Origin of the sequence: Streptococcus rubneri, from assembly GCF_004785935.1 — a bacterium.
GTDB lineage: Bacteria > Bacillota > Bacilli > Lactobacillales > Streptococcaceae > Streptococcus > Streptococcus rubneri.
In genome coordinates this window covers 1,266,974-1,324,644 of sequence record NZ_SRRP01000001.1, presented here as the reverse complement: position 1 = coordinate 1,324,644, position 57,671 = coordinate 1,266,974, and the positions used below count along the sequence as shown (strand labels likewise).

Here is a 57,671-nt window from a genome sequence, read left to right as displayed (position 1 = left end):
AGCTGGCATCATGACCCAGGAAGATGTTGACCGTTTCAAAGAAGGAATCGTCTTGAAGGATTTCACCACACTGCCAGCTGAGTTGGAAATTTTGGAGGTTGATCAAGAAGCCAATAGTTGCTTGGTTCAGATCCGCATCGCTGAAGGAAAATTCCACCAGGTCAAACGCATGGTCGCAGCTTGTGGCAAAGAAGTCACCGATCTCGAGCGGATTTCCATGGGGCCATTGAACTTGAATCCTAGTCTCGAATTGGGGGAGTGGCGTAGATTGACAGTAGAAGAAATAGGGCTCTTAACTGACTTTCGAGTCAACCTATAATGAGAAGTCATGGTAGTCTTGGGTTTGAAGAACTCTGTTGGAAAAAGTAGAAGTGTTTGACAGAAAGATGAAATCTTGGTAGAATGAATAGGTCGAATAGACAACTAACTCTTTCTTGGTAGCAGGCTATGCCAAACCTGCCACTCGGATAGAGCATAAAGAAAAGGAGCTTATCATGGCAATCTCAAAAGAGAAAAAAAATGAAATCATTGCACAATACGCACGTCACGAAGGTGACACTGGTTCAGTAGAAGTACAAGTTGCTGTCCTTACTTGGGAAATCAACCACTTGAACGACCACATCAAACAACACAAAAAAGACCACGCTACTTACCGTGGTTTGATGAAGAAAATTGGTCGCCGTCGTAACTTGTTGGCTTACCTTCGTACCAACGACGTTAACCGTTACCGTGAGTTGATTAACTCTCTTGGACTTCGTCGTTAATCATGATGCTAAGGGCGCCAAAAATCCGTATGAAAATAGGGAAACGACACAGTGTTCGATGAACACAAGGAGTTTCATCTTTTTCACTAGGATTTTAGCCCGAGCTCAAAACAGCTCTCTGGATTCAGGGGGCTGTTATTTTTGCCAAGTGCTTAGGTCGTGTTCGATTGAGCATATCTTGAAAATAAGGCTACTCTAGTTGAGTAGCTTTTTTATTTTTTGTCACTTCGCCTCGATGTACCGTCAGTACAATCTTCGGTTCGGTGCCTTGTCTAGAAACGTTTTATCCAGCAAGAATAGAGCTTTCTGTATTCAGAGGCCTTTTTGTTAGCTTTTAGCTATCGAACAGAATTTCTTCAACTAAGCAAGTCGTTTTGATTGACAGTTGTAATCATTATAGTTACAATGTAGTCATAAATTAGAAAAGAGGTGACAGGAATGATTGATATTACATATCTAGATGGTGCAAAGCAAGAAAGAGTTATGCATTTTGATTCCTATGAAGAGTTTGAACGCTCCCAACAGACTTGCTTGATTGGTGTAGCGGATTACTATCCTGTACAAAAATTGACCTATAATGGGCACGAACTCGATTACCACGGAACTTACGGAGATGTCTTCTTCTATTTGATGAAGCAAGACCTGGATCAATACAAAAACTAAAGGAGAAAAACAATGGCAAAAGCAATTACAGACGCAACATTTGAAGCAGAAACGAAAGAAGGATTGGTCTTGGTAGACTTCTGGGCGACCTGGTGTGGTCCATGTCGCATGCAAGCTCCTATCCTAGAAAAATTATCCCAAGAATTTTCGGAAGATGAATTAAAAATCCTGAAAATGGATGTGGACGAAAATCCTGAAACAGCGCGTGCTTTCGGCATTATGTCCATCCCAACCTTGCTCTTCAAAAAAGATGGACAGGTTGTCAAACAAGTAGCAGGTGTACACACAGCAGAGCAAATCAAGGCCATTGTGGCTGAGTTGAGGTAAGAAAAAAAGATTGGAGCTATGTTCCAATCTTTTTTTGATGATAAAGAGAAACGTGTATCTTTCAATCGTACATTGTAGACAGGGTATACGTCATTAGATTATAGGTAGCAGGTCAAGTCCTGTCACATCAAAACTCCAAATTTTGAAACTTTTTAGAACCAATGATTAGGAGAATAAAGGCATAGACGATGGTAATGCCCAGTGCTCCCAAGAATGCTTGTGGAGTGGACAAAATGTCGTCATTAAGCAATCTGTTATATCCATTCGGGAAAAGCATTGCAACAACTCCACCAATCATGGAAGTCATCATGCTTGCAATTGTTAAAATAATAGCTACCACTATTGTTGAGCCTGTTTTTAAATAAAGGCATAACACAGAGGCGACAGTTACTGAAAAAATGTCTTTTAAAAAGATTCCAAAAATATCCTCTAGAGTTGATAAAGTAATAGATAAATCGTTATCAAAAAAGGTATTCGACGCAAAAGGAAACTGAACGACCCTGGTAAAATAGACTGTTGTAGAAACACAAGTAAATAGAATATAAAATAGTACCAAGATTGAGAGTAAACTAAGATATTTTGAAAAAAATATGTTCTTACGGCTTAAATCTCTATATAGGAACATAGTATGATCATCTATCTCTCGTCTAAAGACAGAAATTGTTAAGAAATAGATTGCAAGAGTAGGTAAGATAAATGAATCTGCTGAACTGATCATCATATCTAGAAAGGCTATCCCACTTACTCTATTATCTCCTATTACGGAAATTTGCATGAAATTAGATTTTCCAAAAAAGGAAGCTAGAAGAAAGATAACTGGAAATAAAACGAACAGCAGGTAAATCTTGGTTTCTTTACGCTTCCAGACAGATGTGAAAATGGCAGGTAAGATTTGTTTCATATGTTACTGTCCTTTCGTAAAGATCTCTTTTAGGTGGTTCTCTTTCACCTCTATCTTCTCAATCAAGGTATGATTTCCTAATATTTTAAAAATCTCATTAACCTGTTCAGAGGATATGTTTGTCGAAATGTCTAAAACGCTGCCTTCTAGAATGACGTCATCACTTAATAAAGACTGAATTCCTTCAAGATTCTTAGTCTCCTTCAAGTACACAAGCAAACTAGGACAAGCTGCACCGTCAAAAGCGTCTGCTAACTGCCCTGCCTCAATATAGACATAACGTTCACACAAGGCTTCTAGCTCTCCTAATTGGTGGCTAGAAATAAGCATTGAAATTTGTCTCTCATTAGACCATTTTTTCAAAATATCAATTAATTTCTGAACACCAATCGGATCTAGTCCAACGAATGGTTCATCTAGAATAAGGAAGTCTGGTTCGGCAACCAAAGCAATTGCCAAGGCTGTCCTTTGCTTCATACCAAAAGAAAATCCTTTTGGTTTTCTATTTCTAGCTTCCCATAGTTCTACCAATTTCAGAGTTGGTTCAATATTTGAAAAAAGCTCCTCTTTCCCATGTAAACGTAGATAAAATTTTAAGTTATCAATAACGGACATTTCTGGGTAGAATACTGGATCGATCATAATACCAAAGTCTGTTAATACATTGTCTTTACTATGAATATCGATCCCATTATAGGTAATAAGTCCAGAAGTTGGTTTTAGTGATTTTGCCATCAGCTTCATGAGTGTCGATTTACCCGCACCATTTTTACCAATCAAACCGACAATCTCACCCTTATTGATTTCCATACTGACATCTTTTAGCGAATAAAAATCATTCCCAACAAATTTTTTTGAAATACTTTCAATTTTTAGCATATCTAGTTTCCTTTCCAATTTTTATAAATAATAAATGAGTCAGCTTGCTCTTTTTAAAACTCTATTCTTTCAAAATTCTTTCTAGCTGAGAAATAGCTAGGTAAGAAGTAAATGCAAGACAAGCCAATGATGATTAACAGCGTTAAACCGAACTCACCTGCTTGTAAAGCATTTGCATAAGTGGTTGGAATCACATACTTTACTCCAATCAGTAAGGGAGCTGTGAAGGCAAATAAAGTGAAGAAGATTCCTACTAAAACAGCCACTAAGGTCTTAGATTTGATGGAAACCATCGCAACCATGACGGTTGTTATAAGATTAAGTAAAACCACAGAAAGAATTGACAAGATAGATTTCTCTACTAAAATCGAGCTTGAAGGTAAGAAGTTAGAATCAACTCCAAATCTAGGTAACATAATGCCATAATAAGTAATGAAAGTTGCAAAAAAAGTTCCAAATAAATAGAGGATATAAACTAAAAATAGTCCGAGTATTTTTGCGTTGAAAATTTTAGAACGCTTAATATCTTTGTATAAAAACATGATCTTGCTATCAATTTCATCTCTAAAAACGGAAGAAATCAATATGGAAAAAATGAGTACTGGGATTGTTAAACGATACTGTGTTAAAAGAGTGATATCAAAGAAAGATAAAAAACTATTTGTATAGTCGGTTTTCATATCTTCCATATTTCCTGCCAAAAATGGAACAAGGATAGGTAATAGACAAAAGGATAAGAAGATCTTCGTATCTCTCCTTTTCAAGATAGACTGAAAGACAGAGCTTGTTAATCTATTATACATGGGCTAGTTCTCCTAACTATAATCATAAACAGAATGTGGGTGAGTTCACTAAACAATTGTAACTTGGTTTTCGTTTTCTAAGTTCTTACACACAACAGTATATTTCAAATTTAATAAAAGAAATGATCAATCTAATAAATGGTCTGTTTTTTATAATGAATGGAATTATAAAAAACAGACCATTTATTCTAGTTTTAAAGTTATCCTTCGTGCATCTTTAATTCATGAGTAAATTCATGATCTATACTTTTTGTTTCTAAAGTGACTTTAGGATATTTGGAAAGGATTTGTTTGACATTAGAAAGACCGATACCTCGTCCCTCTCCTTTGGTTGAGACTCCATATTGGAAAATATTTTTAGTAGGGATCTTATAGTCAGCAGTGGTATTATAGATGACTAAAATTTTATTTTCATTCTCTTGAAAATAAGTAAAACTAATTCTTGGAGCTTCTGCATTAACTGCAGCTTCTATGGCATTATCTAAAAAGACAGATAGTATCGTAATAAAATCGATTAGATCTATTTGAGGAGTTCCGATAGGTTCAGCTATTTCTACAGAGACATCAATTCCTCGATTTTGTGCTTCAATCAATTTTGCAGATACAACCGATTTCATTGCTAGGTTTTTTAAATGAACAAGTTTAGCAATGTCGTATTGACTATTGTAAAAGGATTTATCAGACTCTTTCAGTACGGCATTATAGATCCTCTCTACCCCATCTATATCTCTTTTCTTTATCGATTCATTTAAGCTGACTAATATATTTGTATAATCATGACGAAAACTTCTAATTTCTTTATATAGCGATTCAATATGATGACTATATGAAGTAAGATTTTTTAATTGATTATCCTTACTTTCCTGAAGCTCTTTTTCTTTATTTTTCTTAGCTTGATCATTCATTTTGAAAATAATTCCAATTGTAAAAATAAGATATATAATCAAAATATTTCTTCTTAAATATACAAAATCGATAGAACTAACAATATAACCATGTTCTGTAAGATGTATAAGATTATCCAGTAAATATACTGACATTACGTAAAATATAAGAGAGTAGCAGAACAATGAGACCTGTTTCTTAAAATTCATTTGTCTATTCAATTCTTCACTTATTACTTTGAAATCTATCAGTAATAACTTAAAGAATCCAAAGCAAAATAAAAATCCAAGACAATAGTCAATCCAAGAAGACCAAAAAAAATTATACCATTGAGCTGCAGATAATCTAAATAAAAAACGATCGTATAAGTTAGCAAAATTTGAAAAAATTTCAAAAATGACAAATGGAAAAAAACTATAAAAGATATATTGAGACCAATTCCAATTAAATCTTTTCTTAACAATAATTAATGACAGGGGCAATAAGAAAATCTCCCCCCAAAAAACAATATCATAATTTATAATATAAATTCCTAGAAAAATAAACGGAAGTAAAAGATAATATAAATTTATTTTTTGATTAGTAACATAAGATAGAATCACTATTCTAAATATCCAAGAAACTAAAAATATTCCTTCAAACTCTAGAGTCATTTTTTATCTACCTTTTCAACTAGCCCTTTCAGTTTTAAACGTGATACAAAGCATGATTCATCGTTTTCAAAATAAACAATATGATTTACTTTATCAATACGCACGACATTCTCTGGATTTACGACGTAAGCTCGATGACTTTGGTAAAGTCGCTTGTCGGTTTTAGCAATATCTGAGACTTTACCATAAAATTCCATGTGTCCTTTTTTAGTTGTTAAAACGACCTTATGAACGGTCGAAGATGTCTCAAAATATAGAATATCTGAGAAAGGGACTTGAATCTGGGAATGCTCTGATTTAAAGCTGAAGGAATCCTCCCCTATTGTTTTATTGACGTTCTCAGCAGCATGTATCAAAACAGATGAGATCGCTTCCTGATAATCCTGATCATTTAATCCTTTATCAATAAAATCCAAAGCGGAGACGCGATAACGATAGGTAACGGGCATGAATGCTGAGTGAGTCGTTACGAATACGATTGAAGCGCTAGGATCTTTTTCACGAATCTCACGCGCAATTTCCATTCCTTTTTTTTCTTCCCCTTTAATTTCAATATCTAAAAAAAAGAATTGGTGATTTCCTGTCTCTTTGATGGCCTCTAACAATTGTGTTGGCTTCCCAAATACCTCTAAGTATTTATACTTTAGATGATGATCTGTCATACATTTCTTGATTGCTGTTTCAATACGTGTTTGTTGTAGAAAATCATCTTCTAATACAAAGATATTTAGCATATTTCTCCCTTCTGAACCTATTGATCCTTTCATCCTAGAAAAAAATCAGTCATATTTTCTCTTTAACTTGTCTTTGAAGACACTGTTTGTTTATCGAATATGGTTTCTCATTTTTCTGTAATGATAGTTTTTGCAGCTGGATGGTTTGTCCATAATCTTTATTTTATCATAAACACTCCTCAGGGAACATCTTTGGTTAAAGTAGATGTGTTTATAAAAAAATCGGGCACAGTAAACTAAGAATGAATCTCTAATTTTTAAATTGCCCTAATAGAGATATCCTACCATATAGTGAAAATTTTTGGAAATGCTGATTTAATGCTATTCTTGAGTTTTTTAAATTTTCTCTAGTAAAAGAAAAAGATTGAAGAAAGAGTCCATTTTGAACTCTTTCTTCAATCTGAAGTCAGCAAAAATTGGTGACTTTTTATGTAAATGATTAACAAAATTAGAAAACCACATTAGAGGAATTCTTACTGACCCAACTCTTCACTATAAGCAATGATTTGATCCACAGTGTCTGAAAGGAATTGAATCGTATCGCGAAGTGGTTTATCCGTTGAGATATCTGCTCCGATAATCATAGCAGACTCAAGTGGGGTCTTGCTACCACCTGATTTGAGAAGGTCCAGCCAATCTTTGGCTCCGTTTTCGGAGTTCTTCAAATGTAGGTAACCGGCTGTTGAGATAACTAGGCCAGCTGAGTAGGTGTAACTGTAAAGTCCCATGTAGTAGTGGCTTTGGCGCATCCATGTCAGAGCTGCATCGTCATCGATTTCAACGGCATCTCCCCAGAATTCGGTCAAGACTTCCTTCATGATGCTATTGAGCTTGCTAGCGCCGAAAGTTCCACCTTCTTCAATCAGGGTGTAGACCTTGCGTTGGAAGGCCGCTTCCAACAAGTGGGTGATGAAGTTATGGAAGTAGGTGTCTGTCAAACGGTGAGCCAAGGCAAAGCGTTTTTGACGAGGGTCGTCAAACTGGTGTTCCAAGTAGTCGCTGAGGAGGAGCTCGTTAAAGGTAGAAGGAGCTTCTACATAGTAGGTCGACATGTGGGCGTTGAAGTAGCTTTGGTTGTTATCTGAGAAGATGAATTGACCAGAGTGTCCAATCTCGTGGATTAGGGTATAAACATCGCTCATCCGTCCTGTCCAACTCATGAGGACATAAGGATGGACACGGTAAGGATCGGCTGCATATCCACCTGAGTCCTTGCCTTCATTGGCCGCAAAGTCGACCCAACGTTCGGTTTGGTAGCGGGCAATTTCGCGGGAGTATTCTTCGCCAAGAGGTGCCACAGATTTCATGACCAAGTCATAAGCGTCATCAATGGTGACATCTGGGTTGAGTGCACTGTCCAAGTCCAACTTCCAATCAGCAAAGGTCATTTTCTCAAGGCCGTTGACCTTGGCCACGTGTTTGAGGAATTTTTGAGCGACTGGAGCGAAGTCCTTCATGATCAGGTCAATCTGACGATCAAACATGGCACGATCCACTTCCTGCTCAGCTAAGAGATAGTCAAATACGGAATCGTAGCCTCGCATATCTGCGATTAGTTTTTCAGATTTGACTTGGGCTAGATAGGTAGCAGCAGCCGTGTTTTGGTGCTTGCGGAGACCTTCTGAGAAGGAACGAAAGGCTTTTTCACGGACTTCTGCATTCTCATGGTTTTGGTAGAAGTTTTCATAGGTGACAAAGCTATTCTTGTAAACTTTTCCATCTACTTCAAAATCAGCCATTTCAAAGTCACCTGCCCGCATCTTGGTATAGATGTCTTGTGGTCCGTAGAAGACTTCACCAAGGTTAGTCAGAGTTTTTTCCACATCAGCTCCCAAATAGTGAGCTTTTTTGATTTTAGCCTGACGAATGGCAAAAGTGAGGTGAGGCAATTGTCCGAGACGTTCAAGGACTTCTTCATCCGCTTCGACTAAGGCATCATCAAAGAAAGAGAGTTCGACGCTGGCCCAAGTTTCGAAATCCATCCCTGCTTGGGCAATTTCCGCAAAAGCTTCATCGCCAAAGTCCGTCGTTTGGGGCATAAAGCTGTAGTTACCAATGTGGCTGAGTTGGATCTGAATTTGTTCAAAGACTGTAAAGGCAGCTTCAAAGTCTTCAAAAGTGTGGAGCTTGCCCTTGTAGTTACGGACAAATTCATTGATTTCTTCGCGCGTTTTTTCAATGGCACGCAAGAAGTCTTCCTGGTCTTGATAGAGGGCTGTGAGGTCCCAGAGTTCATTCTCAGGAAATTCAGAGCGTTTTTTTAATTCCATAGTGTTCTCCTTTTGATCAAATAACTATACTCAGTATAGCAGAAAAGAGGACAGAATGATAGGCGAATGGGGGATCTTATCAAAGTCGGCTTTATCCAATGAGTAAACAAGGATTTTCTAGCATTTTTACTTTCTTTTGGTATAATAAAATGGAGAAAGTTTTAGGGAGTATATGATGAAAAAAATCTATAAAGTTAGCTTGACAGCGATGGCGTTGTTAACCCTGGTGGCATGTGGGCCTAAGCGACGTCCTAGGACGCAACCTTCTACAGTTCAGAGTGAAGTAGCAGATGGGAAAAGTTCCAAGAAGACATCGTCTGGGCATGAGTATTATCAAACAGTTCTTGAACGTTATCAGGCTTACTCTAGGGCTATCGAGTCAGGTGATAGTGCAGGTCTAGCGGCTAAACTAAAAGAAATTGAACCCGCCTCAGATGAATACTCTTATGTATTTAATCTTCAAACCTTAGGAACTAAGGCGACCCTTTCCTATGTATTTATGGATTTGGACAAGGATGGGAAGGATGAGCTTGTGCTGGGTGATGGTCAGTCTGTTTCTGCAATCTATTATTTGAAGAATCAAAAGCCAACACTCCTTCATACTGCCTTTGTAGCTTCTGCTGGAGGATTTCGTTCTAGTCTGCAGTTATTTGATGATGGATCGGTTATCTATGCGACCTTTTCATCTCTTAATCCGGAGATGGATTTGACCCATTATAAATTTCAAAAGGGAGGATTGGAAGTTTTAAAAGAGGCACAAATAAGGATAGGTGCCAATCAGAAGGCAGAGCAAGTGCTCGGAATCAGCGCTAAAGAATTGGATCCAAGCAGATTTAAGTGGAAAGAATTGGGAGAAGAAAAGAATTCTACGAGCAAAGTCAGTAGTAAAGAGGAAACATCAACGAGCTTCCAAGTACAGGTCAGTGTGTTGGATCTCCGGATTCGCAAGGAGCCAACTGTGAAGGGACAAGAAGTTGGGAAGATTTCGAAAGGGATTCATACCATCACAGAAACCAGATCAGCAGATGGGTATACCTGGGGGAAATTGGAATCGGGCCAAGGCTGGATTGCTCTTGAGTTTACAACGAAATTGGATGGGAAGAATGCTAGTGCTCTTGATGGATTAAGCGTGGAAGATCAAGAAGATATTCGATCAGTAGTCCAAAATGGTTATTCTTTATCATTTTCGAGATTGGTGAGACCAACTATGATTCTCGAACTTGCTAATGAACATAGTGGTATTTATGCGTATTCGCAAGCAATGTTTCTGGATTACTACAATACTTATACACCGGATACCTATCAGCTTGCAGACGTGATTAAAAAACTTGAGGCTAAAGAAACTTCAGAATCAATTCAATCAATGTCTGAAGAGCAGTTGATTCAACTTGCGAGTGAGAAGAAGCAAGCCTGGCTATACTCTTCAAAAGACAAGATGTTTTTTGAATTAGTCCCAGGAGGCCGTGGTGGAGCAGCACCTGAAATGGAGATTCCATCAGCTAATGAGTGGGTGGTTGAGGGCGATACAGTTGTAGTTACGACTCGTATTAAATCCACCTCTCAACCAATGGAACGCTATGTCCTAAAACGTAATCAGAAAAAATACTCTGGTGGTGAGCATAAAACACGATTCTATGTTGTTAGTAAAGAATTTGTGAATTAAGAAGCTTAGATACTGACTATAACTAGCTCTAGAATTTTAAAATAAATGGAAATCAAATATTCCTCGAAAAAGGCTTTTAAAGCCTTTTTCTTTTGGGCTTGAATATGGTAAAATAAAGGTTATACGTGCTTGGATACAAAGATGAGGATATAACATACAGAAAGGCTGTTGAAATCCATATTTCGTTAAGCGGTTTAATGCCTTAGTATCTTGATTAATTGAACCCGCCTACAACTCTGTGGAAAAAGACAAATCTACCTAGGAGCGTTCGCTCCGTCGTTTGATTTCCTATTTTCCTTTGAGTTGCTTAACGGCTTGGTATCTTGATAGTTGAACACGGGCTAAATCCCTAGTGAAAAAGATAGATTTCCTAGTGTGCGTGGCACACTGCGTCAATCTCCTATTTTCATACGGGATTCTTCACGCCCTTTGTATCCTGATTTTTGTAGGCAAGTCGTATAAATATTTCAATCCAAAGGGGATTACATATAAATGACAAAACAAGTGTTTCAAACGACTTTTGCGGGTCGTGAGTTGATCGTAGAGACTGGTCAGGTTGCTAAGCAAGCAAATGGATCTGTTGTCGTGCGTTACGGTGAGTCAACTGTCTTGACGGCAGCTGTCATGTCTAAGAAGATGGCAACTGGGGATTTCTTCCCACTTCAAGTTAACTACGAAGAAAAAATGTATGCAGCTGGGAAGTTTCCTGGTGGCTTTATGAAACGGGAAGGACGTCCTTCTACAGATGCGACCTTGACAGCGCGTTTGATTGACCGTCCAATCCGTCCTATGTTTGCGGAAGGTTTCCGTAATGAAGTGCAAGTCATCAACACAGTCCTTTCTTACGATGAAAATGCATCTGCACCAATGGCAGCCATGTTTGGTTCATCCTTGGCACTTTCTATCTCAGATATTCCATTTGACGGACCAATCGCTGGGGTACAAGTAGGTTATGTTGATGGTCAAATCATCATCAACCCTACTCAAGAGCAAGCAGATCAATCGCTTCTTGAATTGACAGTAGCTGGTACCAAGCACGCTATCAACATGGTAGAGTCTGGTGCCAAAGAATTGTCAGAAGAAATCATGTTGGAAGCCCTTCTGAAAGGACACGAAGCTGTCAAAGAATTGATTGCCTTCCAAGAAGAAATCGTTGCGGCAGTTGGGAAAGAAAAAGCAGAAGTAGAATTGCTTCATGTGGATGCTGACTTGCAAGCTGAAATCATCGCAGCCTACAACAGTGACCTTCAAAAAGCTGTTCAAGTTGAAGAAAAATTGGCGCGTGAAGCTGCAACTCAAGCAGTGAAAGATCAAGTAACAGCAGTTTACGAAGAAAAATATGCAGACCACGAAGAATTTGACCGTATCATGCGTGATGTAGCTGAAATCTTGGAACAAATGGAACACGCAGAAGTGCGCCGTTTGATTACAGAAGACAAGGTTCGTCCGGATGGTCGTAAGGTTGATGAAATCCGTCCTTTGGATGCGGTTGTTGACTTCCTTCCTCGCGTACACGGTTCAGGTCTCTTCACTCGTGGACAAACTCAGGCTCTTTCTATCTTGACTTTGGCGCCAATGGGGGAAACGCAAATCATCGATGGTTTGGACCCAGAGTACAAGAAACGCTTTATGCACCACTACAACTTCCCACAATACTCTGTAGGGGAAACAGGTCGTTACGGTGCGCCTGGTCGTCGTGAAATTGGTCACGGTGCTCTTGGTGAGCGTGCCCTTGCTCAAGTATTGCCAAGCTTGGAAGAATTCCCATATGCCATCCGTTTGGTAGCAGAAGTATTGGAATCAAATGGTTCTTCATCTCAAGCATCTATCTGTGCGGGAACACTTGCCCTTATGGCGGGTGGTGTGCCAATCAAGGCCCCAGTAGCTGGTATTGCCATGGGTCTGATCTCAGATGGAAACAACTACACCGTATTGACAGATATCCAAGGTTTGGAAGACCACTTTGGAGATATGGACTTCAAGGTTGCTGGAACTCGTGACGGGATTACAGCCCTTCAAATGGATATCAAGATCCAAGGGATTACTGCAGAAATCTTGACAGAAGCGCTTGCCCAAGCCAAGAAAGCTCGTTTTGAAATCCTTGATGTCATCGAAGCAACCATTCCAGAAGTGCGTCCAGAATTGGCGCCAACTGCTCCGAAAATTGATACCATCAAGATTGATGTCGACAAGATCAAGATTGTCATCGGTAAGGGTGGAGAAACCATCGATAAGATCATCGCAGAAACAGGCGTTAAGATTGATATCGACGAAGAAGGAAACGTATCGATCTATTCTAGCGACCAAGATGCGATTAACCGTGCTAAGGAAATCATTGCTGGTTTGGTGCGTGAAGCCAAAGTGGATGAAGTCTACCATGCCAAAGTGGTTCGGATCGAGAAATTTGGAGCCTTTGTCAACCTCTTTGACAAGACGGATGCCCTCGTTCACATTTCTGAAATGGCTTGGACTCGTACCAACCGTGTCGAAGACTTGGTAGCGATTGGCGATGAAGTGGATGTCAAGATTATCAAGATTGACGAAAAAGGTCGTGTAGATGCTTCGATGAAAGCTCTTCTTCCTCGTCCTCCAAAACCGGAACATGCAGAAGAAAAAGGGGATAAGGGTCATCGTCATGGCGATCGTCCTCGTCACCACAAACCTAGAAAAGACTTTGCCAAAGATGCAGGTCAAGAAACAAAAGAATAAGCAATCAAAAGAAAGGAGCACGGTATGGGATGGTGGCGTGAAACCATTGATATTGTAAAAGAAAATGACCCAGCAGCCCGAACATCTCTGGAGGTTCTCTTGACCTATCCTGGGGTTAAAGCACTGGCTGCTCACCGTGTTTCTCACTTTTTGTGGAACCATGGCTTTAAACTCCTAGCTCGCATGCATAGCCAGTTCTGGCGTTTTTGGACCCAGATTGAAATCCACCCAGGTGCGACCATTGCTTCGGGAGTTTTTATCGACCACGGGGCAGGTCTCGTTATTGGTGAGACAGCCGTTGTCGAAAAGGGCGTTATGCTCTACCATGGGGTGACGCTCGGTGGAACTGGAAAGGATACAGGGAAGCGCCATCCAACCGTCAAGGAAGGAGCGCTGGTGTCTGCCCATGCTCAGGTCATTGGACCTATTGAGATTGGGGCCAAATCCAAGGTTGGAGCAGGTGCCGTCGTCGTTTCTGATGTGCCGAGTGATGTCACTGTTGTGGGGATTCCGGCTAAAATTGTTCGTGTTCACGGCAAGAAGGATGAACCGATTATTCACCAAGAAGAGGAAAAACGGGAATACTATGTTCAAAAGCTTGAACACTGTAAAGAAGAAAGTCACGAGTCTTCTAATCTCTAGAACTTTGCATGAATGAAATAAGAATTTGAGCCTAAACGGTAGTCTGAGAAAAAGGCTTCACCGCTTTTAGCTCATTTTCTACTTTTCTTGCTTCTTCTCTTATTTTTAGATAGAAAGGATGGAGGGCTTTTAAGGGACCTTGTCGCTTAGATTATTTTACTGCTGAAAGTAGGCGCGGATTTGTATCCCTTGTCAGACTTAGTAGAATAGAAGATGCCCTTACAATCTTGTTTATGATTAAAATCTATGATACTATGTCTCGTGATCTGCGAGAATTTGTTCCCATCGAGGAAGGAAAGGTCCGCATGTATGTTTGTGGGCCAACCGTTTACAACTATATCCACGTAGGGAACGCCCGTTCAACGGTAGCCTTTGACACGATTCGTCGCTACTTTGAGTATCGTGGTTACCAAGTTAACTACATTTCCAACTTTACAGATGTGGATGATAAGATTATCAACCGTGCCAAAGAGGAAAACATTACTCCTCAGGAAGTGGCAGACAAATACATTGCGGCCTTTCGTGAGGATGTGACGGCTCTTGGAGTGAAACCTGCAACCCGCCACCCTCGTGTGGTCGAGTTTATGGATGACATCATCCGTTTTGTCGCTGATTTGATCGAAAAAGGCTATGCTTATGAGAGTCAAGGCGATGTCTATTTCCGTGTGGAAAAATCCCACAACTATGCCAAATTGGCTAATAAAACTCTAGAAGACTTGGAGCTAGGAGCTTCAGGTCGGACAGATGAAGAGACGGCTCGCAAGGAAAATCCGGTCGACTTTGCCCTTTGGAAGTCTGCGAAGCCGGGTGAAGTTTCTTGGGACAGTCCTTGGGGACCTGGTCGTCCGGGTTGGCACATTGAATGTTCGGTTATGTCAACGGGGATTTTAGGGGATACTATTGATATCCACGGTGGTGGAGCTGATCTTGAGTTTCCACACCATACCAATGAAATTGCACAGTCAGAGGCTAAAACTGGTCAAACCTTTGCCAACTACTGGATGCACAATGGCTTTGTCAATATCGACAATGTCAAGATGTCCAAGTCTTTGGGCAACTTTATCACTGTGCATGATGCTTTGAAGACTATCGATGGTCAAGTGCTTCGTTTCTTCTTTGCGACCCAACACTACCGCAAGCCCATCAACTTCACAGAAAAAGCTGTCCGCGATGCGGAGACCAACCTCAAGTATTTGAAAAATACCTATGAGCAGCCCTTCACTGGAGAAGTAGATCCAGCAGACTTGCAAAGCTTTGTGGACAAGTTTATCGCGGCAATGGATGAAGATATCAATGCAGCGAACGGGGTCACCGTTGTCTTTGAAATGGCCAAATGGATCAACTCAGGTCATTACAACCAAGACGTCAAGGAGGCTTTGGCAAAGATGTTAGAAGTCTTTGGTGTAGTCTTTATCGAAGAAGTTTTAGCTGCGGATATTGAAGCCTTGATTGCAGAACGACAAGAAGCACGGGCTAATAAAGATTTTGCGCGAGCAGATGAGATTCGAGATGAGCTAGCAGCTCAAGGGATTAAACTGTTAGACACTAAAGAAGGTGTAAGGTGGACACGTGATTGATATCAATCTAATCAACGGCATAGCTCTTGCCTTTGAAGGGGATGCGGTTTATTCCATGTATATCCGTAAGCATTTGATTTTGCAAGGGATGACCAAGCCTAATAAACTCCACCAGGCTGCAACGAGGTATGTCTCTGCCAAGGCTCAGGCTAATCTGATTGCGATGATGCTTGAGGAAGATGTTTTGACAGTGAAAGAAGTCGAAATCTATAAACGCGGTCGTAATACCAATAGCCATACCAAGGCCAAAAATGCCGACGTCGTGACCTATCGTATGTCGACAGGCTTTGAAGCGGTTATGGGTTACCTGCATTTGACCAATGAAATTTCTCGTTTAGAAGAACTGGTAGCTTGGTGTATCCAAAAAGTGGAAGAAGGGATAAAGTAGTGAAAGATATCAGAGAGTGGTTCCCTCATGCTGAGGTGACGGATCAACCGACTCCACCAGCGGGTTTTGTAGCCATCCCTCTTCAGGCCCAGCAATGGTTGCTACTGAAGGAAGAAGAGCTGACCGAGAGAGAAAAACAATTGATTGCCTGGTTGGCTAGTGAGGAAGATCTTGCCCCCAATCCTTGGTACCAATACCTGATCGATGGGAAGGGAGAAGCTCCTCAAGTCATCAAAAAAATACAACTCATCTATTGCCACGTCTCGCATTCGACAGCGGAAGGAACGGCTTCTTGGTTAGAGATGATGCAGATCCTTTTGCTCAACTTCCGAGCAGTCTTGCAACTGAGTGGGCAAGATTATGTGTTCGTTCTAGATCAAGACCAGTCGCTAGCTGTGGCTGCTATTTTAAAAGATACTGTTTCTGCCATGGAGTATGATTTCAACCTCAATCTTTCCATCATGGTGGGACAGGTTTGGGGAGAGTCTAAAGATGGGAAACTGTCTTCAATGATTCGGACAGAGCGGGCAGTTTTTAGGTCCTGGATTCGACAAGGTCATCAGGGAGTCTACCGCTTTTCTCAACTCTACCTATGGGGAATCGAGCAGGAAGATTTGGATCTACATCCTATCAAAGAAGGCTTGCGTCAGTTGATTGCGAGTCAAGATCAGTTGCAGGACATCATTGTTGCCCTCTGGGACAATGGAGCAGTTGTGACCAAGGCGGCCCAGCAACTCTATCTCCATCGCAATTCCCTTCAATACAAGATGGATAAATGGGAGGAGCTAACGGGTCTCCAGTTAAAAAATCTGACAGATCTAGCCCTTTGTTACCATTTGGTATTACAAGATGTGATGTAAGGGAATCAATCCAGAGTTTTGTGCAAGTTGCACAAAACTCTTTTTCTTTTTTGTGAGACCTGCCATAGATTTGTAAAGCGTTTTCATTTACAATAGAATTATAAAAATCAAAGGAGTACCATCATGGTAGAATTAAATCTTAAAAATATTTACAAAAAATACCCAAACAGCGAACACTATTCAGTTGAAGACTTCAACTTGGACATCAAAGACAAAGAGTTTATCGTTTTCGTAGGTCCTTCAGGATGTGGTAAATCAACAACTCTTCGTATGATCGCTGGTCTTGAAGATATCACAGAAGGTGAATGTTCCATCGATGGTACTGTTGTAAACAACGTGGCACCTAAAGACCGTGACATCGCCATGGTATTCCAAAACTACGCTCTTTACCCACACATGACTGTTTACGATAACATGGCATTTGGTTTGAAATTGCGTAAATACAGCAAGGAAGATATCGACAAACGTGTACAAGAAGCAGCTGAAATCCTTGGCTTGAAAGAATTCTTGGATCGTAAACCAGCTGACCTTTCTGGTGGTCAACGTCAACGTGTGGCTATGGGACGTGCCATTGTCCGTGATGCAAAAGTATTCTTGATGGACGAACCTTTGTCAAACTTGGATGCTAAATTGCGTGTATCGATGCGTGCTGAAATCGCGAAAATCCACCGTCGTATCGGTGCTACAACCATCTACGTAACTCACGACCAAACAGAAGCGATGACATTGGCAGACCGTATCGTTATCATGTCAGCTACTAAAAACCCAGCTGGTACTGGTACAATTGGACGTGTGGAACAAATTGGTTCTCCGCAAGAAGTGTACAAAAACCCAGTTAACAAATTCGTAGCTGGATTTATCGGAAGCCCTGCGATGAACTTCATCAATGTAAAATTGGAAGGTGGACACATCATTGCCAATGGATTGAATTTGAAAGTTCCAGAAGGTGCTTTGAAAGTCTTGAAAGAAAAAGGCTATGATGGTAAAGAATTGATTTTTGGTATCCGTCCAGAAGACGTGAATACAGAAGCTGCTTTCCTTGAAACTTTCCCAGAATCAGTCGTGAAAGCTACGATCTCAGTATCTGAGTTGCTCGGTTCTGAATCTCACTTGTACTGCCAAGTTGGTGACAACGAATTTATCGCAAAAGTGGATGCGCGTGACTACCTTGGAACTGGTGAAACAATTGAACTTGGATTTGACTTGAACAAAGCTCACTTCTTCGATAAAGAAACTGAAAAAACAGTATACTAATACCTACTGACACTATAGAGACTGAGACGATTTGTCTCGGTCTCTTTCATTTTAAGGAGACAAGACATGGAAAAAGATTGGTGGAAGGGGAAGGTCGCTTACCAGATTTACCCAAAAAGCTTTAAGGACAGCAATGGCGATGGTGTTGGTGATTTAAAAGGAATCACGGAGAAACTCGATTACCTTCAACAGTTGGCGATTGATATTCTCTGGTTATCGCCTGTTTACAAGAGCCCTTTTATTGATCAGGGATATGATATTTCCGATTATTATGCCATTGACCCCCTTTTTGGGAGCATGGAAGATATGGAAGAGTTGATTGCGGAAGGTAAGAAGCGAGGAATTTCTATCATTATGGACTTGGTGGTTAACCATTGCTCCAGTCATCACGAGTGGTTCCAAAAGGCTTTAGCGGATCCAGATGGCCCTTATGCGGATTACTTTTATTTTATTGAAAGTGACAAAGAACCCAACAACTGGGAAAGTTACTTTGGGGGCAGTGTTTGGGAGCCGGTTCATGGCACCAACAAATACTATCTTCATTCTTTCCACAAGGATCAGCCAGATCTCAATTGGCAAAATCCTGTCTTGCGCGAAGAAATTTACAGGATGATCAATTGGTGGTTGGACAAGGGAATCGCGGGCTTCCGGATTGATGCCATCATCAATATTAAAAAGGATTTAGAATGGCGTTCGCTTCCATCAGACCGTAAGAATGGCCTGGTCCCAGTGCCTGAATCGCTGGTAAATGCCCAACCGATTGAACCTTTCTTACGAGAGTTAAAGGAGCGTACTTTTGCCAAGTACAATGCCTTCACTGTAGGGGAAGTTTTCAATGAAACCGATGAAGAGTTGCACTTCTTTATTGGAAAAGATGGTGTCTTCTCTTCCATCTTTGACTTCAAACAAACCTGCTTAGGGCAGGAAGGAAAGGGCTGGTTTGACCATACTCTTCCAACAGCGGAAGAACTCAAGGAAAGTATTTTCCAAGCGCATGAGCGTGCAGATAGGATTGGGGTTCTCTCAACCATTATCGAAAATCACGACGAACCTCGTGGGGTGTCCCACTATATCGCAGAAGGTCCAGTAAACGATACCAGTAAAAAAGCCCTGGGAACCATTCAGGTTTTGCGTAAGGGAATTCCTTTTATCTACCAAGGCCAAGAAATTGGGATGGAAAACCAAGTCTTTGAATCGGTGGAGGACTTTGATGATATCGCGACCATCAATGGCTACCATGTCGCTAAAGAAGCTGGTTTGAGCGAGGAAGAAGCCTTAGCAGCGATTGCCAAATACAGCCGGGACAATGCGCGGACGCCGATGCAATGGTCGGCAGAGGCAGGTCTGGGCTTTAGTGATGGGCCAGCCTGGTTGATCAGTCCTAAACCAAATATTGCCATCAATGTGGAAGACCAGGAAAAGGATCCAAATTCCATCTTGAATTATTATCGCCAGCTGACGGCCTTGTATCGCCATCCCCTCTATGGAAATACCATCCGGTTTGGAGATATGATCCCATCTTATCGGGACCGTGAGAATATCATCGCATTCGAACGCCGTGGGGACAAGCGTCTCTTGGTAATCAGCAATTTCCAAAGTCGCCAGGCCACTTTGGAGTTGCCAGCTCTGATTAAAACGGTTATTTTAAATAATACTGCTGGGATGTTCCAAGAAGGAGACCAGGTATTAGAATTGGCCCCTTACCAAACTGTTGTGTTGGAATTGGTGGAATAGAAAGAACCTTCGCCTCTGCGAAGGTTCTTTTCATGTCATCCAAGTCTAAACCTGGAACTTATTCAACTTCTTTCTTTTTCAAGAGGAGGAAGCCTCCGCTAACGGCTAGCAAGAAGCTTGAAAGAACAAAGTGTCCGGTTGAGTGATCTCCAGTTTGTGGTAATTGCGCCTTGGCTGGATTTTCTTGGAATCTTTGTCCCACTTGGTAGCTCAAGGTTTGCGCGCTTTCCTCAGCTTCAGCTGCGGTTTCTTTTTGTGTAAGGAGAACTTTAGTAGTGTCCTTCTTAGCCAAGATTGGCTGTGGAGTGGTTGTTTGGTTATGAATTGGAACCACCACCTGATCTGGTTCTTTGGCTGGTACGTAATCCATCAAGCTTGCTAACTTGCTGCCAAAGATCGCGTTGGTTACCCAGCGGAAGAAGTGGACAGGGTGTTGGCGATTGGTTGGATTTCCGGCATAGACAAAGAGTGGTTGGCCAAGAAGTTCTCCAGAGATGGCCATGACCTTATTGGCTAGGACTTCATTTTTTGGCCACCAGCCAGCAATGTAGTAGTCGCTTGAAGCGATGCTCATCAAGGTCTTGAAGTTGCTTGGAACTTTTTCAATCCAGTTTCCTGAGTTGGAGTAGAAGAGGGTGTTCTTCTTGTAACCACTGGTCAGTGGATCTTGGTCATCGATGATGGCCTTCATCAAGCCCTCGTAGTCACTGCCACCTTTTAGTTTTTCAGCATCGAAGCCTGCAAGGACTCCCAATTTTTCCAGTTTTTGCATGGCTTCCCCGCCGATGACGAGAGTTGGTTTCTTACCAAAGATGGAAGCGTCAAAGCGGTTGCTTTCAAGAACCACTACATCGGCTTCCTCTGGTGTATCGACGATTTGGAAGCCAAGTTTCGCAAGCACTAAGCTAGAATGCGCTGGTGAGTCGACTCCTGCCCAGTAGTAGTGATAATTAGGCGAGTAGATTTTCAATGGTTTCAAGGTTGGACCGTTTGGTACCTTGTAGAGGGCTTCGCCGTAGATAGCATAGTTTGGAAGGAGCGATGCGAAGGTATCACGGTCAACGATGTAGCCATCATCTGTTAGGTAAACAGATTTGCCTTGGGAAATCGCCTTGTTTACTGCTTGAACAGCGCTGGCTGATGTATTAGCGATGACGTAGTAAGGTGCCTTTGGATCGATTTCTGAGGTTCGAGTGGCACGGGTAGTTGTGACTTCCCCTAGTTTGCCTGTAAAGAGCCCGTCCTTGAAGACTGGTTCTGCTTTGAACCCTCTCATATCAGGGAAGTTGACGAGAAGTTCCGCATACATAGCAGCCCATGCTGATTCATTGGAACCTTTGTAGAGGATATGGTTGGCGTAGCCACGTTTGGCTTGGGCCATATCAATGACTAAGTCCCCTTTTTTGTAGTTGCCTGTATCTTCTTTGAGTTCTTTAACGAGGACACCGTTTCGTTTGAAGTAGTCGATCATATTGAAGGCTTCTTGGGCGTCATTGTCCTTGTCGAGTCCCATTGGGATAACATAATAGTCAGGGAAGAATTTCGGACGACCATTCTTCACACGACCGACAACTTCACCAGTTGGTCCTACTAATTCATTTTCTGCTTTTGGATCTTCAATCTTGTTGAGACCACGTAGGTAGAAGTTGAGCCGCATCTCAAGGAGTTTGTCTGGATCTTGGTTGAGGAAGTCAATGCCGCCGAGGACAGCATTACGACCAGCATAATAAGATTCCTGGTTGGATTCTGGTATTTCAATGGTGTGGCCCAAGATGCCGTGATAGACAGCATAGACACCTGTATAACCAGAGAAGGAATCATCCCAGCCATCTCCCCAATCCAGTTTTGGAATGATGTAGCTGTCGTATTTGGAATTGGCAACCCCTGCGCGGCCCATATGGCGGGCATTTTCTAGCATGAGGTTGGACATGAGGTCGTATTCAAAGTTTGGATCATGTGGAGGTGTTGCAGGCTCAATCAAGAATTCTTTGACAAATCCATGGATATCATAGAGAGCAATTGGATTCCACTTGTTGATCATTTGGATGACGGTACGCACTTCGGGGTTTGTTTGGTAGCTGGCATCGCGGTTGGGATCCAGTCCATTGGCCAAAGCACGCAGGTTGAGAGCGTCCCCATCAGGGTTTTCCGTGAAGTCAAACAAGAAAATAAATTTATTTAAGAGGGTTGGAATATCCAAGGTCACGTTCTTGACGTTTCCGGCTTCATCCGTAGTCTTAAAGCTGACTTGATTTTCAGTTGCGAAGGTACGGAAGAGTCCCGTGATAATATCAATTCCAGGTTGTTCATCGGCGTGGGTATTGTGAACAAGGACAGGTAGTTTATAATCCAAGGTCTTGTCCTTCAGAGCTGCCAACATCTCGCTTGGTTTTGTGAGGGCTTTTGGATTGGTAGATGAGAGGTAGTGATCGATGCTGGCTTGGTCCTTACTCACGATTCCCATCTTCATATCACGTCCTTGGGCGCTCTTACCAAGAGTTTCGAGCTGAACCAGACGGTCTGTTTTCGCCTCTGCTTTAGATTTCTCAATAGAGGCTAACATTTCTTCATGGGTATGGAAGTCTTTGTAAGGACGGAAGTTAAAGATTTTACGGATAGTGAGTCCCAAATCAGCACTAGTACCGACCAAGACGTGTTCACCGATATAGTTGCGATAGGTCCGACGGATATTGTTTGGAGTCCGAAGGCTTAAATCTTCACCAAAGAGTTCCTTGACGTCAAAGGTCAGATCCAAATCGTTTCCGTTTTTATTTTCTTCAACAGTGATGAAAGGATCTTTGGAAAGAGTTCCTGTTTCCATGTCCCAAGTTTTCCACTCTTCCAGCGGTTTGTCGTCCAAGGTCCAGCTGATTTTTCCAGCAGCCTGTGCTTGATCCTTGACGGTATCGGTCAATTTCTCTTTTTCAGACATGTAAATAGTGCTGTTGGTCAAGCTGACAGCTGGTTCTGTGCTAGCTGCACGATCTGACACCGGGTTTTCTGGTTTGGCAGCAGGGCTAGCAGTGTCTGAAGCAGTAGAAGAGCTTGTTTCTGGGCTAGCAGGACTAGCTGAACTAGGACTTGCTTCCACAGGGCTTGGTGTAACTTCTGTTGCTGAGCTAGGACTTGCCACTTCTGATCCAGCAACTGGACTAGCACTAGCCTCCTCTGGTTTGAGGACATTTTCGACAGGTGCAGCAGGACTAGCGGGCTCGACAGTGTCCGCAGCAACTTGGCCTTGTGCGAGGAAGGCTAAGAGGACTGCGGTAGAGATACTGAGAGCGTTTGTGTACAAACGCTTCTTATAAGAAGAATGCATAAAGAGACCTCCTTTGTTCTTTGCATACATATACACTTATCATATCATTTTATGACAGCGCTTTCAATAGGGTTTTTAGAATAATTTTCTGAGGAAAGGAGTAGAGGAGGACCAAGAAAAAGATAAAAAAGAAGCCGAAACATTTGGCCTCTTTCTGTATATGAGCAGAACTCATGCTTGCAGTTCATCCTGGTAATTTTGATAGAATTCCACCTTGATGGAGATGAAGGTTTCAAGGTCTCTGAGGAGTTGCAAAAGAGTCGCTCGGGTTTCAAATTCTTGACGAGATCGAGGGAGAGGTCGTTCACGAAAGACTGCTAGATAGCGATTGATCTCATCAAGAAGGAACTGCGCTGGATTTTCCTGACTGAGCTGGCTGGCTGTTTTAGCAAAAAGTTGAGCTAAAATGAGGCTCTCACTCGCGGCTAATTGACAGTTGTTTACGTTGTTAGCCATGTCTCGCAGGATATTATTTTGACGCTTTCTCATCTCGAAATAATGAACATGGTAGTTAGTCTGGTGGAAGAGGTGGTTGGAGTGGTCTAGATACACCAAATCGAGAGCTTCCCTTAAGATGGTATCTAGCTCACGAATCAAGCTAGCATCGTTGCTGCCGTCTCCTTTTCCCAGAAATTCTGCAAAACGATAAAGAATCTTTTTAAGTTGTTCCTCTACAATTTCATGATAGCGATCAATTTCTGCTTGTCGAGAAGGCATATAGAGATTGGCTAAGAGAGCAAAGCTGGTTCCAATCAGGAAAATGGTAACCTCATTTCCCAATAAAGCTATAGAAGTGGATTTTTCTAGCAGGAGATGGGTAACCAGGACAGAGCTTGGTGTGATGCCGATTTCCCAGCCTTGTAGAAAAGCGAGGGGAACATAAGTGGCTAGATAAAAACCAAGGGCCCAGAGATTGTAGCCGAGAATCTGAAAGGCTAAGCTGCCAAGGAACAGGGCGAGAAGCATGGACATAAAGCGGTTGTAAGCCAATCTAGCTGTACTTCGACGGGTATCGGTAATGCTGAGGATGGCAATGATCCCCGCAGAGGTGGCGTAGGTTAGACCTAAAAACTCTGCAAGCAAGATGGCCAAACAGGTGGCGAGGACCATCTTGATGGTTCGGTGAATAAGTGGCATAATGCGGATTCTTTCCTTTTTCTAAACTAGTTTTATTATACCACAAGCAAACTGGGCTACTCCAAATGTTTCACCAGATATGGCAATTGTGTTATACTAGTTTCATGGAAAAAAACGATATTGTTTACGGTGTTCATGCCGTCACAGAAGCACTGATCGCAAATACAGGAAATAAATTGTATATTCAGGACGATTTGCGTGGAAAAAATGTAGAAAAAATCAAGGACCTGGCAGCAGATAAAAAGGTGTCCATTTCTTGGACTCCTAAGAAGACCTTGCAAGAGATGACAGAAGGGGCTGTCCACCAAGGTTTTGTCTTGCGGGTTTCGGAATTTGCCTATACGGACTTGAATGAGATCTTGACCCAGGTTGCTAATCAAGACAATCCCCTGCTCTTGATTTTGGATGGTTTGACCGATCCGCATAACTTAGGATCCATTCTCCGAACAGCCGATGCTACTCAGGTAGCGGGAGTCATCATCCCTAAGCACCGTGCTGTTGGGGTGACCCCAGTTGTCGCCAAGACCTCAACTGGAGCAGTGGAGCATGTTCCCATTGCTCGGGTGACCAATCTTAGCCAAACCTTGGATAAGCTCAAAGAAGCAGGTTTTTGGATTTTTGGAACCGATATGAACGGGACGCCTTCTCACAAATGGAATACCAGTGGGAAGCTAGCCCTCATCATTGGAAACGAAGGCAAAGGCATTTCGACCAATATTAAAAAGCAAGTGGATGAAATGATTACGATTCCGATGCAGGGGCATGTCCAAAGCCTGAATGCCAGTGTCGCTGCAGCGATCCTTATGTATGAGGTCTTTCGCAACAAACTATAATAGAGGAAAATCGTAGGAAGGAGGCAGTCGATGAAAGAAAAGATTTTGTTAGTGGACGGCTACAACATGATTGCCTTCTGGCAGGAGACCCGCCAACTCTTTAAGAAGAGTGAGCTGGATGCTGCACGAACGATCCTCTTAGAGAAGCTGAGCCACTATGCCAGCTTTGAAGGCATTCGCGTGATTTGTGTCTTTGATGCCCAATACATGCCAGGGATTCGCCAGACCTATGAAGAATTTCAGGTCCAAGTGGTCTTCACAGCGGAGGAGGAGACCGCCGATGACTACATTGAACGTTTGGCAGCAGAGCTCAATACACCCCTTCACCAAGTATCAGTCGCGACGAGTGACTTGAATGAGCAATGGACGGTCTTTGCTCAAGGAGCACTTCGTGTTTCGGCGCGGGAGCTGGAGAAGAGAGTTGCCGTTGTCAAGGCCGACTTGAACCAGGCGCGAGGAGCCGTCAACGATCAGAAACCACCGATACGACCTTTTGACCAAGAGGGCCTACGTCAACTACAAAAAGAGATGGGAGCAAGTAAATGACCTTTAAAATTTTAACAGATTCAACTGCAGATTTAGATGAAAGATGGGCACAGGAGCATGATGTAGAGATCGTCGGCTTGTCAATCCAAATCAATGGGACTCATTATGAGACAGTGGGTCCAGACAAACTCACTAGCCCTCAATTATTAGCGGAAATGCAAAAAGGTGCTAAACCAACGACCAGTCAGGTCAATGTTGGGCAATTCCAAGAGATTTTCAAAGGTTATGCTCAACGCAAGGAAGATCTCCTTTATATCGCTTTTTCTTCAGTCTTATCAGGGACTTACCAGAGCGCGATCATGGCGAGAGACTTGGTCCTTGAAGACTACCCAGAAGCTGTGATCGAAATCATCGATCCAAAAGCTGCAGGGATTGGAGAAGGCTACTTGTCTATGCTAGCAGTTGAGGCGCGTGATGCCGGTAAGAGTTTGGATCAGGTTAAGGAAGAACTGATGGAAGTGGCTCCTAAGTTGCGGACCTATTTCTTGGTGGATGATCTCTACCATCTTATGCGCGGGGGACGCCTTTCTAAGAGTTCAGCCATCGTCGGAAGCTTGGTCAACATCAAACCCCTTCTTTGGATTGATGAAGAAGGCAAGTTAGCTCCAATCGCTAAGGTACGTGGACGTAAAAAAGCTATGCGGGAAATGCTTTCTCTGATCCAGGAAGATATCGGTCACAGCACAGCCTTGGTTTCCTATACAGATGATTTGGCAGGAGCAGAAGAGCTCAAGGCTCAATTGTTGGAGAATCCGGCCATCTCCCAAGTCTTGATTATGCCACTAGGGCCAGTCATTGCTGCCCACGTCGGTCCTAATTCTCTCATCGGCTTTGTTATCGGAAAAGAAAATCGCAAATAATTTTTCAAATCGGTTGACTTTTATTTGAAAAATTTGATACAATAGTAGGCGGTATTGTTTACCCCATTTGTAAGGCCCCGGAACCTTTCAAATAACTCGCGGACCGGAACATCCGCCCTGTAAACAAAAACGATATTCATAATAGGAGAAATCATGAACAAAACTACATTCATGGCTAAACCAGGCCAAGTAGAACGCAAATGGTACGTTGTTGACGCAACTGATGTACCTCTTGGACGCCTTTCAGCAGTTGTTGCAAGCGTGCTTCGCGGAAAAAACAAACCAACATTCACACCTCACACTGATACAGGTGACTTCGTAATCGTTATCAATGCTGAAAAAGTTAAATTGACTGGTAAAAAAGCAACTGATAAGATCTACTACACTCACTCAAACCACCCAGGTGGATTGAAATCAATCTCTGCTGGTGAACTTCGTTCTAAAAATGCAGTACGTTTGATCGAGAAATCAGTTAAAGGTATGCTTCCACACAATACTCTTGGCCGCGCTCAAGGTATGAAATTGAAAGTATTCGTTGGAGCTGAGCACACTCACGCTGCACAACAACCAGAAGTTCTTGATATTTCAGGACTTATCTAAGGAAAGGAACAATAAAGTATGTCACAAGCACAATATGCAGGTACTGGACGTCGTAAAAACGCTGTTGCACGCGTTCGCCTTGTTCCAGGAACTGGTAAAATCACTGTTAACAAAAAAGATGTTGAAGAGTACATCCCACACGCTGACCTTCGTCTTGTAATCAACCAACCATTCGCAGTTACTTCAACTGCAGGTTCATACGACGTTTTCGTTAACGTTGTAGGTGGTGGATACGCAGGTCAAGCAGGAGCTATCCGTCACGGTATCGCTCGTGCCCTTCTTCAAGTAGACCCAGACTTCCGCGATTCATTGAAACGCGCAGGACTTCTTACACGTGACTCACGTAAAGTTGAACGTAAGAAACCAGGTCTTAAGAAAGCTCGTAAAGCATCACAATTCTCAAAACGTTAATCAATACGATTATATCAACGTTTACAGACATTCAAGAATTATTTCTTGGATGTCTTTTTTGTTTCAAAAAATCAAAGTTCACCCCAAAATTCACCCCATATTCACCCCATCAATTTTTTAAACTACGAAAAGCAATATCACCTACAGTCTGATTGACTTTATCTTTGATATTAACGTAAGTTTTTGTAATCTCTTTATCACTATGAGTAAGAGCTTCTGAGAAGGCTTCAAGAGAAACACCTGCTTGTTTAGCAAGAGTAGCACCAGTATGTCTTAGTTTGTGTGGTGATGCTGGTGCTAATTCGGGATGTCTTCGTCTGACTGATTTCATCTTGATAAAACTTAAAATTTTTCTAATTATAACGAAGCATAGTCAAAAAGCTATGACCTCTATATTCACAAAAAAATCCAGACCAATACTAGTCCAGATTTCTTGTCTATTAAACATTCTTTTCAAAGAATGGAAGAACGGCTGTAACGGCTTTGTCAACGCAATTATTTAACTGTGAGAATCCGACGCACATAAATTTTAAATGGCGTCTCAGTCACATTTAAATTTATGAGACGCTTAGACGTTAGGCTTTCAATTTGTCAAATTTTGCTTTGACATTTGCCTTGAATTCTTCAAGTTTAGCCTTGCGTTCGGCTTTACGTTCAGCCTTCATTTGTGCACGTGCCTGGTTGTAGAGGTCTTCTTGGACTTGCAGAGCTGCTTCGATTTCGGCTACGACGGTTGCTACATCCCAACGCACGATTTGGGTGTCGTACTTGGTGAAGTAAGCATCGATGACTGCTTCGTTGTTTTCTTGCACCAAGGCGACAACGGCTGTTTCGCCGTCGATCAATTTTTGAGACACAACGTCAATCAAGCCAGCTTCTGCCGTATCAACGGTATCACCAGCAGCCAAACCATAGAGGCTGCCAATACCATAACCAAACAAGACGCCGATAGGACCACCCAAAAGCCCGATAACTGCACCGAGCAAGCCACCTTCTAGGGTTGCATCCGTCGTTGAATCTTCAAAGTCATAGCGTTCTTTTTCAACGATGTGACCGTTTTCATTTTTGACCAAGGCGATTTGAGCAACCTTGGTCGTCTGAGTTTGGCGGAAAGCCTTCAAATCCGCAAAGGACTGATAAGCTTCGCTTTCAGTGTTAAAGACTGAAACTACTAGGTTTTCCATAGTTAGTACCTCTTTTCTAAATATATACGTTCATTATAATACAGTTTCAATCACTTTTCAATCATTTTAGTGCGACATTTTAATTGATATGTCGCGTTTATCAGCGTCAAAGAACAGTTTCAGGCAGCGGTATATCTTTGCCATATCCCAGCCCAGACACTCTGGCGACTCTGAGTGATTATCAAGAAAGGCGTCCAGCAACATCTTAAAGCCTCCCGTGCAAAAAGTAAATAAATAGTGTTTTTCCTGTATGCCTGTCACACGGCTAAAAGACCGCTTGACCAAATCTTCCAGAAAATTATAGCAGATATTATGTACCAGCTCTGTGTAGCGAGTCTGATGAGCGTGCCGAATCACATCGACACTTTTATAGAATCTGCCAACTGTTTCCTTATGGTCGAATCCTTGAAAGAAGTCGCTTTATTCGTCGGTCAAGACAATTAATTTGGCTGGTGCAACTGATTCGCCAAGCTATGAACAAGCAATTATTACCTTTTGAAAGCAAAAATGGCAATTATGAAGGTGAAGCTACTCAGGTCTTAGTTCTTCTATCCAATTACTATGCAGACAAAAAACTATTTGATGAAAATACAGATGAATATGGAAATATCTTGATTTTAAAGGATTCATCCATCATTTCTAAATTATCGGCTATCCCAGATTTATTAAAAAGGGGATCTAGTAGGTAACAATAATATCGAATATATCAAAGTACGCAATATTAGGATTTCTTCAGAGGTTGAGTTAGAGTCAGATGTTGATGGGGATAAGTCGGATAATCTGCCAATAGATATAAAAATACTAGAAAACAGGCTTGAAAAAGGCTCGTAAAGCTAGCCAGTTCTCTAAACGTTAATTCGTTGCTGGACAGCAGAATACAAACGAAAACACTTTGCATCTTGCAAGGTGTTTTTTTCTATGAGAACTGGCGGTGCGCAATTAGGATAGCTCTAGCGACTTTAGTCGCATAGAGATATGCTATGCACAGTTGCCTCAAGAAAACAATGCTTCTTGGTCCACCCTGTTAGACAAGCTTCAAAACCAAGGAATCCAACAGATTTCTCTTGTAGTTACAGATGGCTTTAAGGGGCTTGAGCAGATTATCAGTCAGGCTCACCCATTAGCTAAACAACAATGTTGCTTAATTCATATTAGTCGAAATCTAGCTAGTAAAGTGAAACGAGCAGATAGAGCGGTTATTCTGGGGCAATTTATAATGATTTATCGTGCTGAAAATTTAGAAATGGCAGGACAAGCTTTAGAGGACTTTCTCGCCGAATGGAAACCAAAGTATAGGAAAGTCATGGAAAGTCTGGAGAAGACGGATAATCTTTTAACTTTTTATCAGTTTCCCTACCAGATTTGGCACAGCATGTATTCGACAAACCTCATTGAGTCTCTTAACAAAGAAATCAAACATCAAACGAAAAAGAAGGTTCTTTTTCCTAATGAGGAGGCTCTGGAACGTTACTTAGTTACGTTGTTTGAAGATTATAATTTCAAGCAAAGTCAACGAATCCATAAAGGGTTTGGTCAATGTTCTGATACACTTGAAAGCTTATTTAATTAACACTCCGTAACTCTACTTAAGTGTTTACACATAATTATTGACAGTATCAAAAAATAAAGTATATTGTTTTCATCATAATATAATTAAATATCAGTATAGAGAATTTTATCTATATATCAGATATCAGCAATTGCTTTTGCTGTCATTTTTCGCTACAATAGTTACAAGGAGGAAATAAACATGTTAAAAGAAGTATTAAACGTCGCAAAAGTTGCGAAAAAATCATCTCTCTTCTTAGGAGGGGTAGCATTTGGGACACTTGGCTTGAAAGTCTTAGCAAGTAAAGAAGCTAAGAAAGGCTATTCTAAGGCCTTGGCTAAAGCTTACAAATTGAAAGATGGACTGGATGCATCTGTTTCTGTTGTAAAACAACACGGTGATGATGTTTTACAAGACGCTAAATATTTATACGAACAGGAAAAGAAAGAAGAACAATTAGATAGCCTGACAGGTGAATAATATGTCTTTTAAAGTGCTACACAGAGGATATCAACATATCCGATTATCGTCCTCGTTTTCACTGACCTTGGATATTCAAGATTATCTTCGTTCCTTGGCTAAAGATGAAAAAGGGATCGACTCTATTCAGTTTTATATGGATCAGCAGCATTTTACTCTACGTATGAAAGAAGGCTTCTCTGTATTAGAAAATGCAGAGGCCTTTTTAAAAAAAATTGACAAGGGGAAAGTTTCGGACTTGATGACTCTTCCCATTCGTAGAGAAGAGAGTGCTTATTCAATTGTATCGGGTGCAGCGATTAAGCGTTTGCTGTTTCGAAGTTTTGTACCCTACCCTATTCGTTATATTTGGACTTGTTATCAGGCTTTGGGTTATGTCAAAGAAGCCTATCAAACTTTAGCGCGCAAGGAACTAACCATGGAGGTCTTGGACTGTTCGGCCATTTTGTTGTCCTTGTTTATGAACCAATCCAAGACAGCTAGCAACATCATGTTTATGCTTGATTTGGGTAATCATCTGGATCAGTGGTCTTTAAAAAAAACAGCAACAGATTTGGAACAAAGCCTTCTTGCTAAAGAAAGTGATGTTTTCTTAGTGCGGGGAGACATGGTCATCAGCATCAAGAGTTCTGATGTTCAAGTAGGTGATGTATTAGTTGTCTCCCAAGGGAATGAAATCTTGTTTGACGGCCAAGTGGTTTCAGGATTAGGCATGGTCAATGAGAGTTCCTTGACTGGAGAGAGCTTCCCTGTTGAAAAGAAAGAGGGAGATTCTGTATGTGCGAATACTGTTTTGGAAACAGGAGAGTTAAGAATTCGTGTGACTGATAATCAGATAAACAGTCGTATTTTGCAACTCATCAATCTGATGAAAAAATCTGAAGAGAGTAAGAAGACAAAACAACGTCATTTTATTAGGATGGCAGACAAGGTTGTAAAATATAACTTCTTAGGTGCTGGTTTGACTTATCTGTTAACAGGTTCGTTTTCAAAAGCTATTTCCTTTTTATTGGTGGATTTTTCATGTGCTCTAAAAATATCCACACCTGTAGCCTACCTTACGGCCATAAAGGAAGGTCTAAATCGAGAAATGGTTATTAAAGATGGTGATGTATTAGAAAAATATCTGGAAGTGGATACTTTCTTGTTTGATAAAACGGGTACCATCACGACGAGTTATCCTTTGGTTGAAAAGGTTCTTCCTTTCGGAGATTATACTGAGAAAGATATTTTAAGAATAAGTGCATGTTTGGAGGAACATATCTATCATCCTATTGCCAATGCAATTGTTAAACAAGCTGAAATTGAAGGCATTGAACACGAAGAAATGCATGGCAAGCTTCAGTATGTTGCAAGCAAAGGGATTAAATCGCAAATTGATGGTCAATCGGTTGTCATTGGAAATTATGTACTAATGCAAGACGAACAGGTAAGAATTAGTTCTGAGCAGCTGGCCTTGATTGAGCAATATAAGACTCATTACAATTTATTGTTTTTGGCTTATAAGAAAGAATTAATTGGGATGTTTTGTATCCACACTCCCTTGAGAAGCGAGGCGAAAGCTGCATTGAAAAAGCTAAAACGCCAAGGGAAAAAACTGATTCTGGCAACTGGTGATACGTTGGCTAGAACAGAAGAGTTGGTTAAAGATCTGCCATTTGACAACGTCTATACTGATTTAAAACCAGATGGTAAGTTTCAGTTGGTTCAGGAATTACAGAAAGCTGGCCGAACTATTTTGATGGTTGGAGACGGGTTAAACGACTCTGCTGCCTTGACGCTTGCAGATATTGGGGTTGTGATGAATGAAAGTGCTGATATTTCTAAGCAGATGAGTGATATTTTATTATTAGATAATCGTTTAGATTTCTTCGAGGAATTGAATTCTTTATCTGAATCGTTGCAGAAATTAATTCAAAGAAATATTCAAGAAACAGTTGTAATAAATGGAAGTTTAATTGGATTTGGGTTGTTAAATTGGTTAAGCCCATCTAATCTTTCGATATTGCACAATCTGACTACTTTAAGAATCGTCCTTCGTAGTCTTTCTATTAAAAGTAGGTAAGAGACCGAGAAGCTGAGGTTATAAAAACTAAAAGGAGTTGTCTCATTTGAGAATAACGGCTCTTTGTCAACTGTAGTGGGTTGATGGAAAATTATACCCTGGAGAGGACCAAATTGGTTCTCTCCTTTTTGATGTTCAATGCAATGAGGATTCTAGTTTTGAAGTTTTAAAGTTCCGGAAGCCAAAAGCATTTCGTTTGATGATCTTTATGAGGTTATTAGTAGCTTCTAGTTTTGCGTTTGAGTAGGTCGGTTCTAGTGCATTTATGATCTTGCCCTTATTTTTCAAAAAGGTCTTAAAAACAGTTTGAAAAATAGGATTTACACAAGAAATTGTTTCTTCAATAAGCTCAAAGAGATGGTCAGCTTGCTTGTATCGACTCTGTATTTTTGGATTTCTCCCTTATCTTATGCAAGTAGCGAGTTGATTGCACGAACCTCTCCAACCATTTGGGATGTTCTCATTGCTATTGCTGGTGGGATAGCAGGTGTCATTGGTTCAAGAAAAAAAGAAGCAAACAATATCGTGCCAGGAGTAGCCATTGCAACAGCTTTGATGCTACCTATCTGTACTGCAGGCTATGGTTTAGCTAATGGAAATGTACGATTTTTATTTGGGGCTCTCTATCTTTTCTTGATTAACTGTGTCTTTATCATGCTAACCAACATTGTTGGAACAAGAATTTTGATGAGAAAATCTCCTTTAAGTTCATTTAAAGAGCTAAACATTAAAATGAAAATTGGCTTGATATCCTTGATTGTATTATTGGTTCTTCCAGCCAGTTATTCAGCAGTCACTCTGACGATAGATCAAGCGCGAAAAGAAGGGATCAAACAGTTTGTAGGAAAAGAGTTCGCCAATCATACAGTCATTAATCAAGTCTACAGGTCAAGGAATAATGAATTGGTCTTGACGGTTGTTGGAGATCCAATTTCAGAAGAAGAATTAGAAACCATTCGCCAAAAACAAGCCTCTTACGGTATTCAATCTGTTCAATTGAAAGTCAATCAAGTCCATAATTCGACAAAATTAGATAGTGAGACGACCAAGGAATTTTACGAAAACATTGACAAGTATATCGATCAAAAACTCTCTGAAAAAGATTCACAAAACGATCTCGTAAAAGAAAATGAAGCAGATAAGGATTGAGGACGATGAACTGAATAGGTTTTTATGCCGTGTTTTTCTTGTTTGTTCTTCTTTCTTACCTATAACGAAATAAAATTGATGAAAACGAGATTTTTCTTTAGATGAAAGAAAGTACATAGAAGTTAGGGGTATTATAAATGAGTAAAGTATTTTACTGAAAATTCAATTTATAAAAAAACAACCAGAAAGAAAATATTAATTTTGCGGTCTTTCTTTCTGGTTGTTTTCTGATAACGGAGGTTTGCTCAAATGCTATAAGAAATAAATTAGGAGGTCTATCATCTAAAAAAATGTATGTAACAAAAAATAATTTAACTAATGGTGTGAACTTTTTAGTATTTATCAGCTCAATTCGTGTATTTTTAGGATAAAGTTCACACTATTTAAATGAAATATATTCAAATTAGATGAAATTGTTCTTTCTGAAAACGTGGGTAAACATTGATTTTAAGCCCATCTTGAAACTTATTCAAATAGAAATGTTTCCAACCAGGCTTGAAAAAAGCCCGTAAAGCGTCACAATTTAGTAAACGTTAAAACTTATTTATACTTATTGAAAGCATTTCGTCTAATACGAGATGCATTTTTTCTGGTTTAATTTTACAAATTGGGAAAATTAAAAAGTACAAATTAATGATGTGATTATTGATAAAAATAGTTAATAATTGGTTAAACAAAATATATAACTCGTTTATAAATTTATAGAAATGAACCATTATAAATCTCCTCTTAAATATTGAAAAAATCATTGGCAGTGGACATACTTTAAGACTATATATTTCTGAAACTAGTTTCACAATACAAATATTGACATGCAATTATTAATTGGTGGATTTTAAGTTGACATCTACAAAGCTTAATGTTAGAATACATTCAAAAATATATTTGAATGAGGTATTTTATGATTCAAAATGTTGTTACTTCAATAATCCTGTATTCTGGGACAGCCGTAGACTTACTTATTATCCTAATGTTATTTTTTGCCAAAAGAAAAAGCAGAAAGGACATCATTAACATCTATTTAGGACAATTTCTAGGCTCTGTTAGTCTAATATTCCTAAGTTTGCTTTTTGCATTTGTCTTAAATTATATTCCTAGTAAAGAGATTTTAGGTTTACTCGGTTTGATTCCAATTTTCCTAGGCCTCAAAGTTTTGCTTTTAGGAGATTCTGATGGAGAAGCTATTGCAAAAGATGGTTTGCGAAAAGACAATAGAAACCTGATTTTTCTAGTCGCTATGATTACTTTTGCAAGTTGTGGCGCTGACAATATTGGTGTCTTTGTCCCATATTTTATCACCTTAAATTTAGCGAATTTGATAGTGACTTTACTTACTTTTCTAGTCATGATTTATCTCTTGGTTTTTTCTGCCCAAAAATTAGCACAAGTCCCTTCTGTTGGAGAAACTTTGGAAAAATATAGCAGATGGTTTATTGCCGTTGTCTATTTAGGATTGGGGATGTATATCCTGATTGAAAACAACAGCTTTGACATGCTATGGGCTGTGTTAGGCTAGGAGAAAAAATTATGAAAAAAGATAGTATCTGTCAAGTGGATGTTATAAATCAACAAAATGTTACAACCGCAACGAACTACCTTGAAAAGGAAAAAGTCCAAAAATCACTTCGCATTTTATCAAAATTTACCGATAATAAACAGATAAATATCATCTTTTATCTCCTTGCCGTCGAAGAACTCTGTGTCTGCGATATAGCCTGTTTATTAAATCTCAGTATGGCATCTGCCTCCCACCATCTTCGTAAACTAGCCAATCAAAACATCTTGGACACTAGAAGAGAGGGGAAAATTATATATTATTTTATAAAAGATGAGGAAATCAGAGATTTTTTTAATCAACTAGGATAACAACTATTTTTACTACTTTTCCATGATTATAGGGAGATTATAATCGTTGTTGTTTCAACGGTAGCAAACTGGTTTTTACATAAAGTAATTGATAAACCCAATATAGATCAGAAAGAATTACTTGAAGCTACCGCACAATATAGAAAGTTATTGATACCTGACCTAATAATTAAAGGAGTGGGATTGATTCTATCCTTAATTGTCTATCCTCCGATTATGATGTATAGTGTTTTAATTGCGGCATTTTATATCATAACTTTAAAAACACTATCTGAAAAAAGAGTGAATAACTAAAAAATGGTGATCAAAGTTAGGTGTATTATTTTAATGCTTACAGACCTAAACTATTCCCCTATTTATAATCTATTGATTCATATTTTATGAAATTAATCAGTAGATATCGTTCTGAAAAGCCTTGATAATACGCTGTTTTTAGTCCAACTGAAACCCATACTTTCCAAACCAGGCTTGAAAAAAGCTCGTAAAGCATCACAATTTAGTAAACGTTAAAACTTATTTAAACTTATTGAAAGCATTTCGTATCAAAAATACGGGATGCTTTTTCTGTTCACCCCAAATTTTTGTAACTAGGTGATACTTGAAATTAATACAAATTTGGTTGTTTTTGATAAATCTAAGCAACACTACATGATGAAGTGAAAGGGGATGAATCTTTGATAGTATTCACTTATTGTGAAATATGATATATTTATTAATTAGATGGATGAATACTTCTAGAGTTAAATATAGTATAATAGGGACATACTTTTTGGTTTATTTTTGTTTGTAGTCGGATTATGAAAGAATATCCAATATTATGCGATAAGATAGAATGTTACAAAAAAGAAAGGGGATGCAATCCGATGAAGAAAGACAGATTAATTGTATTGACAGATGCTGTTCTAGCAATTATTATGACCATCTTGGTTTTAGAGTTAGAAAAACCAACAACACCAAGTCTTGAAGCTTTTTGGGATTTACGGCAAAATTTCTTTGCTTGTTTTCTTTCCTTTTTCTGGTTGGGATCGTTATGGATGGCACTAAACACATTATGGGAAAAGGTTGAGAAAATTTCCTCAGAAATTATTTGGTGGAATTTGTTTCTACTCTTGGAGCGGCAGGAGTTCTCTTTGGAGAATTTCATGCCATCCAAGATACCAGTCTGAATGATGTGGTGGACCGGATCTATATAAATGTCAAGGATTTACCGTTTCAGTCCTTGGGAGCTTTAGCTAATATCCTGTCTGATATTAAGAAGGGACTGATTCAAGACAGTCATATCTGGTCTTTCTTCCAGTCATTTTTCAAACAATATCAGTTGATAATCAGCTTAAATCAGATCTATCAGTTTGTCTATCTTTCTCTGATGGAGATCATGTCCTATCTTCACTTTGATTATTGGAAAAAAACGGCTCGGTCAGGAGCTAGTATGAATAAGGAGAACAAATGAAACGTTTAAAAATGTTATGGCATATTATGCAGGTTACGGGTTTTACTCGGTTTGCTCTGAGTTTTGTGACCTTTGTTTTTGGGTCAGGAGGCGTGCTTTTCCTAGTTGAACCTGCTATCACAAATTACGGAGACGGTCTTTGGTATGCTTTTGTGACTTCGACGACTGTCGGCTACGGGGATCTCCTAGCTGTGACCTTGATTGGAAGGATTACCAGTGTCTTCTTGACGATTTATGGGCTCATATTTTTTGGCTGTTTATCAGCTGTTATTTTTAATTATTATACCAATTTAAATAAGGAAAGAGGAGAGGACAAATGACTGCCAATTATTCAACACGGGAATACCGTGAGAAATTATACGATGACCTTCATGTTCGATTGAGAGATACAGCGATTTTGATGTGTGCAATTTTTATTGCCTCTATCGGACTAAATATGAATTCAACAGCTGTCATTATAGGAGCCATGTTGATTTCACCTCTCATGACACCGATTGTTGGACTGGGATTCGGTTTAGCTATTTTTGATACGCGTTTAATCAAGCAATCTCTAGAGGTTTTATTGACTCAAGTGTTGGTCAGTTTGCTTGTCTCGACTCTGTATTTCTGGATTTCTCCCTTGTCTTATGCAAGTAGCGAGTTGATTGCACGAACCTCTCCAACCATTTGGGATGTCCTCATTGCTATTGCTGGTGGGATTGCTGGTGTGATCGGTTCAAGGAAAAAAGAAGCAAACAATATCGTGCCAGGAGTAGCCATTGCTACAGCTCTGATGCCGCCTATCTGTACTGCTGGCTATGGTTTAGCTAATGGGAATGTACGATTTTTATTGGGGGCTCTCTATCTTTTCTTGATCAACTGTGTCTTTATCATGCTAGCCAACATTGTTGGAACAAGAATTTTGATGAGAAAATCTCCTTTAACTTCATTTAAAGAGCTGAGCATTAAAATGAGAATTGGCTTGATATCTTTGATTGTATTGTTGATTCTTCCAGCTAGCTATTCGGCAGTTACTCTGACAATAGAACAAGCGCGCAAAGAAGGGATCAAACAGTTTGTAGGAAAAGAGTTCGCCAATTATACGGTTATTAATCAAGTCTACAAGTCAAGTAACAATGAATTGGTCTTGACGGTTGTTGGAGATCCGATTTCAGAAGAAGAATTAGAAACACTCCACCAAAAACAAGCCTCTTACGGTATTCAATCTGTTCAATTGAAAGTGAATCAAGTTCAGAACTCGCCAACATTAGATAGTGAAGCGACCAAGGAATTTTACGAAAACATTGACAAGTATATCGATCAAAAACTCTCTGAAAAAGATTCACAAAACGATCTCGTAAAAGAAAATGAAGCAGACAAGGATTGAGGACGATGAACTGAATAGGTTTTTATGCCGTGTTTTTCTTGTTTGTTCTTCTTTCTTACCTATAACAAAATAAAATTGATGAATCCAGAAAAATTGACATCCTGTAAAGCAAGTATGCAGAAGATGATGAAACACTTCATGGTTCACACCATGGGGTGTTCTTTTTCTACACCCAAACTAAATCAAAGACAAACAAAAAACCACCCCATCTTCCCTGGTCGAATTGGACTGCAGAAAGTAGGGTGGTTTTAGAACGTTAACGATTAGTTATCGTCTTTGTGAAGGATGTTTTTCACGCCTTTGATAGCTCCTTCAACAGCTTCTTTTGCATCTTCAGCAACTTCTTTTGCTTTTGATGCAACTTTTTCAGCAACGCCTTCAGCTTCTGTTTTTTTATCACCGGTTACTTTACCGAGACCTTCTTTTACAGAACCTTTAACTTGGTTTAATTTATCTTCTAATGACATAGTGTCACCTCCGTTAAGTAAATAGTTTTATTAATCTGAATTCAAGACAGTTCATTTAAAAAATTAAAACTATTTAGCTCAGATTAATATAAGTATATGCCTTCTGAAATGGGAAGTCAAATATTCGCTACGGTATTTTGAAAGTGGGAAGGAGTCATGATGAGATAGCAACTAATGATGGATGAATAGGTCCTTGCCTTGTTTTTAATTGAAGAAGCATAGATCTTCCGCTATTTCAAAATAAAATCGTCCTGGTGATTAAGGAATAATATAGTGTAGCATCGTCAGGCTAGAAAATCTAAATGGCTGTTTTCTCCTAGCAAAGTGGAGTAAAAAACAAAAGAAGATGCCACTTTCTGTTCAAAAAGGGACAATTTAGGAGTTTGTTGATTTAAAGATTTTTCGTGTGCTATACTAAAATTGTCAAAGTTGCAACTAGACAATATTTTTTAATCTAATAAATATAAGGAGGTATTCATAATGAATACAAAGATTTTGGAAGAATTTGATAGTTTAGATAGCGATTTTCTCTCAAAAGTAGCAGGTGGTGGGGTTTTTAATACTATATATATGGGACCGCCTCCAGTTTCAGGTGGTCCGAATGGTTGGGAATACTTCCGTAAGTTGATTGCGCCACTTGAAATGCGAAGTTTCTTCGCAATTTAATGAGTATCGGCTAAAATTTTTTTGTTGGTGGAGGATGTTATGAAATATGCCAAACATGGAGTCGCTTTACTGTTCCTGTTATATCTATTTGTTTTTGGGATTGAAGGCCTTGGTATCTACCTAACTGGAGTTTTCAATGGTGATGTAAGTTTTCTTTATTTCATCTATTTGATTCTCTACTCTTTGCTTCTCATCGGCATTCTATTTTGGTTTAAAAAGCAGAAGATAGTCATTCGTTCCAATATACAGAAATGGAAGTGGCACTATCTGGGGTATTTTGCTCTGGTGCTCTTGTGGTTCTTTGTTGAAAGATGGGTGCTACAAACTTTTCAGGATTTGCTGGTTCCTGTCGTTCATCAAACCAAATTGCCATCCTCCATTTATCTAAATGGCCCTGGTATTTCGGGCACTCTGTTTTTTGTCCTAGCTACTGTTACATCTCCTATGATCGAAGAATTTATTTTTAGAGGCTATCTGATGAATGTCTTCTTTAAAGAAAGTAAGTTTCATTTAGACGTTTTGCTTTCGGGCTTTCTCTTTGCGGCCTTTCATCTGATCCATCAATATCGGGACCCTGTAACCTTTTCTCTTTATTTCTGTTCAGGGCTCTTCTTCGCAGCTGTCTATAAGAAAACTAAAGATATCCGGTTGCCCATCTTCTTGCATGCCTTTAGCAATTTTCTCACTTTTTGGAAACCAATCTGGATATTCATCTTCAATTATATCTACTGGCATTTTCTTGTTAAATAACCTTGTCTCTGTGGCCGGGCGTGAAATGGGAGTTAGAGGTTGGAGTTGTTTAATGAAACTAGGATCACTTTTTAAAAGTGATCTTATTTTCGTTTAAGGGGTGGTATAATGAAAGTATACTCAAGGTGAGACAATTGATTTATTTACAGAAAAGAAGTTTTAAAATGAAAACGATGATAAAAACCTATCCTGTTATCAGTACGATAGCTCTAATCTGTTTGTTGCTCGGTTTATTGACTTCCTTTTATGGGAATGCTATGTACGACCTATTGGCCTTTCATTCAAAACCGGTTCATTATTGGCAGTATATGAGTGGGACCTTGATGCATGGAAGTAAAGGAGCCCCCCTCTGGTTTTTATGGGTACATCTGCTTTTAAATGGGCTTATGATTCTACCTTTTGGTGGACTGCTAGAAAGGAAGAGGGGATCCAAGCATGTCTTGCTTGTTTTTGTGACTGCGACAGTCATCTCTTCCATCGTTTTTCATCTTTTAACACTAGGGCAGGACATTCAGGCAACGGGAATCTCTGCTGTCGGCTATGCCTTTGTAACAGGAGGAATCCTGCTCCTGCCAAACGTGTGGAAGGAATTATCACGCACCGTAAAATGGCTTTATCTATTCTTGATTTTTCTATCTAGCCTCATGCTCTTACCATTGATTACCGGATGGATCTCGACCTTCTTGCATCTTTCAGGAATTGCTAGTTACCTTTTGGTTTATATAGGAAGTAAAAGCTTAAGAAGGAGAACTAACTATTAATCCGACTATTAAGCGAGATTTTCATTTTGCTTCCTTGACTCTTCCATTATGGCGCCGTATAATATTCTATATCAATGAAGAAATCACCTTTTGTCATTGTACAAAGGGTGATTTTATAACGATAAAATGGAGACTCAATGGGCTATATTTCTACAATTAAAACAGCTGTTCAGCTCTTTCCTTTCCTGGCATTTTTGCTGACCTTGCCTTATATGATTTTGAATTATCGAAAATATGGCTCGGTCAATAAGTTGCGGGTGCTGATTTTCTATTCTTTTATGCTTTACTTAATGACGGTCTATCTGTTGGTGGTCTTGCCCCTACCAGACCCGAGTAAGATCCATACCAGCTACTCGGAAATGATCAATCTTTATCCCTTTGCCTTTGTGGTGGATTTTTTCAAGGAGAGTCCCTTTGATCTGGCGCAGACAAGCACTTGGCTTCAGGCCCTTAAGCATCCGACTTTTTACGTGCCTGCCTTTAATGTTCTGATGTTGATTCCTTTTGGGATGTATCTGCGCTATTATTTTAAGTGTGGTTTTAAGAAGACGATTTTCCTGACGGCCCTCTTTAGTCTTTTTTTGGAGCTGACCCAGTTATCAGGTCTCTACTTTCTATATCCGGGCCCCTACCGCCTAGCAGATGTCGATGATATCATTCAAAATACCACCGGTGGTGGAGTGGGCTACCTGCTCGGTTGGTTTTTAGTTTGGTTACTGCCAACACGAGATGAAATCGACGAGCATTCTTTCCGAGTGGGGACGAGAGTATCTGGCTTTCGGATTGGACTTGCTTTCTTGATCGACTTTGTGATGGTATCTATTCTCTACGCATTGATTGGGCGTTTAGGGACGATTCCTTATGTGGCAGTTCTAGCGGTTTACTTTAGCTTGCTTCCTTTGTGGCGGGGGAAAACCTTGGGAATGGCTTTGTTGAAATGCCGCTTGCATTTTGATAAGCAAAGATGGCTTCGCACCATTTGGAGGGGGATTCTAGTGGCGGGCTATTTCTACTTGATACCCCAAGGATTGTTCTATTTGATTTCACTCTTGAATCAGGATTTGACGGACAATTCCCTCTTAACCTTATCCATGATCTTGTTGCTCTTCTTTGTGCTTTTATTGTACCTGATTATCACCTTTGCCATCATCTTGCTCAGTCGTCGCTTTCCGTTTGACCGCCTGGCTGGAGCAACATATGAAAGTACGGTGCGCGTGAAGAAAGATATCTTTAAGGATGAAACCGAATCATCAAAATAGAGAGAGTGGGACAGAAATCGGTAATTCGTTAGAATTCGATTTCGTCGTCCCACCTCCGCACAGTTGAGTAGGGCTGTAAAAGCTGATGAAATCAGCGTAGTAGAGCCCACTCAACCACTGCGTCTTGCTCGACAATCCAAAAACAATTAAGAGGCTAGGACTTTTGTCCCAGCCTTTATTTTTTAGATTCGCGGAAAATATCTGAACGTTCCCAGTTGGGAAGGGTGATTTTAAGGGGAATGTGCTACAATGGAAGCAAATAGATAGAATGGAGCAGTGAAATGAAAGCAATTATTACAGTCGTCGGAAAAGACCAAAAAGGAATCGTAGCAGGTGTTGCGACTAAGGTAGCAGAGTTGGGACTCAATATCGATGATATCTCTCAAACGGTATTGGATGAGTACTTCACCATGATGGCAGTCGTATCATCGGATGAGAAAAAAGATTTTACCCAGCTTCGTTCAGAATTAGAAGAATTCGGTCAGTCTCTTCATGTCAAAATCAATATCCAGAGCGCAGCCATTTTTGATGCCATGCACAATTTGTAAGATAGGGGTTGAGAATTTATGGACATTAGACAGGTAACAGAAACCATTGCTATGATTGAGGAGCAGAACTTTGATGTTCGGACCATCACTATGGGCATCTCCCTTCTAGATTGTATTGATCCAGATATTGATAAGGCGGCAGAAAAAATCTACCAGAAGATTGTGACAAAGGCCAAGGACTTAGTAGCTGTTGGGGATGAGATTGCGGCAGAACTCGGCATCCCGATTGTGAACAAGCGGGTTTCGGTCACTCCGATTTCTATTATCGGGGCAGCAACCAATGCGACAGATTATGTGCCCTTTGCCAAGGCGTTGGATCGTGCGGCTAAAGAGATCGGAATTAACTTTATCGGTGGCTTCTCAGCCCTGGTTCAAAAAGGTTACCAAAAGGGGGATGAAATCCTCATCAATTCTATTCCTCGTGCCCTAGCAGAGACGGACTTTGTCTGCTCTTCAGTCAATATCGGATCGACCAAGACGGGGATCAATATGACCGCTGTCCGAGATATGGGCCGTATCATTAAAGAAGCCTCCCAAGCGGATCCAATGGGACCAGGGAAACTTGTTGTCTTTGCCAATGCAGTAGAGGACAATCCTTTTATGGCGGGTGCCTTCCACGGTGTTGGTGAAGCGGATGTTGTCATCAACGTTGGAGTTTCAGGTCCTGGTGTTGTCCAACGGGCGATTGAAAAAGTTTCTGGTGCAAGCTTTGATGTCTTGGCTGAAACAGTTAAGAAGACAGCCTTCAAGATTACTCGTGTCGGGCAACTGGTTGGTCAAATGGCTAGTGAACGTCTCGGTGTTGAGTTTGGAATTGTGGACTTGTCTCTTGCGCCAACACCAGCTGTTGGGGATTCGGTTGCCCGTGTCCTTGAGGCTATGGGGCTTGAAGTAGTAGGAACCCATGGAACTACTGCAGCGCTCGCTCTGCTCAATGACCAAGTGAAAAAAGGCGGCATCATGGCTTGTAACCAAGTCGGTGGTTTGTCAGGTGCCTTCATTCCGGTCTCAGAAGATGAGGGGATGATTGCGGCAGTCCAGTCAGGTCATATCAACCTGGAAAAATTGGAAGCCATGACAGCCATTTGTTCAGTCGGTCTGGATATGATTGCCATCCCAGCTGATACTCCAGCTACGACGATTGCGGCTATGATTGCCGATGAAGCAGCTATCGGAGTAATCAACCAAAAGACAACAGCGGTTCGGATTATTCCTTATGGAGAAGAAGGCGATATGTTAGAGCTTGGAGGACTTCTTGGCTCTGCTCCAGTGATGAAGGTCAACAAGGCTTCGTCAGCTGACTTTATTGCCCGTGGTGGTCAAATTCCGGCCCCAGTTCATAGTTTTAAAAATTAAAAAATGGCCCTGGCGCATGATGTTTGCTCAGGGCTTTTAATGTTGACCAAGGTAGTGAAAGTGAATCTAGTGGTCATCGCTGACAGTTTCCTTATAAAAAATGATATAATAGAAGAACGTAAAAGGAGATTACATGGCGAAAACAAGATTATTTATTATTCGGCATGGAAAAACCATGTTTAATACGATAGGTCGTGCCCAAGGTTGGTCGGATACGCCTTTAACTGCTCAAGGAGAAGAAGGTATCCGTGAATTGGGGGTTGGTTTGAGAGAATCTGGTTTGGACTTTGTCCGTGCTGTTTCCAGCGATTCCGGTCGCGCCATTCAAACCATGGGAATTGTTTTAGACGAGCTTGGGCTCACAGATCAGATTCCTTATACTTTCAATAAAAAGATCCGGGAATGGTGTTTTGGAAGTTTTGATGGCGCCTATGGAGGAGAGCTTTTCCGTGGAGTCGTTCCCCGTGTTCTGGATATAGAAGACTACAAGAAGTTAACACTAGAAGAGTTAGCGAATGGGATTTACCAAGTGGATACAGCCGGATGGGCTGAACCGTGGGATGTGTTGAAAAAACGCATTGTAGATGGTTTTGAAGAGATTGCTAAAGAAGTCGAAGCCAAGGGTGGTGGAAATGCCCTAATTGTCAGTCATAGCATGACCATCGGTTCCTTTGTGTGCATTTTAAATCCAGAGATAGAGTTGGATCCAAGGGTTGAAAATGGCAGTGTTACCCTGGTAGAATACGAAAATGGACGTTTCTCGATCCAAACCATCGGAGATGAGTCTTATCGCAAGCTGGGTGCTAACTGGTTAGCAACCCACTCAGAAGAACTTGATGTAAAAAAATAAGATACCTTATATAAAAAGATAACAATTGCAGGAGGATAAAAATGGCAAAGACAAAATTGTATATTGCCCGTCATGGAAAAACCATGTTTAATACCATTGGTCGTGCCCAAGGTTGGTCTGATAGCCCCTTGACGGAAGCTGGTGAACGAGGGATTCATGAATTGGGGATTGGGCTACGCCAAGCTGGTATTCCGTTTCAACAAGCTGTTTCCAGTGACTCGGGTCGAACCATTCAAACCATGGGAATTGTGTTAGAAGAATTAGGCTTGACTGGTAAAATTCCTTATCGCTATGATAAGCGTATTCGTGAATGGTGTTTTGGAAGCTTTGATGGAGCCTACGACGGGGAACTCTTTATGGGGGTTCTGCCACGTGTCTTTCGAGTCGATGATTTCCATCATTTAAGCTTGATGGAGTTAGCTGAAGGAATTGTCGAAGTGGATACAGCAGGCTGGGCGGAGTCCTGGGAAACTCTTCGAGATCGAATTTTGGATGGCTTTACGGCGATTGCCAAGGATGTCGAGTCTCAAGGTGGTGGCAACGCCATCGTGGTCAGTCATGGGATGACGATCAGTACCTTGATTTACCTGATTGATCCAAAAGCCTTCAAAGAATTGGTCTTGGACAATGGTAGTGTGACAGTTATTGAGTATGAGGATGGCCAATTTAAACTTGAAGCCGTTGGCGATCTGTCTTATCGTAAAGTTGGTGCACAGGAGTTAGAGGGAGAACATGAGTAAGTATCAGCGTGCAAAGAAAAAGAAAACAGGCTGGATTTGGTTTTTCTGCCTACTTCTGCTCCTTGTAGGTTCAGGAGTGGCTGTCTTCTATTTGAAACCTGAGTGGGTGCAATCACTTGCTTTTTGGGAACAAAAAACTGTACAGACAGCTCCGAAAAAGGTTGAAAAGAAGAAACAGGAGAAAAAGGAAGAAAAGCTGAAGACAGACCTTCCCCAAGTTTCCACTAAGGATTGGAACTTGGTTTTGGTCAATCGGGACAATAAATTGCCTGAGTTGAACCCTCAACTAACAGATGTGGAAGAGATAAAAGTAGATAGTCGGATTGCCGAGCAAACCCGGCAGTTCTTAGCGGCGGCTAGAGCTTTGGCGCCGGAAGAATCTTTAATTTCAGGCTATCGGAGTGTCGCTGAACAAACAGAACTCTATAATGAGCGGGTAGCTCAGCTAGAGGCGACGGGCCTTCCTCATGAAGAAGCAGAGAAGCAAGTCCAGACACAGGTACAAGTGCCAGGGGCTAGTGAACACCAAACGGGCCTAGCCATTGATATGAGTCTCCCATCAGGGCAATCAGAAGAATTAGCCAAGCAATTGGTAGCTCTAGCACCACAATTTGGCTTTGTTCTCCGCTACCCAGAAGGGAAAAATGCGATTACAGGTGTGGACTATGAAAACTGGCATTTCCGCTATGTTGGTGTTGAGAATGCTCAGTATATGGCCAAGCACCAGCTAGTCTTAGAAGAATACATCCAAAAACTGAAAGAAGCAGGATTATAGTTTTTTTAGACGACTATCGGTCTTAAGAATGATTTTTAGCACTCTTGAAAAAAGAGTGCTAATTTTTTGGGTTTTTTTCTTGACTTTCTCTTGAGAGGGTGTATAATAGAATCATGGTTTAGCACTTGAGTGTTTAGAGTGCTAAATATGAAAGAGAGGTGAGGTCATGGTTACAGAACGTCAAAATGAGATTTTAAATCTTGTTGTCGACATCTTTACCAAGACCCACGAACCGGTCGGTTCAAAAGCACTGCAAGATGTGATTCAATCCAGTAGTGCCACTATCCGAAACGATATGGCTGCCCTCGAAAAGCAAGGTTTACTAGAAAAAGCCCACACTTCGAGTGGTCGAATGCCGAGCCGGGCTGGTTTTCAATATTTTGTTCAGAACTCGCTTGATTTGGAGTTGATTGATGAGCAAGATGTCTACCAGGTGGTGAAAGCCTTTGATTTTGAAGCCTTTAAGTTAGATGATATCTTGGATGCTACGGCCAAGTTACTAGCCCAGATGACGGGCTATACCGCGGTGATCCAGGATGTTGAGCCGACACGACAGCGCTTGACTGGTTTTGAGATTGTTCCATTATCCAACCACGATGCCTTAGCGGTTCTGACCTTGGATGAATCAAAGCCTGTTACCGTACAGTTTGCGATTCCAAAGAATTTCTTAACCAGCGACTTGGAAATCTTCCATCAGTTGGTTCAAGAACGTTTCATTGGAAATACTGTCTTGGATATCCACTACCGCCTGCGGACGGAGATTCCACAGATTGTACAGCGCTATTTTAAGACGACAGACAATGTATTAGATCTGTTTGATTACGTCTTCTCACAACTGTTTCAAGAATTGGTCTTTGTAGAAGGAAAGGTTTCATCTTTAACCTACGCCGATCTTCAGACTTATCAATTCTTAGATAACCCCCAACACGTAGCTCTCGAGTTGCGAGGGGGAATGCCAGAGGACCAAATGACCCAGATCCTGGTTGCTGAATCCCAAGAGAAGGCCTTGAAAAATGTGACCGTGATTAGTCATAAATTCCTGGTTCCTTATCGTGGGATGGCCCTCATGCATGTGATTGGTCCCGTAGAGATGGATTACAGGCGTGTGATTAGCCTCGTCAATGTTATCGGACGGGTAGTGGTCATGAAGTTAACGGACTACTACCGTTACCTCAACAGTAACCATTATGAAGTAAATTAAGACCAAATGAAAGGGGTGTATGCCTTGACAGAAGAAATCAAAAAAGAAGACGTGAAAGAAGAGGAAGTTGCCGAGACAACTGAAGAAGTCGTAGAGGAAAGCAACCAACCTTCTGAATTAGAAGATGCACAAGCGCGTGCCGAAGAATTTGAAAACAAATACCTCCGTGCTCATGCAGAGATGCAAAACATTCAGCGCCGTGCCAATGAAGAACGTCAACAATTACAAAAATACCGTAGCCAAGATTTGGCAAAAGCGATCTTACCATCACTTGACAACCTCGAACGTGCCCTTGCCGTTGAAGGGTTGACAGATGATGTGAAGAAGGGCTTGGAAATGGTCCAAGAAAGCTTGATTCACGCCCTAAAAGAAGAAGGGATTGAAGAAATCGTAGCGGACGGAGAATTTGACCATAATTACCATATGGCCATCCAAACGGTTCCAGCAGATGACGAGCATCCAGCAGACACCATCGCACAAGTCTTCCAAAAAGGCTACAAACTCCATGACCGCATCCTAAGACCAGCTATGGTAGTGGTGTATAACTAGGATACAAAGCCCGTAAAAAGCTCACAGTAAAAATAGAAGATTGACGAAGTGTTCGATGAACACAAGGAAATCTATCTTTTTTACACAGAGCTTAGGGCGTGTTCAACTAGGCGGTAAGTCAGAAATCTGTGATTTCGACGTCTCGTGTCGCGATATATATACATTGAAACCTTGTCCGAAACGACACTAAACTATGAAAGAAAGACTAAAATTGGTTCGGCTTTGCCAATAGTGAGCGAAGCGAACCAAAGGCGATACTCTTCGCCGTGGCGCTATCTTCGCAAACTTTGAGACCTTAGGCTCAAAGTTTAGTCAAAGAGATTGACGAAGGTCAAGCTCTGACGGCGTCGCCACTTAAGAAGAGTATCAAAAAGAAAAAAAGAAGAAAAAACTTAAGGAGAAAAAACACATGTCTAAAATTATCGGTATTGACTTAGGTACAACAAACTCAGCAGTAGCAGTTCTTGAAGGAACTGAATCAAAAATCATCGCGAACCCAGAAGGAAACCGCACAACCCCTTCTGTAGTTTCTTTCAAAAACGGTGAAATCATCGTTGGTGACGCTGCAAAACGTCAAGCAGTCACAAACCCAGATACAGTTATCTCTATCAAATCTAAGATGGGTACTTCTGAAAAAGTTTCTGCTAACGGTAAAGAATACACTCCACAAGAAATCTCAGCGATGATTCTTCAATACTTGAAAGGTTACGCTGAAGAATACCTTGGTGAAAAAGTAACTAAGGCTGTTATCACAGTTCCAGCTTACTTTAACGATGCTCAACGTCAAGCAACTAAAGACGCTGGTAAAATCGCTGGTCTTGAAGTAGAACGTATCGTCAACGAACCAACTGCAGCAGCTCTTGCTTACGGTTTGGACAAGACAGACAAAGAAGAAAAAATCTTGGTATTCGACCTTGGTGGTGGTACATTCGACGTATCTATCCTTGAATTGGGTGATGGTGTCTTTGACGTATTGGCAACTGCAGGGGATAACAAACTCGGTGGTGACGACTTTGACCAAAAAATTATCGACCACTTGGTAGCAGAATTCAAGAAAGAAAACGGCATCGACTTGTCAGCTGACAAGATGGCTCTTCAACGTTTGAAAGACGCAGCTGAAAAAGCGAAGAAAGACCTTTCTGGTGTAACATCAACACAAATCAGCTTGCCATTTATCACTGCTGGTGAAGCTGGACCTCTTCACTTGGAAATGACTTTGACTCGTGCTAAATTCGACGATTTGACTCGTGACCTTGTAGAACGTACAAAAACTCCAGTTCGCCAAGCCCTTTCAGATGCAGGTTTGAGCTTGTCAGAAATCGACGAAGTCATCCTTGTTGGTGGTTCAACTCGTATCCCTGCCGTTGTTGAAGCTGTTAAAGCTGAAACTGGTAAAGAACCAAACAAATCAGTGAACCCTGATGAAGTAGTTGCTATGGGTGCTGCCATCCAAGGTGGTGTGATCACTGGTGATGTGAAAGACGTTGTCCTTCTTGACGTAACACCATTGTCACTTGGTATCGAAACAATGGGTGGCGTCTTCACAAAACTCATCGACCGCAACACAACCATTCCAACATCTAAATCACAAGTCTTCTCAACTGCAGCAGACAACCAACCAGCCGTTGATATCCACGTTCTTCAAGGGGAACGCCCAATGGCAGCAGATAACAAGACTCTTGGACGCTTCCAATTGACTGATATCCCAGCTGCACCTCGTGGTATTCCACAAATCGAAGTAACATTCGACATCGACAAGAACGGTATCGTATCTGTTAAAGCCAAAGACCTTGGAACTCAAAAGGAACAAACAATTGTTATCCAATCTAACTCAGGTTTGACAGACGAAGAAATCGACCGCATGATGAAAGATGCAGAAGCTAACGCTGAAGCAGATAAGAAACGTAAAGAAGAAGTTGACCTTCGTAACGAAGTAGACCAAGCTATCTTTGCGACTGAAAAGACAATCAAGGAAACTGAAGGCAAAGGCTTCGATGCAGAACGTGATGCTGCTCAAGCTGCTCTTGATGACCTTAAGAAAGCCCAAGAAGACAACAACTTGGAAGACATGAAAGCAAAACTTGAAGCTTTGAACGAAAAAGCTCAAGGACTTGCGGTTAAACTCTACGAACAAGCCGCAGCGGCACAACAAGCTCAAGCAGGAGCAGAAGGCGCACAAGCAACAGGAAACGCAGGCGATGACGTCGTAGACGGAGAGTTTACGGAAAAGTAAGATGTTGAGGCGTTAAGAAAACGAAAGAAAAATAGGAAGCCATCGCCTTGTGCGATGCACAAAAGATGGCTTATCTTTTTTCCGAAGTTTTTAGCCGAAACTCAATTCAGCCTTACTAGTTCAAAAACAAAGTATAATCGACTTTGTTTTAGAACGTCGTAATGATAAGAAGAAATCCAGAGGTTGCAACCCAGCCTCTGTTTTTCGGTAAAATAGAGGATGTTGTGTATGAAAAAAGTACTTTGTATTATTTATCCTAATTTTTCTCTTTATGAGATAACTGCTTTAACGAGTACTTTAGCTCTGTCTTTTGACATCACGATTGATTATGTATCTTCGGATGATTCGATAGTGATCTCTGAAGATGGCCTGCCCTGTCAACCGACGAAAACATTGGATCAAGTACGTATAGAAGAGTATTCTTGTGTGATTTTGCCCGGAATGGTTAACATTGGACCTGCTCTAAAGGATGAGAAATTGATTTCGTTTTTGAGGAACCTTGGTGAGCAAGATATCCTAATTGCAGCCATTTCTTCAGCGCCTCTTTTATTAGCGAAAGCAGGTCTGTTGAAGGACACGAAATTCACAGGTGGAATTTGGCAAAACTTCTTTGACTATTTTGAATTTCTTCCTCGCGAAAATTTCCAACCGAAAGTTCTTGTGCAAGATAAACAAATCATTACGGCTATCGGTTTTGCACATCAAGAGTTTGCAAGAAAAGTGATTCTAAGTTTAGGGCTGGCAGAGAATACGGACAACTATTTTAAAGAACAAAACGAGTATGCAGAAGAGGATTTGATATTTACTCTATCAGAAGTAGAGTTTGATCAAGTGAAGCAAAGTATAGAAAACACCCTCTAAAGTTTTACATGGAAATTATAGAAAGGAACAAAGAGCGTTCGGAGAATTGAACTCGAGCGGAAAGCTTGGAAATTAGATAAACCGCCTAAGAAATCAGGATTTCTTGTCGGTTTCCTAAATTTCAGTCGCTTTCTGTTCGCTCTTAGTATCTTAAATGAACAATACTGAATTTTATGAACGTTTGGGCGTTTCAAAGAATGCATCTCAAGATGAGATCAAGAAAGCCTATCGGAAATTATCTAAGAAATATCACCCGGATATCAACAAAGAACCTGGTGCTGAGGAAAAGTACAAGGAAGTTCAAGAAGCTTATGAGACTTTAAGCGACGAACAAAAGCGGGCAGCTTATGACCAATACGGTGCTGCAGGAGCCAACGGTGGTTTTGGTGGCTTCGGTGGCGGAGCTGGTGGTTTCGGTGGTTTTGATGGCGCTGGCTTTGGTGGCTTTGAAGACATTTTCTCAAGCTTCTTTGGAGGTGGCGGTGCGAGTCGCAACCCAAATGCTCCACGTCAAGGAGACGACCTTCAGTACCGCGTCAATCTTAAGTTTGAAGAAGCTATCTTTGGAACTGAGAAGGAAGTGAAGTACCATCGGGAAGCCAGCTGTCGCACATGTAATGGCTCTGGTGCTAAGCCGGGTACTAGTCCTGTGACCTGTGGACGTTGTCATGGTTCGGGTGTGATCAATGTGGATACACAAACCCCTCTAGGAATGATGCGTCGTCAGGTAACCTGTGATGTCTGCCATGGACGTGGTCAAGAAATCAAAGAACCTTGTACTACCTGTCATGGGACTGGTCACGAGAAACAAGCGCACAGTGTCAATGTGAAAATCCCTGCTGGAGTTGAAACAGGTCAACAAATCCGCCTCTCTGGTCAAGGAGAAGCTGGCTTTAATGGAGGACCATACGGAGATCTCTATGTGGTGGTCAACGTTGAGCCGAGCGACAAATTCGAGCGTGATGGATCAACCATCTACTATAAATTGAACTTGAATGTTGTTCAGGCTGCTCTTGGAGATACGGTCCATGTACCAACGGTTCACGGCGATGTTGACTTGGTCATCCCTGAAGGAACCCAGACTGGTAAGAAATTCCGACTCCGTGGTAAGGGAGCACCAAGCTTGCGTGGTGGCTCTGTAGGAGATCAATATGTATCTGTTAATGTAGTGACACCAACAGGTCTAAATGACAAGCAAAAAGAAGCCCTTCGTGCATTTGCGGAAGCTGGTGATATCAAGGTAAATCCAAAGAAAAAAGGCTTCTTTGACAAGATGAAAGATGCCTTGGATGATTTATAAAAAAAAGAAGATTTGGTTTTTCCAATCTTCTTTTTTTATCAAGAAAAACACCTCCGAAACCAAAGGATTCAGAGGTGAGGCAAAAGAATCAAATTAAACGATACCTTGGGCAATCATCGCATTTGCGACATTTTCAAAGGCTGCGATATTGGCACCAGCAAGGTAATCTTTACCAAGACCGTAGGTTTCTGCAGTTGTTTTAGCAGTGTTGAAGATGTTAGTCATGATATCTTTCAAACGACCATCTACTTCTTCTCGTGTCCAAGAGAGACGGAGGCTGTTTTGGCTCATTTCAAGAGCAGATACAGCAACCCCACCAGCATTGGCAGCTTTGGCAGGTCCGTAAAGAATGCCATTTTCTTTGTAGACTTTGATAGCATCAAGGTCGCTTGGCATGTTGGCTCCTTCAGAAACAACTTTTACGCCTTGAGTAACCAAGCGTTTCGCTGCTTCACCGTTGATCTCGTTTTGAGTCGCACATGGAAGGGCGATGTCATAGTTGCCGGTATAAGTCCATACAGAACCTTCGTAGTATGTAGCAGTTGATTTTTCTGCAGCGTATTCTGTCAAACGAGCACGACGGTTGTTTTTCACATCTGTAAGAAGATCGAAGTCGATCCCGTTTTCGTCGATCACATAACCGTTTGAGTCAGAGACAGAGATGACAGTTGCACCAAGTTCAGTTGCTTTTTGAAGAGCGTATTGGGCTACGTTACCAGAGCCGGAAACGACGACTTTCTTCCCAGCGAAGCTATCGCCGTTGGCTTTTAGCATTTCTTCCGTATAGTAAACCAAACCATAACCAGTTGCTTCTGGACGAATCAAGCTACCACCGAATCCAAGAGGTTTACCAGTCAAGACACCTGCATCAAATTGGTTCAGGCGTTTGTATTGTCCGTAAAGGTATCCGATCTCACGTCCACCAACCCCGATATCACCAGCAGGTACGTCAAGAGAAGGTCCGATGTATTTTTGCAATTCTGTCATGAAGCTTTGGCAGAAACGCATGACTTCAGCGTCAGTCTTGCCTTTAGGATCGAAATCAGATCCACCTTTACCACCACCGATAGGAAGGCCGGTCAAGACGTTTTTGAAGATTTGTTCGAAGCCGAGGAATTTCAAGATCCCTTGGTTAACAGTTGGGTGGAAACGAAGTCCGCCTTTGTATGGACCAACAGCTGAGTTAAACTGGACACGATAACCACGGTTCACTTGAACCTTTCCATCACGGTCAACCCAAGGAACACGGAAAGAAATTACGCGCTCTGGCTCAGTGATACGGGCCAAGATGTTTTCTTCAATGTATTCTGGATGTTTTTCAAATACAGGTTCCAAAGTGCTAAGGAACTCTTCAACAGCTTGAAGGAATTCTGCTTCATGGCTATTACGAGCTTTTACAGTTTCGAAAGTGCTTTGGATATATTCTTTTGCAGTTGTCATCTTGTTTCTCCTTTTTTTATTGAAACGAATGCCAGTAGGGGCTGTCTTACTGGGTATGAAGGCACTGCTAGAAGCAATGTCATGCTTTATTACGTGGACAATTATAGCAGACTTTTTTTGTCTTGTAAAGAAAAAAGTTGAATTTTCAGAAAATTTTCACGACTTGAATTTGAGTAGACTTAAATAGTTTCATAAGGTAACAATCATCTGAAGATGTACGGTATTTCTATTCAATAATCTCTAGAAAGAGAGAGAAATACAAGGCGATTTTTCTATTTCCGGACGTTCTTTCTTAATTTCTAGTTTTCTGAACTCTAGAGGTCATTTTCGTGCTATAATGGCTGTAAGAATTCGTTCCAAGGAGAAGAAGATGGTATCGACAAAAACAAACATTGCAGGTTTTGAGTTTGACAACTGCCTGATGAATGCTGCTGGTGTGGCCTGTATGACAATTGCAGAACTTGAAGAAGTAAAGAATTCTGCTGCGGGAACATTTGTGACCAAGACTGCGACCTTGGAGTTCCGTGCTGGAAATCCAGAGCCACGCTACCAAGATGTGCCACTTGGTTCAATCAATTCTATGGGTCTGCCCAACCAAGGTTTGGACTATTATTTGAATTACCTATTGGACTTGCAAGAAAGGGATCCTGACCGGACTTTCTTCTTATCTCTCGTCGGTATGTCTCCTGAAGAGACCCATACCATCTTGAAAAAAGTGCAAGACAGTGACTTTAAAGGTTTGACGGAGTTAAACCTTTCTTGTCCCAATGTTCCTGGGAAGCCTCAGATTGCCTATGATTTTGAGATGACGGATCGTATCCTTTCAGAAGTTTTTGCTTACTTTACTAAACCACTGGGGATTAAACTACCGCCTTACTTTGATATCGTCCATTTTGATCAAGCAGCAGCGATCTTTAACAAATACCCGCTCAAGTTTGTCAACTGCGTCAACTCGATTGGAAACGGCCTCTACATCGAGGATGAATCCGTAGTGATCCGTCCGAAGAACGGCTTTGGTGGGATTGGTGGAGAATACATCAAGCCAACTGCTCTGGCCAATGTCCATGCCTTTTACCAACGGTTGAATCCAGAAATTCAGATTGTAGGGACAGGTGGCGTCTTGACCGGTCGCGATGCCTTTGAGCATATCCTTTGTGGAGCTAGTATGGTGCAAATCGGAACCACCCTTCATAAAGAAGGAGTAGGGGCTTTTGATCGCATTACTGCGGAACTCAAAGCCATCATGGAAGAAAAAGGCTACCAAAGCCTAGAAGACTTCCGTGGGAAACTGCGCTATATGGATTAAGTTAGGATGATGAGAAGAACCCCTCACGTTACTAAGAACGGAGGGGTTCTTTTTAGCTTTTCTTAAACTGCAAAGAGTGACAAAAAACTGGTCCTGGTTTCAGTTGTTTTGCAACTATATTTTGCTCAGATAGGAGTGAAATGGTGTATAATGAAGATGAAAGGATTTAGGTGAAGAATGAGTTTGTTTCTTTTTTGGTAAGTTCGGAAAGGAAGGTGATTCTCATGGGAGCTGGTGACTTTATTCAGGAAGCCTTGCTTACTATTCAAGCTATTGAGGACTCCTTTTTGGCTTATTCCCAGACCATTCCAGACGCAGTCCGATTTCAGGAAAATCTGGACTATATCCTTCGCTATTTAAAAGAGGTAGAGCGTGTGGACAATCGTGTCTTAATGGAGCTAGAGAAGTTTTATCAAAGAGCGAGCTTCTTGATTGGTTTGAGTGCCCTGCACTTGGATGAAGCAACGTTTCAAGCTTGGAGAGTGTATGATCGCTTTCATTATGACAGGGTGAAGTCTCAGTTACAGGTCTACGGACCGACAGTGGTTTTGTAGTTGATGATAGCTTTGTGTTTGTCCACAGATATTCAGAGGAGGTGTTGGTCATGCTAGTCCTTCATGATTTTCTACATCAGTTAACCATATCATTTTGGAATTTCTACTACTCACTCTTTTTCCTATTTGAAAAATAAGAATAATCTAATCCCTTTTACTGGTATAGTAGAAGGGATTTTTGATGCAGAATCCTTGAAAATCTGAGCCTCTTGGATTATGATGGAGCTAATAGATGTCAAGCGTTCCTCTTAGGGAATGCAGGAAGCGAGGAAAAAAGATGGCAGAGATTTATCTAGCAGGTGGCTGTTTTTGGGGATTGGAGGAGTATTTTTCACGGATCCCTGGTGTAGAACAGACGACAGTGGGCTATGCCAATGGCCAGGTGGAAACGACCAATTACCAACTGATCAAGGAAACGGATCATGCAGAGACCGTTCAGGTCATCTACGATCCAGACAAAATCACCCTACGAGCGATTCTGCTCTACTATTTCCGTGTGATTGATCCCTTGTCCATGAACAAACAGGGAAATGATCGAGGTCGCCAGTACCGAACCGGTGTCTATTACCTGGACGATGCGGACCGTGAGGTGATCGCCCAAGTGTTTGCGGAGCTAGAAGAGCAGCTTGGCCGCAGGATCGCGGTGGAACTAGAACCTTTGCGGCACTACATCCTAGCTGAGGACTACCACCAAGACTACCTCAAGAAGAATCCTGGGGGCTATTGCCATATCGATGTGACGGATGCTGACCAACCCTTGATTGATCCGGCAACCTATCCCAAGCCCAGTCAAGAGGAATTAAAGGCACGATTGACAGAGGAGCAGTACCAAGTCACTCAAGAGAGTGCGACAGAGCGCCCTTTCCACAATGCCTATGACCAGACCTTTGAAGAGGGTATCTACGTGGATATCACGACTGGAGAGCCCCTCTTCTTTGCCAAGGATAAGTTTGCGTCTGGCTGTGGATGGCCGAGTTTCTCTCGCCCTATTGCCAAAGATGTCGTTCATTATTACCAGGATCATAGCCACGGGATGGAGCGGATTGAAGTTCGTTCCCGCTCAGGCAATACCCACCTCGGTCATGTCTTTACCGATGGACCAAGAGACCAAGGAGGCCTTCGCTATTGTATCAATTCAGCCTCTCTGCGCTTTATTCCGAAAGAGGAAATGGAGCAAGAAGGATATGGGAACTTAATCAAGGACTTACAGTAAGAGGATGTTTCAAAGAGAGGGGGTTATCCTCTCTTTTCTCTTCCTCATGTGGAGCTTTGTAGGTAAGGAAAACAAGAACTTTGTGAATGCTAGGTCAACCTTTTTTCTTTTATCAAAATTGTGTTACAATGAAAAAAAAGGGTATTAGCTCCCCTAGCAGATTTTTGCTAGGGAAAGTCCTTTGGGTGCGAGAAAAGAATGGGAAGAGGAAAAAGGATGAAAAATTGGAAGGATCTTCTGAAAGGGTGGAAAGGAGTCGGAAAAGATATTCTGACTATGTTCAATGAATGGTTGGATGCTGGATTGGAAAAGGTAACAGCG

At 41.1% G+C, this 57,671-nt stretch carries 55 protein-coding genes and 5 pseudogenes (2 of these 60 running past the window's edge); 47 read left to right on the top strand and 13 right to left on the bottom strand.

Annotated features, from left to right (window positions below):
- The 4 genes from E5S68_RS06610 to trxA all read left to right on the top strand — a co-directional run.
- Positions 1-319, top strand: partial view of a pseudouridine synthase gene (locus E5S68_RS06610; RefSeq protein WP_135782835.1) — the end only. Its footprint begins 410 nt before the window's first position; the window shows 319 of its 729 coding nt (coding positions 411-729); the start codon falls outside the window, past its left edge; the stop codon is at positions 317-319.
- Between the two features lie 175 nt (positions 320-494).
- Positions 495-764, top strand: a complete 270-nt coding sequence (rpsO, locus tag E5S68_RS06600) for a 30S ribosomal protein S15 (RefSeq protein ID WP_009732177.1) — start codon at positions 495-497, stop codon at positions 762-764.
- Positions 765-1,202: 438 nt separating this feature from the next.
- The gene (locus E5S68_RS06595; protein ID WP_003010037.1) at positions 1,203-1,427 is read left to right on the top strand and encodes a DUF4649 family protein; all 225 of its coding nucleotides are present in this window, start codon (positions 1,203-1,205) and stop codon (positions 1,425-1,427) included.
- A 12-nt stretch (positions 1,428-1,439) separates the two neighbouring features.
- A complete protein-coding gene (trxA, locus tag E5S68_RS06590; protein WP_135782834.1) occupies positions 1,440-1,754 on the top strand; it encodes a thioredoxin in 315 nt (104 codons plus the stop codon).
- 127 nt (positions 1,755-1,881) lie between these two features.
- Here the strand turns inward: trxA and E5S68_RS06585 are convergent, their stop codons facing one another.
- The 6 genes from E5S68_RS06585 to pepF form a co-directional block, all read right to left on the bottom strand.
- Positions 1,882-2,655 carry a hypothetical protein gene (locus E5S68_RS06585; RefSeq protein WP_135782833.1) on the bottom strand — a complete coding sequence of 258 codons (774 nt, stop codon included), beginning with the start codon at positions 2,653-2,655 and terminating at the stop codon, positions 1,882-1,884.
- 3 nt (positions 2,656-2,658) lie between these two features.
- Positions 2,659-3,534: an ABC transporter ATP-binding protein gene (locus E5S68_RS06580; RefSeq protein WP_135782832.1), complete on the bottom strand. Its 876-nt coding sequence runs from the start codon at positions 3,532-3,534 to the stop codon at positions 2,659-2,661.
- Between the two features lie 53 nt (positions 3,535-3,587).
- Entirely contained in the window at positions 3,588-4,337 is a 750-nt protein-coding gene (locus E5S68_RS06575) for an amino acid transporter (protein ID WP_135782831.1), read from the bottom strand.
- Positions 4,338-4,537: 200 nt separating this feature from the next.
- Positions 4,538-5,875: a sensor histidine kinase gene (locus E5S68_RS06570; protein WP_135782830.1), complete on the bottom strand. Its 1,338-nt coding sequence runs from the start codon at positions 5,873-5,875 to the stop codon at positions 4,538-4,540.
- Positions 5,872-6,609, bottom strand: a complete 738-nt coding sequence (locus E5S68_RS06565) for a response regulator transcription factor (RefSeq protein WP_135782829.1) — start codon at positions 6,607-6,609, stop codon at positions 5,872-5,874. Before E5S68_RS06565 ends, E5S68_RS06570 begins: the two co-directional genes overlap by 4 nt.
- A gap of 473 nt (positions 6,610-7,082) precedes the next feature.
- Positions 7,083-8,879: an oligoendopeptidase F gene (gene pepF, locus E5S68_RS06560; RefSeq protein WP_135782828.1), complete on the bottom strand. Its 1,797-nt coding sequence runs from the start codon at positions 8,877-8,879 to the stop codon at positions 7,083-7,085.
- Between the two features lie 175 nt (positions 8,880-9,054).
- Between pepF and E5S68_RS06555 the strand changes: the two genes are divergently transcribed.
- The 8 genes from E5S68_RS06555 (at position 9,055) to E5S68_RS06515 (ending at position 19,706) form a co-directional block, all read left to right on the top strand.
- The gene (locus E5S68_RS06555) at positions 9,055-10,542 is read left to right on the top strand and encodes a hypothetical protein (RefSeq protein WP_234697690.1); all 1,488 of its coding nucleotides are present in this window, start codon (positions 9,055-9,057) and stop codon (positions 10,540-10,542) included.
- Positions 10,543-11,034: 492 nt separating this feature from the next.
- Complete coding sequence (gene pnp, locus E5S68_RS06545) at positions 11,035-13,251, top strand: polyribonucleotide nucleotidyltransferase (RefSeq protein ID WP_135782827.1); 2,217 nt, start codon at positions 11,035-11,037, stop codon at positions 13,249-13,251.
- A gap of 24 nt (positions 13,252-13,275) precedes the next feature.
- Positions 13,276-13,893, top strand: coding sequence for a serine O-acetyltransferase (gene cysE, locus E5S68_RS06540; RefSeq protein WP_135782826.1), 618 nt, complete (start codon positions 13,276-13,278; stop codon positions 13,891-13,893).
- A gap of 233 nt (positions 13,894-14,126) precedes the next feature.
- A complete protein-coding gene (cysS, locus tag E5S68_RS06535; protein WP_135783110.1) occupies positions 14,127-15,470 on the top strand; it encodes a cysteine--tRNA ligase in 1,344 nt (447 codons plus the stop codon).
- Positions 15,463-15,858 (top strand): Mini-ribonuclease 3, encoded by a 396-nt coding sequence (locus tag E5S68_RS06530; protein WP_135782825.1) that lies wholly within the window; start codon positions 15,463-15,465, stop codon positions 15,856-15,858. The genes cysS and E5S68_RS06530 overlap by 8 nt, the downstream gene beginning before the upstream one ends.
- Positions 15,858-16,718 (top strand): helix-turn-helix domain-containing protein, encoded by an 861-nt coding sequence (locus E5S68_RS06525; protein ID WP_135782824.1) that lies wholly within the window; start codon positions 15,858-15,860, stop codon positions 16,716-16,718. The genes E5S68_RS06530 and E5S68_RS06525 overlap by 1 nt, the downstream gene beginning before the upstream one ends.
- Positions 16,719-16,841: 123 nt before the next feature.
- Positions 16,842-17,972, top strand: coding sequence for an ABC transporter ATP-binding protein (locus E5S68_RS06520; RefSeq protein ID WP_126404832.1), 1,131 nt, complete (start codon positions 16,842-16,844; stop codon positions 17,970-17,972).
- Between the two features lie 66 nt (positions 17,973-18,038).
- Positions 18,039-19,706, top strand: coding sequence for an alpha-glucosidase (locus E5S68_RS06515; protein ID WP_135782823.1), 1,668 nt, complete (start codon positions 18,039-18,041; stop codon positions 19,704-19,706).
- A 58-nt stretch (positions 19,707-19,764) separates the two neighbouring features.
- On the opposite strand, the gene E5S68_RS06510 is transcribed toward E5S68_RS06515, so the two are convergent.
- On the bottom strand, positions 19,765-23,025 hold the full coding sequence (locus E5S68_RS06510) for an LPXTG-anchored zinc carboxypeptidase (protein ID WP_135782822.1): 3,261 nt from the start codon (positions 23,023-23,025) through the stop codon (positions 19,765-19,767).
- A gap of 171 nt (positions 23,026-23,196) precedes the next feature.
- Positions 23,197-24,162, bottom strand: coding sequence for an aromatic acid exporter family protein (locus tag E5S68_RS06505; RefSeq protein WP_135782821.1), 966 nt, complete (start codon positions 24,160-24,162; stop codon positions 23,197-23,199).
- A 104-nt stretch (positions 24,163-24,266) separates the two neighbouring features.
- Here E5S68_RS06505 and rlmB point away from each other — a divergent pair, with 104 nt between their 5' ends.
- The 5 genes from rlmB (at position 24,267) to rpsI (ending at position 27,412) form a co-directional block, all read left to right on the top strand.
- The gene (rlmB, locus tag E5S68_RS06500) at positions 24,267-24,995 is read left to right on the top strand and encodes a 23S rRNA (guanosine(2251)-2'-O)-methyltransferase RlmB (RefSeq protein WP_006595601.1); all 729 of its coding nucleotides are present in this window, start codon (positions 24,267-24,269) and stop codon (positions 24,993-24,995) included.
- A 30-nt stretch (positions 24,996-25,025) separates the two neighbouring features.
- Entirely contained in the window at positions 25,026-25,541 is a 516-nt protein-coding gene (locus E5S68_RS06495) for an NYN domain-containing protein (RefSeq protein ID WP_006595602.1), read from the top strand.
- Complete coding sequence (locus E5S68_RS06490) at positions 25,538-26,401, top strand: DegV family protein (RefSeq protein WP_135782820.1); 864 nt, start codon at positions 25,538-25,540, stop codon at positions 26,399-26,401. Before E5S68_RS06495 ends, E5S68_RS06490 begins: the two co-directional genes overlap by 4 nt.
- A 153-nt stretch (positions 26,402-26,554) precedes the next feature.
- The gene (gene rplM / locus E5S68_RS06485) at positions 26,555-27,001 is read left to right on the top strand and encodes a 50S ribosomal protein L13 (RefSeq protein ID WP_002876943.1); all 447 of its coding nucleotides are present in this window, start codon (positions 26,555-26,557) and stop codon (positions 26,999-27,001) included.
- 18 nt (positions 27,002-27,019) lie between these two features.
- Positions 27,020-27,412 (top strand): 30S ribosomal protein S9, encoded by a 393-nt coding sequence (rpsI, locus tag E5S68_RS06480; RefSeq protein WP_002893764.1) that lies wholly within the window; start codon positions 27,020-27,022, stop codon positions 27,410-27,412.
- Positions 27,413-27,521: 109 nt separating this feature from the next.
- Here rpsI and E5S68_RS06470 read toward each other — a convergent pair whose 3' ends face one another.
- Both E5S68_RS06470 and E5S68_RS06465 read right to left on the bottom strand, forming a co-directional pair.
- Positions 27,522-27,743, bottom strand: coding sequence for a tyrosine-type recombinase/integrase (locus E5S68_RS06470; protein WP_002893762.1), 222 nt, complete (start codon positions 27,741-27,743; stop codon positions 27,522-27,524).
- A 244-nt stretch (positions 27,744-27,987) separates the two neighbouring features.
- A complete protein-coding gene (locus E5S68_RS06465) occupies positions 27,988-28,596 on the bottom strand; it encodes a DUF1269 domain-containing protein (protein ID WP_002893760.1) in 609 nt (202 codons plus the stop codon).
- Between the two features lie 350 nt (positions 28,597-28,946).
- On the opposite strand from E5S68_RS06465, the pseudogene E5S68_RS10620 reads away from it, so the two are divergent.
- The 5 genes and pseudogenes from E5S68_RS10620 to E5S68_RS06440 all read left to right on the top strand — a co-directional run.
- Positions 28,947-29,090, top strand: a pseudogene (locus E5S68_RS10620) (IS982 family transposase); the annotation flags it as partial.
- 3 nt (positions 29,091-29,093) lie between these two features.
- Positions 29,094-29,427 (top strand): annotated as a pseudogene (locus E5S68_RS10695) (diacylglycerol/lipid kinase family protein); the annotation flags it as partial.
- Between the two features lie 148 nt (positions 29,428-29,575).
- A pseudogene (locus E5S68_RS06450) lies at positions 29,576-30,166 on the top strand (IS256 family transposase); the annotation flags it as partial.
- A gap of 180 nt (positions 30,167-30,346) precedes the next feature.
- The gene (locus tag E5S68_RS06445) at positions 30,347-30,625 is read left to right on the top strand and encodes a DUF6110 family protein (protein ID WP_002893755.1); all 279 of its coding nucleotides are present in this window, start codon (positions 30,347-30,349) and stop codon (positions 30,623-30,625) included.
- A gap of 1 nt (position 30,626) precedes the next feature.
- Complete coding sequence (locus tag E5S68_RS06440; RefSeq protein ID WP_125374534.1) at positions 30,627-32,690, top strand: heavy metal translocating P-type ATPase; 2,064 nt, start codon at positions 30,627-30,629, stop codon at positions 32,688-32,690.
- A 91-nt stretch (positions 32,691-32,781) separates the two neighbouring features.
- On the opposite strand, the pseudogene E5S68_RS06435 reads toward E5S68_RS06440, so the two are convergent.
- Positions 32,782-33,062 (bottom strand): annotated as a pseudogene (locus tag E5S68_RS06435) (transposase); the annotation flags it as partial.
- Here E5S68_RS06435 and E5S68_RS06430 point away from each other — a divergent pair.
- The 7 genes and pseudogenes from E5S68_RS06430 to E5S68_RS06390 all read left to right on the top strand — a co-directional run.
- Positions 33,048-33,839 (top strand): annotated as a pseudogene (locus E5S68_RS06430) (DUF389 domain-containing protein); the annotation flags it as partial. The pseudogenes E5S68_RS06435 and E5S68_RS06430 overlap by 15 nt on opposite strands.
- 901 nt (positions 33,840-34,740) lie before the next feature.
- On the top strand, positions 34,741-35,355 hold the full coding sequence (locus E5S68_RS06425) for a CadD family cadmium resistance transporter (RefSeq protein ID WP_135782819.1): 615 nt from the start codon (positions 34,741-34,743) through the stop codon (positions 35,353-35,355).
- 11 nt (positions 35,356-35,366) lie between these two features.
- Positions 35,367-35,705, top strand: coding sequence for a Cd(II)/Zn(II)-sensing metalloregulatory transcriptional regulator CadX (gene cadX / locus E5S68_RS06420; RefSeq protein WP_000711078.1), 339 nt, complete (start codon positions 35,367-35,369; stop codon positions 35,703-35,705).
- An 863-nt stretch (positions 35,706-36,568) separates the two neighbouring features.
- A complete protein-coding gene (locus E5S68_RS06405) occupies positions 36,569-36,871 on the top strand; it encodes a TMEM175 family protein (RefSeq protein WP_006151097.1) in 303 nt (100 codons plus the stop codon).
- Entirely contained in the window at positions 36,796-37,155 is a 360-nt protein-coding gene (locus E5S68_RS06400; RefSeq protein ID WP_000397555.1) for a hypothetical protein, read from the top strand. The genes E5S68_RS06405 and E5S68_RS06400 overlap by 76 nt, the downstream gene beginning before the upstream one ends.
- Entirely contained in the window at positions 37,152-37,475 is a 324-nt protein-coding gene (locus tag E5S68_RS06395) for a potassium channel family protein (protein ID WP_000825751.1), read from the top strand. The genes E5S68_RS06400 and E5S68_RS06395 overlap by 4 nt, the downstream gene beginning before the upstream one ends.
- Complete coding sequence (locus tag E5S68_RS06390; protein ID WP_000126416.1) at positions 37,472-38,521, top strand: DUF389 domain-containing protein; 1,050 nt, start codon at positions 37,472-37,474, stop codon at positions 38,519-38,521. The genes E5S68_RS06395 and E5S68_RS06390 overlap by 4 nt, the downstream gene beginning before the upstream one ends.
- Before the next feature lie 263 nt (positions 38,522-38,784).
- Here the strand turns inward: E5S68_RS06390 and E5S68_RS06385 are convergent, their stop codons facing one another.
- A complete protein-coding gene (locus E5S68_RS06385; RefSeq protein WP_125334912.1) occupies positions 38,785-38,988 on the bottom strand; it encodes a CsbD family protein in 204 nt (67 codons plus the stop codon).
- 480 nt (positions 38,989-39,468) lie between these two features.
- Between E5S68_RS06385 and E5S68_RS06380 the strand changes: the two genes are divergently transcribed.
- From E5S68_RS06380 to dnaJ, 14 genes are all read left to right on the top strand, one after another.
- Positions 39,469-39,654 (top strand): hypothetical protein, encoded by a 186-nt coding sequence (locus tag E5S68_RS06380; protein WP_135782818.1) that lies wholly within the window; start codon positions 39,469-39,471, stop codon positions 39,652-39,654.
- Between the two features lie 39 nt (positions 39,655-39,693).
- Positions 39,694-40,404 carry a CPBP family intramembrane glutamic endopeptidase gene (locus E5S68_RS06375; RefSeq protein WP_135782817.1) on the top strand — a complete coding sequence of 237 codons (711 nt, stop codon included), beginning with the start codon at positions 39,694-39,696 and terminating at the stop codon, positions 40,402-40,404.
- A gap of 164 nt (positions 40,405-40,568) precedes the next feature.
- Positions 40,569-41,165: a rhomboid family intramembrane serine protease gene (locus E5S68_RS06370; RefSeq protein ID WP_135782816.1), complete on the top strand. Its 597-nt coding sequence runs from the start codon at positions 40,569-40,571 to the stop codon at positions 41,163-41,165.
- A 137-nt stretch (positions 41,166-41,302) separates the two neighbouring features.
- Positions 41,303-42,424: a VanZ family protein gene (locus E5S68_RS06365; RefSeq protein ID WP_135782815.1), complete on the top strand. Its 1,122-nt coding sequence runs from the start codon at positions 41,303-41,305 to the stop codon at positions 42,422-42,424.
- Positions 42,425-42,705: 281 nt separating this feature from the next.
- Complete coding sequence (locus E5S68_RS06355) at positions 42,706-42,972, top strand: ACT domain-containing protein (RefSeq protein WP_003004214.1); 267 nt, start codon at positions 42,706-42,708, stop codon at positions 42,970-42,972.
- Positions 42,973-42,990: 18 nt separating this feature from the next.
- Positions 42,991-44,328 carry a PFL family protein gene (locus E5S68_RS06350; RefSeq protein ID WP_135782814.1) on the top strand — a complete coding sequence of 446 codons (1,338 nt, stop codon included), beginning with the start codon at positions 42,991-42,993 and terminating at the stop codon, positions 44,326-44,328.
- A 133-nt stretch (positions 44,329-44,461) separates the two neighbouring features.
- The gene (locus tag E5S68_RS06345; protein WP_135782813.1) at positions 44,462-45,178 is read left to right on the top strand and encodes a histidine phosphatase family protein; all 717 of its coding nucleotides are present in this window, start codon (positions 44,462-44,464) and stop codon (positions 45,176-45,178) included.
- A 41-nt stretch (positions 45,179-45,219) separates the two neighbouring features.
- Positions 45,220-45,918, top strand: coding sequence for a histidine phosphatase family protein (locus E5S68_RS06340; protein ID WP_135782812.1), 699 nt, complete (start codon positions 45,220-45,222; stop codon positions 45,916-45,918).
- Positions 45,911-46,693 (top strand): M15 family metallopeptidase, encoded by a 783-nt coding sequence (locus E5S68_RS06335; RefSeq protein WP_135782811.1) that lies wholly within the window; start codon positions 45,911-45,913, stop codon positions 46,691-46,693. The genes E5S68_RS06340 and E5S68_RS06335 overlap by 8 nt, the downstream gene beginning before the upstream one ends.
- 166 nt (positions 46,694-46,859) lie before the next feature.
- Positions 46,860-47,894 (top strand): heat-inducible transcriptional repressor HrcA, encoded by a 1,035-nt coding sequence (gene hrcA, locus E5S68_RS06330; protein ID WP_135782810.1) that lies wholly within the window; start codon positions 46,860-46,862, stop codon positions 47,892-47,894.
- Between the two features lie 24 nt (positions 47,895-47,918).
- On the top strand, positions 47,919-48,443 hold the full coding sequence (grpE, locus tag E5S68_RS06325; protein ID WP_324253187.1) for a nucleotide exchange factor GrpE: 525 nt from the start codon (positions 47,919-47,921) through the stop codon (positions 48,441-48,443).
- Between the two features lie 409 nt (positions 48,444-48,852).
- Positions 48,853-50,676 carry a molecular chaperone DnaK gene (gene dnaK, locus E5S68_RS06320; protein WP_135782808.1) on the top strand — a complete coding sequence of 608 codons (1,824 nt, stop codon included), beginning with the start codon at positions 48,853-48,855 and terminating at the stop codon, positions 50,674-50,676.
- 228 nt (positions 50,677-50,904) lie between these two features.
- The gene (locus E5S68_RS06315) at positions 50,905-51,537 is read left to right on the top strand and encodes a DJ-1/PfpI family protein (protein WP_135782807.1); all 633 of its coding nucleotides are present in this window, start codon (positions 50,905-50,907) and stop codon (positions 51,535-51,537) included.
- Positions 51,538-51,691: 154 nt separating this feature from the next.
- Positions 51,692-52,837, top strand: coding sequence for a molecular chaperone DnaJ (gene dnaJ, locus E5S68_RS06310; protein ID WP_135782806.1), 1,146 nt, complete (start codon positions 51,692-51,694; stop codon positions 52,835-52,837).
- Between the two features lie 93 nt (positions 52,838-52,930).
- Here dnaJ and gdhA read toward each other — a convergent pair whose 3' ends face one another.
- On the bottom strand, positions 52,931-54,277 hold the full coding sequence (gene gdhA, locus E5S68_RS06305) for an NADP-specific glutamate dehydrogenase (RefSeq protein ID WP_135782805.1): 1,347 nt from the start codon (positions 54,275-54,277) through the stop codon (positions 52,931-52,933).
- 370 nt (positions 54,278-54,647) lie between these two features.
- Between gdhA and E5S68_RS06300 the strand changes: the two genes are divergently transcribed.
- The 4 genes from E5S68_RS06300 to E5S68_RS06285 form a co-directional block, all read left to right on the top strand.
- Complete coding sequence (locus E5S68_RS06300; RefSeq protein ID WP_135782804.1) at positions 54,648-55,583, top strand: dihydroorotate oxidase; 936 nt, start codon at positions 54,648-54,650, stop codon at positions 55,581-55,583.
- Positions 55,584-55,807: 224 nt separating this feature from the next.
- The gene (locus tag E5S68_RS06295) at positions 55,808-56,137 is read left to right on the top strand and encodes a helicase BlpT (protein WP_135783109.1); all 330 of its coding nucleotides are present in this window, start codon (positions 55,808-55,810) and stop codon (positions 56,135-56,137) included.
- 277 nt (positions 56,138-56,414) lie between these two features.
- The gene (gene msrB, locus E5S68_RS06290; protein WP_135782803.1) at positions 56,415-57,350 is read left to right on the top strand and encodes a peptide-methionine (R)-S-oxide reductase MsrB; all 936 of its coding nucleotides are present in this window, start codon (positions 56,415-56,417) and stop codon (positions 57,348-57,350) included.
- Positions 57,351-57,626: 276 nt separating this feature from the next.
- Positions 57,627-57,671, top strand: the 5' end (the start) of a protein-coding gene (locus E5S68_RS06285) for a CapA family protein (protein ID WP_234697694.1). It continues 1,233 nt past the right edge of the window; only the first 45 of its 1,278 coding nucleotides appear in the window; its start codon is at positions 57,627-57,629; its stop codon lies off the right edge, out of view.

Excerpts from the sequence above, each read along its gene's own strand:
- rpsO (WP_009732177.1), top strand. The coding sequence starts at position 495 with ATGGCAATCTCAAAAGAGAAAAAAAATGAAATCATTGCACAATACGCA.
- E5S68_RS06595 (WP_003010037.1), top strand. The coding sequence starts at position 1,203 with ATGATTGATATTACATATCTAGATGGTGCAAAGCAAGAAAGAGTTATG.
- trxA (WP_135782834.1), top strand. The coding sequence starts at position 1,440 with ATGGCAAAAGCAATTACAGACGCAACATTTGAAGCAGAAACGAAAGAA.
- E5S68_RS06585 (WP_135782833.1), bottom strand. The coding sequence starts at position 2,655 with ATGAAACAAATCTTACCTGCCATTTTCACATCTGTCTGGAAGCGTAAA.
- E5S68_RS06580 (WP_135782832.1), bottom strand. The coding sequence starts at position 3,534 with ATGCTAAAAATTGAAAGTATTTCAAAAAAATTTGTTGGGAATGATTTT.
- E5S68_RS06575 (WP_135782831.1), bottom strand. The coding sequence starts at position 4,337 with ATGTATAATAGATTAACAAGCTCTGTCTTTCAGTCTATCTTGAAAAGG.
- E5S68_RS06570 (WP_135782830.1), bottom strand. The coding sequence starts at position 5,875 with ATGACTCTAGAGTTTGAAGGAATATTTTTAGTTTCTTGGATATTTAGA.
- E5S68_RS06565 (WP_135782829.1), bottom strand. The coding sequence starts at position 6,609 with ATGCTAAATATCTTTGTATTAGAAGATGATTTTCTACAACAAACACGT.
- pepF (WP_135782828.1), bottom strand. The coding sequence starts at position 8,879 with ATGGAATTAAAAAAACGCTCTGAATTTCCTGAGAATGAACTCTGGGAC.
- E5S68_RS06555 (WP_234697690.1), top strand. The coding sequence starts at position 9,055 with ATGAAAAAAATCTATAAAGTTAGCTTGACAGCGATGGCGTTGTTAACC.
- pnp (WP_135782827.1), top strand. The coding sequence starts at position 11,035 with ATGACAAAACAAGTGTTTCAAACGACTTTTGCGGGTCGTGAGTTGATC.
- cysE (WP_135782826.1), top strand. The coding sequence starts at position 13,276 with ATGGGATGGTGGCGTGAAACCATTGATATTGTAAAAGAAAATGACCCA.
- cysS (WP_135783110.1), top strand. The coding sequence starts at position 14,127 with ATGATTAAAATCTATGATACTATGTCTCGTGATCTGCGAGAATTTGTT.
- E5S68_RS06520 (WP_126404832.1), top strand. The coding sequence starts at position 16,842 with ATGGTAGAATTAAATCTTAAAAATATTTACAAAAAATACCCAAACAGC.
- E5S68_RS06515 (WP_135782823.1), top strand. The coding sequence starts at position 18,039 with ATGGAAAAAGATTGGTGGAAGGGGAAGGTCGCTTACCAGATTTACCCA.
- E5S68_RS06510 (WP_135782822.1), bottom strand. The coding sequence starts at position 23,025 with ATGCATTCTTCTTATAAGAAGCGTTTGTACACAAACGCTCTCAGTATC.
- E5S68_RS06505 (WP_135782821.1), bottom strand. The coding sequence starts at position 24,162 with ATGCCACTTATTCACCGAACCATCAAGATGGTCCTCGCCACCTGTTTG.
- rlmB (WP_006595601.1), top strand. The coding sequence starts at position 24,267 with ATGGAAAAAAACGATATTGTTTACGGTGTTCATGCCGTCACAGAAGCA.
- E5S68_RS06495 (WP_006595602.1), top strand. The coding sequence starts at position 25,026 with ATGAAAGAAAAGATTTTGTTAGTGGACGGCTACAACATGATTGCCTTC.
- E5S68_RS06490 (WP_135782820.1), top strand. The coding sequence starts at position 25,538 with ATGACCTTTAAAATTTTAACAGATTCAACTGCAGATTTAGATGAAAGA.
- rplM (WP_002876943.1), top strand. The coding sequence starts at position 26,555 with ATGAACAAAACTACATTCATGGCTAAACCAGGCCAAGTAGAACGCAAA.
- rpsI (WP_002893764.1), top strand. The coding sequence starts at position 27,020 with ATGTCACAAGCACAATATGCAGGTACTGGACGTCGTAAAAACGCTGTT.
- E5S68_RS06470 (WP_002893762.1), bottom strand. The coding sequence starts at position 27,743 with ATGAAATCAGTCAGACGAAGACATCCCGAATTAGCACCAGCATCACCA.
- E5S68_RS06465 (WP_002893760.1), bottom strand. The coding sequence starts at position 28,596 with ATGGAAAACCTAGTAGTTTCAGTCTTTAACACTGAAAGCGAAGCTTAT.
- E5S68_RS06445 (WP_002893755.1), top strand. The coding sequence starts at position 30,347 with ATGTTAAAAGAAGTATTAAACGTCGCAAAAGTTGCGAAAAAATCATCT.
- E5S68_RS06440 (WP_125374534.1), top strand. The coding sequence starts at position 30,627 with ATGTCTTTTAAAGTGCTACACAGAGGATATCAACATATCCGATTATCG.
- E5S68_RS06425 (WP_135782819.1), top strand. The coding sequence starts at position 34,741 with ATGATTCAAAATGTTGTTACTTCAATAATCCTGTATTCTGGGACAGCC.
- cadX (WP_000711078.1), top strand. The coding sequence starts at position 35,367 with ATGAAAAAAGATAGTATCTGTCAAGTGGATGTTATAAATCAACAAAAT.
- E5S68_RS06405 (WP_006151097.1), top strand. The coding sequence starts at position 36,569 with ATGAAGAAAGACAGATTAATTGTATTGACAGATGCTGTTCTAGCAATT.
- E5S68_RS06395 (WP_000825751.1), top strand. The coding sequence starts at position 37,152 with ATGAAACGTTTAAAAATGTTATGGCATATTATGCAGGTTACGGGTTTT.
- E5S68_RS06390 (WP_000126416.1), top strand. The coding sequence starts at position 37,472 with ATGACTGCCAATTATTCAACACGGGAATACCGTGAGAAATTATACGAT.
- E5S68_RS06385 (WP_125334912.1), bottom strand. The coding sequence starts at position 38,988 with ATGTCATTAGAAGATAAATTAAACCAAGTTAAAGGTTCTGTAAAAGAA.
- E5S68_RS06380 (WP_135782818.1), top strand. The coding sequence starts at position 39,469 with ATGAATACAAAGATTTTGGAAGAATTTGATAGTTTAGATAGCGATTTT.
- E5S68_RS06375 (WP_135782817.1), top strand. The coding sequence starts at position 39,694 with ATGAAATATGCCAAACATGGAGTCGCTTTACTGTTCCTGTTATATCTA.
- E5S68_RS06370 (WP_135782816.1), top strand. The coding sequence starts at position 40,569 with ATGAAAACGATGATAAAAACCTATCCTGTTATCAGTACGATAGCTCTA.
- E5S68_RS06365 (WP_135782815.1), top strand. The coding sequence starts at position 41,303 with ATGGGCTATATTTCTACAATTAAAACAGCTGTTCAGCTCTTTCCTTTC.
- E5S68_RS06355 (WP_003004214.1), top strand. The coding sequence starts at position 42,706 with ATGAAAGCAATTATTACAGTCGTCGGAAAAGACCAAAAAGGAATCGTA.
- E5S68_RS06350 (WP_135782814.1), top strand. The coding sequence starts at position 42,991 with ATGGACATTAGACAGGTAACAGAAACCATTGCTATGATTGAGGAGCAG.
- E5S68_RS06345 (WP_135782813.1), top strand. The coding sequence starts at position 44,462 with ATGGCGAAAACAAGATTATTTATTATTCGGCATGGAAAAACCATGTTT.
- E5S68_RS06340 (WP_135782812.1), top strand. The coding sequence starts at position 45,220 with ATGGCAAAGACAAAATTGTATATTGCCCGTCATGGAAAAACCATGTTT.
- E5S68_RS06335 (WP_135782811.1), top strand. The coding sequence starts at position 45,911 with ATGAGTAAGTATCAGCGTGCAAAGAAAAAGAAAACAGGCTGGATTTGG.
- hrcA (WP_135782810.1), top strand. The coding sequence starts at position 46,860 with ATGGTTACAGAACGTCAAAATGAGATTTTAAATCTTGTTGTCGACATC.
- dnaK (WP_135782808.1), top strand. The coding sequence starts at position 48,853 with ATGTCTAAAATTATCGGTATTGACTTAGGTACAACAAACTCAGCAGTA.
- E5S68_RS06315 (WP_135782807.1), top strand. The coding sequence starts at position 50,905 with ATGAAAAAAGTACTTTGTATTATTTATCCTAATTTTTCTCTTTATGAG.
- dnaJ (WP_135782806.1), top strand. The coding sequence starts at position 51,692 with ATGAACAATACTGAATTTTATGAACGTTTGGGCGTTTCAAAGAATGCA.
- gdhA (WP_135782805.1), bottom strand. The coding sequence starts at position 54,277 with ATGACAACTGCAAAAGAATATATCCAAAGCACTTTCGAAACTGTAAAA.
- E5S68_RS06300 (WP_135782804.1), top strand. The coding sequence starts at position 54,648 with ATGGTATCGACAAAAACAAACATTGCAGGTTTTGAGTTTGACAACTGC.
- E5S68_RS06295 (WP_135783109.1), top strand. The coding sequence starts at position 55,808 with ATGGGAGCTGGTGACTTTATTCAGGAAGCCTTGCTTACTATTCAAGCT.
- msrB (WP_135782803.1), top strand. The coding sequence starts at position 56,415 with ATGGCAGAGATTTATCTAGCAGGTGGCTGTTTTTGGGGATTGGAGGAG.